This window comes from Longicatena sp. (assembly GCF_982403165.1).
The window spans coordinates 1-46,973 of the sequence record NZ_CEVYEL010000020.1 but is presented as its reverse complement, the minus strand read 5'-3'; the positions used below and the strand labels follow the sequence as shown (position 1 = coordinate 46,973).

52 protein-coding genes and 1 riboswitch are annotated in these 46,973 nt (G+C 37.1%); of the genes, 35 read left to right on the top strand and 17 right to left on the bottom strand.

Annotation, left to right across the window (positions count from 1 at the left end; translation table 11 throughout):
- Positions 1–76 precede the first annotated feature (76 nt).
- The 7 genes from AC1VS3_RS06265 to AC1VS3_RS06235 form a co-directional block, all read right to left on the bottom strand.
- Entirely contained in the window at positions 77–433 is a 357-nt protein-coding gene (locus AC1VS3_RS06265) for a hypothetical protein (protein ID WP_008691068.1), read from the bottom strand.
- A 261-nt stretch (positions 434–694) separates the two neighbouring features.
- Entirely contained in the window at positions 695–1,417 is a 723-nt protein-coding gene (gene dapB, locus AC1VS3_RS06260) for a 4-hydroxy-tetrahydrodipicolinate reductase (protein ID WP_008691069.1), read from the bottom strand.
- Positions 1,411–2,295: a 4-hydroxy-tetrahydrodipicolinate synthase gene (gene dapA, locus AC1VS3_RS06255; protein WP_008691070.1), complete on the bottom strand. Its 885-nt coding sequence runs from the start codon at positions 2,293–2,295 to the stop codon at positions 1,411–1,413. The genes dapB and dapA overlap by 7 nt, the downstream gene beginning before the upstream one ends.
- A gap of 41 nt (positions 2,296–2,336) precedes the next feature.
- Positions 2,337–3,536: an aspartate kinase gene (locus AC1VS3_RS06250; protein WP_008691071.1), complete on the bottom strand. Its 1,200-nt coding sequence runs from the start codon at positions 3,534–3,536 to the stop codon at positions 2,337–2,339.
- The gene (gene lysA, locus AC1VS3_RS06245; RefSeq protein WP_213540150.1) at positions 3,533–4,822 is read right to left on the bottom strand and encodes a diaminopimelate decarboxylase; all 1,290 of its coding nucleotides are present in this window, start codon (positions 4,820–4,822) and stop codon (positions 3,533–3,535) included. Before lysA ends, AC1VS3_RS06250 begins: the two co-directional genes overlap by 4 nt.
- 71 nt (positions 4,823–4,893) lie before the next feature.
- A riboswitch (Lysine riboswitch) is annotated at positions 4,894–5,058 on the bottom strand.
- A 324-nt stretch (positions 5,059–5,382) separates the two neighbouring features.
- Positions 5,383–5,529: a hypothetical protein gene (locus AC1VS3_RS06240; RefSeq protein WP_008691073.1), complete on the bottom strand. Its 147-nt coding sequence runs from the start codon at positions 5,527–5,529 to the stop codon at positions 5,383–5,385.
- Between the two features lie 93 nt (positions 5,530–5,622).
- The gene (locus AC1VS3_RS06235; RefSeq protein ID WP_008691075.1) at positions 5,623–5,772 is read right to left on the bottom strand and encodes a hypothetical protein; all 150 of its coding nucleotides are present in this window, start codon (positions 5,770–5,772) and stop codon (positions 5,623–5,625) included.
- A 278-nt stretch (positions 5,773–6,050) separates the two neighbouring features.
- Between AC1VS3_RS06235 and AC1VS3_RS06230 the strand changes: the two genes are divergently transcribed.
- The 11 genes from AC1VS3_RS06230 (at position 6,051) to AC1VS3_RS06180 (ending at position 13,879) form a co-directional block, all read left to right on the top strand.
- Positions 6,051–6,710 carry a uracil-DNA glycosylase gene (locus tag AC1VS3_RS06230; protein ID WP_017144528.1) on the top strand — a complete coding sequence of 220 codons (660 nt, stop codon included), beginning with the start codon at positions 6,051–6,053 and terminating at the stop codon, positions 6,708–6,710.
- A gap of 2 nt (positions 6,711–6,712) precedes the next feature.
- Positions 6,713–7,927 carry a bifunctional folylpolyglutamate synthase/dihydrofolate synthase gene (locus AC1VS3_RS06225; RefSeq protein WP_008691077.1) on the top strand — a complete coding sequence of 405 codons (1,215 nt, stop codon included), beginning with the start codon at positions 6,713–6,715 and terminating at the stop codon, positions 7,925–7,927.
- Between the two features lie 298 nt (positions 7,928–8,225).
- Positions 8,226–8,756: a ribonuclease M5 gene (gene rnmV, locus AC1VS3_RS06220; RefSeq protein WP_008691078.1), complete on the top strand. Its 531-nt coding sequence runs from the start codon at positions 8,226–8,228 to the stop codon at positions 8,754–8,756.
- Positions 8,753–9,313: a DUF2812 domain-containing protein gene (locus AC1VS3_RS06215; RefSeq protein ID WP_008691080.1), complete on the top strand. Its 561-nt coding sequence runs from the start codon at positions 8,753–8,755 to the stop codon at positions 9,311–9,313. Before rnmV ends, AC1VS3_RS06215 begins: the two co-directional genes overlap by 4 nt.
- A 47-nt stretch (positions 9,314–9,360) precedes the next feature.
- Entirely contained in the window at positions 9,361–10,218 is an 858-nt protein-coding gene (gene rsmA / locus AC1VS3_RS06210; RefSeq protein WP_008691081.1) for a 16S rRNA (adenine(1518)-N(6)/adenine(1519)-N(6))-dimethyltransferase RsmA, read from the top strand.
- Positions 10,208–11,047: a 4-(cytidine 5'-diphospho)-2-C-methyl-D-erythritol kinase gene (gene ispE, locus AC1VS3_RS06205; RefSeq protein ID WP_008691082.1), complete on the top strand. Its 840-nt coding sequence runs from the start codon at positions 10,208–10,210 to the stop codon at positions 11,045–11,047. Before rsmA ends, ispE begins: the two co-directional genes overlap by 11 nt.
- A gap of 99 nt (positions 11,048–11,146) precedes the next feature.
- Positions 11,147–12,064: a DUF1848 domain-containing protein gene (locus AC1VS3_RS06200; RefSeq protein WP_008691084.1), complete on the top strand. Its 918-nt coding sequence runs from the start codon at positions 11,147–11,149 to the stop codon at positions 12,062–12,064.
- Between the two features lie 80 nt (positions 12,065–12,144).
- A complete protein-coding gene (yabP, locus tag AC1VS3_RS06195) occupies positions 12,145–12,450 on the top strand; it encodes a sporulation protein YabP (protein WP_008691085.1) in 306 nt (101 codons plus the stop codon).
- On the top strand, positions 12,450–12,911 hold the full coding sequence (gene yabQ, locus AC1VS3_RS06190) for a spore cortex biosynthesis protein YabQ (RefSeq protein WP_081484668.1): 462 nt from the start codon (positions 12,450–12,452) through the stop codon (positions 12,909–12,911). Before yabP ends, yabQ begins: the two co-directional genes overlap by 1 nt.
- Positions 12,841–13,185, top strand: a complete 345-nt coding sequence (locus tag AC1VS3_RS06185) for an FtsB family cell division protein (protein ID WP_481275548.1) — start codon at positions 12,841–12,843, stop codon at positions 13,183–13,185. The genes yabQ and AC1VS3_RS06185 overlap by 71 nt, the downstream gene beginning before the upstream one ends.
- A gap of 46 nt (positions 13,186–13,231) precedes the next feature.
- Entirely contained in the window at positions 13,232–13,879 is a 648-nt protein-coding gene (locus AC1VS3_RS06180) for an HAD family hydrolase (protein WP_008691090.1), read from the top strand.
- 446 nt (positions 13,880–14,325) lie between these two features.
- Here AC1VS3_RS06180 and AC1VS3_RS06175 read toward each other — a convergent pair whose 3' ends face one another.
- Positions 14,326–15,369: an HNH endonuclease gene (locus AC1VS3_RS06175; RefSeq protein WP_017144529.1), complete on the bottom strand. Its 1,044-nt coding sequence runs from the start codon at positions 15,367–15,369 to the stop codon at positions 14,326–14,328.
- A gap of 199 nt (positions 15,370–15,568) precedes the next feature.
- On the opposite strand from AC1VS3_RS06175, the gene AC1VS3_RS06170 reads away from it, so the two are divergent.
- From AC1VS3_RS06170 to AC1VS3_RS06115, 12 genes are all read left to right on the top strand, one after another.
- Positions 15,569–16,255, top strand: coding sequence for a hypothetical protein (locus AC1VS3_RS06170; protein WP_008691094.1), 687 nt, complete (start codon positions 15,569–15,571; stop codon positions 16,253–16,255).
- A gap of 110 nt (positions 16,256–16,365) precedes the next feature.
- On the top strand, positions 16,366–16,983 hold the full coding sequence (locus AC1VS3_RS06165; RefSeq protein ID WP_008691095.1) for a manganese efflux pump: 618 nt from the start codon (positions 16,366–16,368) through the stop codon (positions 16,981–16,983).
- Positions 16,984–17,111: 128 nt separating this feature from the next.
- The gene (gene gpmI, locus AC1VS3_RS06160; protein ID WP_008691096.1) at positions 17,112–18,689 is read left to right on the top strand and encodes a 2,3-bisphosphoglycerate-independent phosphoglycerate mutase; all 1,578 of its coding nucleotides are present in this window, start codon (positions 17,112–17,114) and stop codon (positions 18,687–18,689) included.
- A gap of 229 nt (positions 18,690–18,918) precedes the next feature.
- Complete coding sequence (locus AC1VS3_RS06155) at positions 18,919–21,684, top strand: sigma-54-dependent transcriptional regulator (RefSeq protein WP_481275547.1); 2,766 nt, start codon at positions 18,919–18,921, stop codon at positions 21,682–21,684.
- A 110-nt stretch (positions 21,685–21,794) separates the two neighbouring features.
- The gene (locus tag AC1VS3_RS06150; RefSeq protein ID WP_008691098.1) at positions 21,795–22,205 is read left to right on the top strand and encodes a PTS sugar transporter subunit IIA; all 411 of its coding nucleotides are present in this window, start codon (positions 21,795–21,797) and stop codon (positions 22,203–22,205) included.
- Between the two features lie 14 nt (positions 22,206–22,219).
- Positions 22,220–22,717 carry a PTS sugar transporter subunit IIB gene (locus AC1VS3_RS06145; RefSeq protein ID WP_008691104.1) on the top strand — a complete coding sequence of 166 codons (498 nt, stop codon included), beginning with the start codon at positions 22,220–22,222 and terminating at the stop codon, positions 22,715–22,717.
- 15 nt (positions 22,718–22,732) lie between these two features.
- A complete protein-coding gene (locus tag AC1VS3_RS06140) occupies positions 22,733–23,485 on the top strand; it encodes a PTS mannose/fructose/sorbose/N-acetylgalactosamine transporter subunit IIC (RefSeq protein WP_008691105.1) in 753 nt (250 codons plus the stop codon).
- 2 nt (positions 23,486–23,487) lie between these two features.
- Positions 23,488–24,315: a PTS system mannose/fructose/sorbose family transporter subunit IID gene (locus tag AC1VS3_RS06135; protein WP_008691112.1), complete on the top strand. Its 828-nt coding sequence runs from the start codon at positions 23,488–23,490 to the stop codon at positions 24,313–24,315.
- Positions 24,316–24,326: 11 nt separating this feature from the next.
- Positions 24,327–25,529, top strand: a complete 1,203-nt coding sequence (locus tag AC1VS3_RS06130; protein ID WP_008691114.1) for an amidohydrolase — start codon at positions 24,327–24,329, stop codon at positions 25,527–25,529.
- Positions 25,522–26,922, top strand: coding sequence for an NADP-dependent phosphogluconate dehydrogenase (gene gndA / locus AC1VS3_RS06125; RefSeq protein ID WP_008691117.1), 1,401 nt, complete (start codon positions 25,522–25,524; stop codon positions 26,920–26,922). Before AC1VS3_RS06130 ends, gndA begins: the two co-directional genes overlap by 8 nt.
- A 449-nt stretch (positions 26,923–27,371) precedes the next feature.
- Positions 27,372–27,809: a GNAT family N-acetyltransferase gene (locus AC1VS3_RS06120; protein ID WP_008691119.1), complete on the top strand. Its 438-nt coding sequence runs from the start codon at positions 27,372–27,374 to the stop codon at positions 27,807–27,809.
- 226 nt (positions 27,810–28,035) lie between these two features.
- The gene (locus AC1VS3_RS06115) at positions 28,036–28,251 is read left to right on the top strand and encodes a GNAT family N-acetyltransferase (protein WP_008691121.1); all 216 of its coding nucleotides are present in this window, start codon (positions 28,036–28,038) and stop codon (positions 28,249–28,251) included.
- A gap of 199 nt (positions 28,252–28,450) precedes the next feature.
- On the opposite strand, the gene AC1VS3_RS06110 is transcribed toward AC1VS3_RS06115, so the two are convergent.
- The 4 genes from AC1VS3_RS06110 to AC1VS3_RS06095 all read right to left on the bottom strand — a co-directional run bounded on the left by AC1VS3_RS06110 (position 28,451) and on the right by AC1VS3_RS06095 (position 32,183).
- Complete coding sequence (locus AC1VS3_RS06110) at positions 28,451–29,710, bottom strand: replication-associated recombination protein A (RefSeq protein WP_008691122.1); 1,260 nt, start codon at positions 29,708–29,710, stop codon at positions 28,451–28,453.
- A gap of 71 nt (positions 29,711–29,781) precedes the next feature.
- Positions 29,782–30,339: a manganese efflux pump MntP gene (locus tag AC1VS3_RS06105; protein ID WP_008691123.1), complete on the bottom strand. Its 558-nt coding sequence runs from the start codon at positions 30,337–30,339 to the stop codon at positions 29,782–29,784.
- A gap of 182 nt (positions 30,340–30,521) precedes the next feature.
- Positions 30,522–31,340 (bottom strand): DUF6612 family protein, encoded by an 819-nt coding sequence (locus AC1VS3_RS06100; protein WP_008691124.1) that lies wholly within the window; start codon positions 31,338–31,340, stop codon positions 30,522–30,524.
- Positions 31,341–31,397: 57 nt separating this feature from the next.
- Positions 31,398–32,183 (bottom strand): hypothetical protein, encoded by a 786-nt coding sequence (locus tag AC1VS3_RS06095; RefSeq protein ID WP_008691125.1) that lies wholly within the window; start codon positions 32,181–32,183, stop codon positions 31,398–31,400.
- A 282-nt stretch (positions 32,184–32,465) separates the two neighbouring features.
- Here AC1VS3_RS06095 and ispF point away from each other — a divergent pair, with 282 nt between their 5' ends.
- The 3 genes from ispF (at position 32,466) to rbr (ending at position 34,740) form a co-directional block, all read left to right on the top strand.
- The gene (gene ispF, locus AC1VS3_RS06090; protein WP_008691126.1) at positions 32,466–32,942 is read left to right on the top strand and encodes a 2-C-methyl-D-erythritol 2,4-cyclodiphosphate synthase; all 477 of its coding nucleotides are present in this window, start codon (positions 32,466–32,468) and stop codon (positions 32,940–32,942) included.
- Between the two features lie 809 nt (positions 32,943–33,751).
- Positions 33,752–34,144 carry a Fur family transcriptional regulator gene (locus AC1VS3_RS06085; protein ID WP_008691127.1) on the top strand — a complete coding sequence of 131 codons (393 nt, stop codon included), beginning with the start codon at positions 33,752–33,754 and terminating at the stop codon, positions 34,142–34,144.
- A gap of 56 nt (positions 34,145–34,200) precedes the next feature.
- Positions 34,201–34,740 (top strand): rubrerythrin, encoded by a 540-nt coding sequence (gene rbr, locus AC1VS3_RS06080; RefSeq protein WP_008691128.1) that lies wholly within the window; start codon positions 34,201–34,203, stop codon positions 34,738–34,740.
- Positions 34,741–35,117: 377 nt separating this feature from the next.
- Here rbr and AC1VS3_RS06075 read toward each other — a convergent pair whose 3' ends face one another.
- Positions 35,118–35,780 carry an HAD family hydrolase gene (locus tag AC1VS3_RS06075; protein WP_008691129.1) on the bottom strand — a complete coding sequence of 221 codons (663 nt, stop codon included), beginning with the start codon at positions 35,778–35,780 and terminating at the stop codon, positions 35,118–35,120.
- 152 nt (positions 35,781–35,932) lie between these two features.
- On the opposite strand from AC1VS3_RS06075, the gene AC1VS3_RS06070 reads away from it, so the two are divergent.
- The 3 genes from AC1VS3_RS06070 (at position 35,933) to AC1VS3_RS06060 (ending at position 38,295) form a co-directional block, all read left to right on the top strand.
- A complete protein-coding gene (locus AC1VS3_RS06070) occupies positions 35,933–37,252 on the top strand; it encodes an Mbeg1-like protein (RefSeq protein ID WP_008691130.1) in 1,320 nt (439 codons plus the stop codon).
- 50 nt (positions 37,253–37,302) lie between these two features.
- Positions 37,303–37,857: a PadR family transcriptional regulator gene (locus tag AC1VS3_RS06065; RefSeq protein WP_008691134.1), complete on the top strand. Its 555-nt coding sequence runs from the start codon at positions 37,303–37,305 to the stop codon at positions 37,855–37,857.
- 138 nt (positions 37,858–37,995) lie between these two features.
- Positions 37,996–38,295 (top strand): hypothetical protein, encoded by a 300-nt coding sequence (locus AC1VS3_RS06060; protein WP_008691135.1) that lies wholly within the window; start codon positions 37,996–37,998, stop codon positions 38,293–38,295.
- 147 nt (positions 38,296–38,442) lie between these two features.
- Here AC1VS3_RS06060 and AC1VS3_RS06055 read toward each other — a convergent pair whose 3' ends face one another.
- A complete protein-coding gene (locus tag AC1VS3_RS06055) occupies positions 38,443–39,609 on the bottom strand; it encodes an IS110 family RNA-guided transposase (protein ID WP_008691136.1) in 1,167 nt (388 codons plus the stop codon).
- 280 nt (positions 39,610–39,889) lie between these two features.
- Between AC1VS3_RS06055 and AC1VS3_RS06050 the strand changes: the two genes are divergently transcribed.
- On the top strand, positions 39,890–40,354 hold the full coding sequence (locus AC1VS3_RS06050) for an S-ribosylhomocysteine lyase (RefSeq protein WP_008691137.1): 465 nt from the start codon (positions 39,890–39,892) through the stop codon (positions 40,352–40,354).
- Between the two features lie 130 nt (positions 40,355–40,484).
- On the opposite strand, the gene AC1VS3_RS06045 is transcribed toward AC1VS3_RS06050, so the two are convergent.
- Both AC1VS3_RS06045 and AC1VS3_RS06040 read right to left on the bottom strand, forming a co-directional pair.
- The gene (locus tag AC1VS3_RS06045; protein WP_008691143.1) at positions 40,485–40,850 is read right to left on the bottom strand and encodes a DUF6483 family protein; all 366 of its coding nucleotides are present in this window, start codon (positions 40,848–40,850) and stop codon (positions 40,485–40,487) included.
- Entirely contained in the window at positions 40,847–41,830 is a 984-nt protein-coding gene (locus tag AC1VS3_RS06040; RefSeq protein ID WP_008691144.1) for a Gfo/Idh/MocA family protein, read from the bottom strand. The genes AC1VS3_RS06045 and AC1VS3_RS06040 overlap by 4 nt, the downstream gene beginning before the upstream one ends.
- A 125-nt stretch (positions 41,831–41,955) precedes the next feature.
- On the opposite strand from AC1VS3_RS06040, the gene AC1VS3_RS06035 reads away from it, so the two are divergent.
- Together AC1VS3_RS06035 and AC1VS3_RS06030 are read left to right on the top strand one after the other, a co-directional pair.
- The gene (locus AC1VS3_RS06035) at positions 41,956–42,747 is read left to right on the top strand and encodes a Tim44 domain-containing protein (RefSeq protein WP_008691145.1); all 792 of its coding nucleotides are present in this window, start codon (positions 41,956–41,958) and stop codon (positions 42,745–42,747) included.
- Positions 42,707–43,111 (top strand): (deoxy)nucleoside triphosphate pyrophosphohydrolase, encoded by a 405-nt coding sequence (locus AC1VS3_RS06030; protein ID WP_008691146.1) that lies wholly within the window; start codon positions 42,707–42,709, stop codon positions 43,109–43,111. Before AC1VS3_RS06035 ends, AC1VS3_RS06030 begins: the two co-directional genes overlap by 41 nt.
- Before the next feature lie 134 nt (positions 43,112–43,245).
- Here AC1VS3_RS06030 and AC1VS3_RS06025 read toward each other — a convergent pair whose 3' ends face one another.
- Positions 43,246–43,977, bottom strand: a complete 732-nt coding sequence (locus AC1VS3_RS06025) for a CPBP family intramembrane glutamic endopeptidase (protein WP_008691147.1) — start codon at positions 43,975–43,977, stop codon at positions 43,246–43,248.
- 174 nt (positions 43,978–44,151) lie between these two features.
- Between AC1VS3_RS06025 and AC1VS3_RS06020 the strand changes: the two genes are divergently transcribed.
- The 3 genes from AC1VS3_RS06020 (at position 44,152) to AC1VS3_RS06010 (ending at position 46,904) form a co-directional block, all read left to right on the top strand.
- Positions 44,152–45,447, top strand: coding sequence for an HD domain-containing protein (locus tag AC1VS3_RS06020; protein WP_008691148.1), 1,296 nt, complete (start codon positions 44,152–44,154; stop codon positions 45,445–45,447).
- A 117-nt stretch (positions 45,448–45,564) separates the two neighbouring features.
- Positions 45,565–45,897, top strand: coding sequence for a PTS sugar transporter subunit IIA (locus AC1VS3_RS06015; protein ID WP_008691149.1), 333 nt, complete (start codon positions 45,565–45,567; stop codon positions 45,895–45,897).
- Positions 45,898–46,118: 221 nt separating this feature from the next.
- Positions 46,119–46,904, top strand: a complete 786-nt coding sequence (locus AC1VS3_RS06010) for a Cof-type HAD-IIB family hydrolase (RefSeq protein WP_008691150.1) — start codon at positions 46,119–46,121, stop codon at positions 46,902–46,904.
- Positions 46,905–46,973: the final 69 nt, after the last annotated feature.

Below are 46,973 nucleotides of genomic sequence, written 5' to 3'. Positions count from 1 at the left end.
ATTATCTTATAGACAAGAATAATCTAATTAGATTTTGTTCATGTCCCAATTTTCTAGGCTTTAATAATTCATAATTTTATTTTTTAAAGAACTCATCAAATACCGCTTTTACTCTTTCTGCTTCTTGCTTATCTTCAATATAAGCATCAGAATTAAACAATACAGGATTCTCTGAAATATAAACAGCTAAAGTTTCATTTGCAGTCGTAGTGATTTTAATTCCCACATACAATTTAGGTTCTACAGCTATAAAAGAGGAAGCACCACCAAGTACCTGATGAAGAAAAGGTTCTGCTTTTCCACGATAATTTGCATGTTCATTTAAAATACTATATTTTTTAATTTCTGATAACTTGTATTCTCCCTGTGTTCCATCTTTAATAGTATAAGTGTTTGAATCTGCGTCAATTACAATACTCCTAAATTCTTTCATCATTTTAACTCCTTTCTAATCCCTATACGTTTAGGATTTTATATCATATTTCTTATTCTATTCATCCCATGGGTATCACATCTCCTAATTAATGTTATGGTTATCTTTCTACATCCATCATACCGCTTTTTTGGGAAAAGACAAGCTTTCTATTGTGAATACCAAAGTTTTAGTGTTTGTTTAGATTGTATACAGCACTTGAACATACACATGGAAAAGCCTCCTACATAATCCGTTATGTAAGAGACTTTCTCGTTGTTTTTATTCATTAAATAAGATATCTTTCATGGTATACGTACCATGGGGCTTGTTTTGGATAAAGCGTGCTGCGCGTAAAGCACCATTCACAAAAATCTGTTTACTATTAGCCGTATGTTTGATTTCCAGAACTTCATCTTCTCCAAGATAGAGGACACTGTGCTCTCCGGCAACCGTACCGCCTCGTACGGCATGAATACCGATTTCTTTTTGTCGTTTGCCAATGAACCCTTCTCTTCCATGTACTTCTTCATAGGCATGATCCTTGTTCAGAATATCGACAAGCATCTTTGCTGTGCCGCTAGGTGCATCCTGTTTTTGATTGTGGTGTGCTTCTATGACTTCCATGTCAAAACTATCTTCTAACAAGGGTGTCACCATCTTAAGAATTTCCTGCATGACAGCAATACCTAGTGAGAAATTTGCTTGAAAGACAATAGGGGCATACATACCTAAAGCATTGATTTCTTGTTTCTGCATATCACTATGTCCGGTCGTTCCACAGATATAAGGCGTATGATGCTCCTTCACATAAGGGGCAATCCACTCTAAATTGGCGGGATGTGAAAAGTCGATAATCGCATGCAGTTCTTCTTGCAGTGTTGATAAATCAGGTTTCTGAGTACCATCGGCAATCATTACCACCTGCATATCTTCTTGTTTCTGAATACTGTCGACAACCAGTCTTCCCATCTTGCCAAAGCCTGCGACTAGAATATTTAGCATAAACCTTTCTCCTTCATTTTAGCAGCTAATACCTCTTTATGTTCTTCTGACATTTCACATAACGGCAGACGATATCCACCAACCTGTTTGCCCATCAGATTCAAAGCTTCTTTGACAGGAATCGGATTGACTTCAATAAATAAAGCGTGAATGAGATCTAAATTATCTAACTGTATCTGTAAGGCTGTATCTACATCATGATGTAAATATGCCATCACCATATCGTGTGTTTCTTGTGGCATCACATTTGCCAATACAGAAATCACACCACTGGCACCTAAAGATAATAAAGGAACAATCATGTCATCATTTCCAGAATACATACGGAAATCATCATTCAGATAACGGGCGATATTTGTCGCATAAGCGATATTTCCGCTTGCTTCTTTAATACCGCAAATATGTTCATGTTTACTTAATACGGCAACGGCTTCTTCAGAGATACTGCAACCTGTTCGGCCAGGAATGTTATACATGATGATTGGTGTATGAACGGCATCGGCTACGGCCAGAAAATGCTGAATCATTCCACTGGCATTGGCTTTGTTGTAATATGGGGAAATGACCAGTAAGGCATCGGCTCCCATTTCTTCATACTTCAAGCTTTTTTCAACAGCTGTCTGTGTACAGTTAGAGCCACTGCCGACAATGACCGGGATTCGCTTGTTAATCGTTTGTAAGGTAAATTCGACGACAGCATCATCTTCCTCATGCGTCATGGTGCTGCTTTCACCGGTCGTTCCTAAAACCAGTATACCATCGGTATGATTGGCAACATGCCATTCTAATAATTCGTGTAACTTTTCAAAATTGACACTTCCATCTTCATGGAAGGGTGTGATAAGTGCTACAATACTTCCCTTAAGATCAAATTTCATGATGTTCTCCTTTCACCTTTCGGTGTTTTGTTATAAATAGATTAAAGATCAAAGGCTTCCCCTAAGACTTCAATTGCTTTCTGTTTATCTTTTTCCTCTATGGTCAATGAGATAGAAATCTCACTTGATGTTATCATGTAATATCGAATATTATGTGCATTTAAGGTACTTAATACTTTTGCCGCTATACCACTGTGTGTGGAAATGCCGACACCGACGACCGAAAGTTTCACAAAGCCCAACAGACGGGAAATCGGATATTTGGAATTTAACTCATCGATATGCTTTAAAATGGTATCCGATTGTTTTTTATTACAGTAAAATGAAAAGTTAACTTTACCATCATGCGTCAACTGTTGCGATATTGTATCTAAATTGATATCTAATTTGGCAATCAGTGTGAACAACTCGCCAAGAAAGATACCATCATTGGGAAGATCGTTCACCCGCATAATTGCATAATCTTCCTTGATACTAATACCGGTAATCGGCATATCTTCCAGATTTTTCGTTTTTTCCATAATAAACGTCCCCTTACTTTTATCTTTCTCTAAGGCTTTTCCTAAGAATAGGCGTACATTGTATTTACTAGCCAGCTCTACACTGCGTGTTTCCAAAACACCGGCGCCCAAACAAGCCATCTGCATCATTTCATTATATGTGATTTCTTTTAAACGTTTGGCTTTTGGATACATTCTTGGATCAATGGTATAAACACCATTGACATCGGTATAAATATAGCAGTCCCAGCCAAGTTTGGCAGCTAAGGCGACGGCCGTTGTATCACTGCCGCCTCTTCCTAACGTCGTAATTTCACCATGCTCGGTAGCTCCTTGAAAACCAGCCACCACCACAACCTTTCCATCGTCCAGGTGTTTTTGTAAATTGGTGATGTCAATATCTTTAATACGCGCATGTGCATGATGATGGCTGGTAATGAAACCACATTGATATCCGGTTAAGGAAATCGCCGGTATTCCAAGTGCATCAATCGCCATGGCTAATAGGGTAATCGTTCGCTGTTCACCGGTAGATAAAAGGGAATCCATTTCTCTATCATTGGTATGACCACCTAATGCCGTTGCCATTTCAATAAGCTTATTTGTGGTTTTTCCCATGGCACTAGCTACCAGAATCACATTGTGACCAGCCTCTTTCATTTCTTTGACATGCTGAGCAATAGCGCGTATCTTATCCAGATCGGCTACGCTTGTTCCTCCATACTTCTCTACTATATTCATACGTTGATGACCTCATTACATTCTAAGTCCAACATGTTTTCATAGCTTTCTTTTTTAATGACGACACGGGCATGGCCATCTTTTACGAAAACGACTGCCGGACGTCCCAGCTTATTATAATTGCTGGCCATACTATAGCCATAGGCACCGGTCGTATAAATAATTAGCAGATCATTTTGTGATATCTTTGGCAATTTGGCATTCTCAATCAAAATATCTCCTGATTCACAGCATTTTCCGGCAATTGTTACGGTTTCTGTTTTTTCTTCCTGCATGCGATTGGCGATATCACAGGCATATTCTGCCTGATACAATGCTGGACGAATATTATCACTCATACCGCCATCGACAAAGATATACTTCTTATGCTCTGTTTGTTTTTGATAACCGACACGATATAGGGTACTGCCAGCTTCTGCTACGATGCTGCGACCTGGTTCAATCATAATTTTTTCGATGTTTAATTGTTGTTTGGCATTTTCTTTCTTACAAGTATCTAAGATAGTATGACAAACATCTTGTAAAGGAATAGGATGATCGGCATTCGTATAAAGTGCCGCAAAGCCGCCGCCTAAATTTAAAGCTGAGATATGAATATCATATTCAGTTTGCATTTCTTTTGTAAATTGCATGAGCTTTTCAATTTCCGCTACATAAGCCTGTTTATCAAATATCTGGGAACCGATATGGGAGTGATAACCAAGAAAAGTAATTTCCGCAACGCTTGTTAATGTATGGATCATGGCGGCAATTTCTTTTTTCTTGGTGATAGAAATGCCAAACTTACTATCTAAATGGGCGGTCACAATGTATTTATGTGTATGTGCTTCAACACCTGGATTTACTCTTAACATGGTTTTGATGCTGCGGCCACTGCGTTTTACGGCTTTTACCAGCATATCGCATTCCATCGCATTATCGACAATGATTGTTCCAACACCATAGTCTAAGGCCATCATGATTTCATCATAGGATTTATTATTGCCATGAAAATATACACGTTCCATAGGAAATCCAGCTTGTTTTGCGGTATATAATTCACCACCACTGACGACATCTAAGGACAAACCGTATTGCGCGACCAGTTCTACCATGGCTTTACAGGAAAACGCTTTGGATGCATAGAGTACTTCTGTTTTAAAAGTATCTGATTGAAATAATTCATGAAAACGGCTAAGCTTTTCCGTTATTTTATTCTCATCATAAATATACAAAGGGGTCTGGCAAGCCGTCGCAAGCTGTTCTACAGACACGCCTTGGATGTGTAAAACGTTATCTTTCATCATTCATCACCTCGTTAAAAAATGCCAGTAGGATAATGACCTTACTGGCATGTGAAATTTACTTACTACATGGACAATAAGATAGCACTCCTACGACTGTAGACAGTTTTATGGATGTTCTCCATAAACCCACCACAACTTCTTGCCAAAAGTTGTAGTTCGGCGAAATTGCTTCAGCTAACTGTCAAATGTCCGCCGACTCCAATTAACTTTGTCGCTTCCGCTCCTCTATCTGATTGGTTGTATCATACCACTAATGAGATGAAATTACAATAACATTATGAAAATAACAGAATAAATTTCAGAAAACATTTACACTATCAAGATATTAAGACCTTTTTCATCCCAGAATTAGGGAAATTTGTTTTTGGGAAAGCTGAGAGAGGATCGTTGAAAGGAAACAATACGGTACTTTTTTTCAAACATAAACAGTTGCCACCTACATCACCAAATGACGATAAAAAAAAAGACACGTGTCTTTAGCATGTTTGCCAATCATCACCATGTGGCTTGTACATTGATAAGACGTGTCTTTTATATGATATGGTATGGTTTATCGTTCTTTATTTCGCGAAGATATTAATGACTACTAATAGCACTCCCAACACAATTGCACATAGAAGTACATTACGAAAACTGAAGATTTCCCCTAGTAAATCACGCTCTTCTTCTGGCATCGGTTTTTCCGGATGCATGTTTTTCTCTATCATATCTCTCACCCCTCAGTTCATGGTTCACCTATTATAGCACACTTCTCTTATTTTGCATGAAAAGTTATGAAATTGTAAGAATCTTCTCGTGTACTAGGTGAATAAATAAAAAGATAAGATAAAGACAGCCATTAGACCAATGACAATCAGGATGTTACGTGGTTTCACAATTGCCGTCAGTATTGTATTATCCGGATGGGTTGTCGCAATCGTTGTATTCGTGGTAAGATCTTTCCCTTTCATATCAGTCACCTCACTTCGTAAGTGTTTGTTTATCTAACCGCATTATAGCATGATTCTTTTTTTGATAGGGGTGTATTACTAAAATGTAAGACAATCTTTAGAAAAATTAAGAATTTTTTATGATATTTTTTTGTCTATCTTTATAATTAGCACTCCTTCACTAAGTTAACGAAAGAAAAAGCCAAAAAGTTTCATTCTCACTACTTTTTTTTAAAATTATGCACATTGTGAAGAAGATGGTCTTATGGTATGATTACTGCGTTTGGAAGGTGATGCATATGAAGCGCTGGAATGATTTGTTTCAACAGGAAATACAGAAGCCTTATTATCAAGAATTGATGGCTTTTTTAGATGAAGAATATAAAACCAAGGCGATTTTTCCTCCACGTGAGGATTTGTTTACCTGTTTTGATGTTTGTCCATATGAAAAGGTGAAAGTAGTGATTTTGGGGCAGGATCCTTATCATCAGCCAAATCAGGCACATGGTTTGTGTTTTTCCGTGCGCAAGGGGGTAAAGCTGCCACCAAGTCTGCGTAATATATATAAGGAACTAAAGACCGATTTGGATATCGATATGCCCTCACATGGCTATTTGCTGGATTGGGCCAGACAGGGTGTTTTCATGATGAATGCAGTGTTAAGTGTCGAGTGTGGAAAAGCCGGTTCTCATCGTAAAAAAGGATGGGAAATTTTTACCGATACCGTTATTCGCGCATTGAATGAAAAAGAAGAAGGTATTGTATTCCTTTTATGGGGGAATTGGGCACAACAGAAAGCAGAATTCATTACCAATCCGCTACATCATATCATAACTTCAGCACATCCTTCTCCTTTATCGGCCTATCATGGATTCTTTGGCAGTCAGCCATTTTCTAAGACAAATACTGCTTTGTTAAAGATGGGGCATTCACCGGTGCAATGGAAGATTGAGGATTAAATATGTTTACAAAGGCAGAGGAAATTATTCAGCTTATTGAAGGACGGAAGAATCGCGGATATGGTTTGATGCATTTTAAGGACTATATGAAGAGCATAGGGGATCCCCAAAAGAAACTAAAAAGTATTCATGTTGCAGGGACGAATGGAAAAGGTTCTACGACCAATGATATCCGCAGTATGCTGCAGGAAGCAGGGTATTGTGTAGGCTCCTTTACCTCTCCTTATATGATTACGCATTTAGACCGCATCCGCATCAATGATATGTATATGGATGAAAAAGAATTCATAGAAATTGCCAATACTTATTATGAAAGTTGGCTTACCTGGGATCTGAGCATGTTCGAGATTGATATGATGCTGGCATGCATTTACTTTGAAAGGCATCATGTGGACTATGCCGTGTTTGAGGTTGGTTTAGGAGGCCGCAAAGATGCGACCAATATTTTGGAACCATTGATCAGCGTGATAACAAACATCGGATTGGATCATATGGAGCTTTTAGGAGACACCTATGCAAAGATTGCGGAAGAAAAAGCAGGTATCATCAAAGCTTGTGCAGATGTGGTGAGTGCAGAAACCAGAGCAGATTGCCTGGATGTATTTTTAAAACATGCCGATGCACAAGGAGTAAAATTGTACACCTTAGAGCCGATTTGTGATTTATCTACAAATTTGCAAACGGTATTTACCTATCGACATTTACAGGTGACACTGGCTTCTATGGCGAATTATCAGATTCGCAATGCGGCGCTTGCCTTGGAAACAATTTGGCGGCTACGTGAAAAAAGACTTGTGGAAATAAAGGATGCGCAGATTTTGGCTGGTTTACGTAAAGCTGTGTGGATCGGTCGTTTTGAAATTATGCAGAAAGATCCGATTGTGATTTTAGATGGAGCGCATAATCCGGATGGTATCCAGGCATTGTGCAACTCTTTACAAGGTTATGACGATATCGCTGTTTTATTTTCTGTCTTAAAAGATAAGAACTTTGAAACGATGTTATCGATATTAGAAACCATTACAAGTGATATTACCATCACACATTTTGATAATGAGCGCTCTTTAGATATCCGTTGTTTAAAAAATCGAAAACAGCTCCATCTTATTGAAGATTATCATGCGGCATTAACGTATATGTTAAAGAAAAAGAAAACGATCGTTATTACCGGTTCCTTGTATTTCATAAGTGAAATTCGCCAATTCTGGCAAAAGTAGAAAGAGCTTATGTACAAATAAGCTTTTGGTATAATATGGCTATATGGATGCTACATAAGAAAATAGCAGCTGCGAATTCCCGCTAGAGCCTAGGGGAATTGTAAAATAGTTAAACTAAAGTTTGCTTAAATGTACTACGACAATTTAGCAGATAAAAGATAGGTTGATACTTTCCATATATGATAAAGGATCAATCTTTTTTGTGTTTAAAATATAAAAAAGGCAATCCTTAAACATCAAAGAGAGGCAATAGCGTCTAAGATAAAATTGTGGTAAACTATAGAGGTAGGTGATATCCATGAAAATTAAAGAAATTATTGTTGTGGAAGGAAAAAATGATACCAACGTGCTACAAAGCTGCATTGACTGTGATACCATTGAAACTCATGGTACCCATCTGTCAGTAGAAACATTGCGACTCATTGAGCAGGCTGCCAAAACCAGAGGTGTCATCATCTTTACCGATCCTGATCATCCCGGGGAAATCATTCGTACTGCCATCAATCAGAAAATTCCCGGCTGTAAAAATGCATATATCGAGAAGCATAAAGCAAAAACAGCGAAGAAGGTCGGTGTAGAACATGCATCAAAAAAAGATTTGTTGGATGCATTATCTCATGTATTCACCTATCAAGAACAGCCTGTTGAAAGTATATCCTGGGAAGAATATTTATCTTTAGGCTTGCATGGGGGGAAAGCTGCCGCTCATCAAAGAGAAAAAGTTGCTCAGGCGCTTTATTTAGGAAGACCAAATGCCAAAACGTTGTTTAAACGTTTAAATATGATGCAGTTGACACTGCATGATGTTGAGGAGCTGTTGCGCAAATGAAACAAGAAGAACAAAAAATTCGCAGTGTCTTTGTCCAACGTGAAACATTAGAAACATGGTTGCGGCAAATGGCTATAAAGGGATGGATCGTAAAAGATTTTTCTTACATCTTTTTTGATTCGTTTTTGTTCTTTCGTTTTGTGAAAACAGCACCGCGATATGGGAAGTTTTGTATTTATGATGTAAAATACCTCGGTGATGAAGATATCTTTACCTCACTGGGATGGAAGTTGCTTTTGGAACATGAATCCACAATGATTTTTTATCACGAGGATATCCAAGGAAGCTTACCATTATTAGATATGCGCATGTATTCGTTACGGCGTTTTCTAAAATCCATCAGTAATCTTGTTTTTCTGATTGCCGTAATCTTTGCGTTACGTATGGATAATGAAACCATGCGCCAGCAGGTCTTATTTTACAGCGCTTTTCTATTGTTTGCTTTTCCTCGCTTGTATGATGTAAAAAGCACCCAAAAAGGAAGTAATTTTACGAAGTTAATTAAAAATATTGTCTTGGCTGCTGCTGCGGCTGTTCTTACCACCTTGTATGATTGAGGCAGCTATTAAAGCGTTTGCGGCTTTAGTATAGAAAGGATATCATTATGAAGAAACCTATCGCAACCCCATCCAGAACAAAGGAAATCTTAGAAACGCATGACCTGTTCGCTAAGAAAAATTACGGACAAAACTTTTTAACAGAGCCAAGTGTTGTAGAAAAGATTGCCCGCAGTGCTATTGTCAGTGATCATTGTGTTGTGTTTGAAATCGGACCGGGCATTGGCGCATTGACGCAATATTTATGTGAATATGCGAAAGAGGTTGTCTGTTTTGAGATAGATGAACGTTTACCTCATGTATTAGCAGATACACTTTCTGAATATACGAATGTTTCTATTGTTTTACAGGATTTTTTAACAATTGATTTAAGGGAATGGGTAAATCGTTATCGTGAAAAAGGTATGGATGTCGTGATAGCGGCAAATCTGCCTTATTATATTACAACGCCGATTTTGTTTAAAATTTTTGAATCAAATGCGGATATTGCGGCGATTACGGTAATGATGCAAAAAGAAGTGGCAGATCGTTTTCATGCGAAAGTAAATACGAAAGAATATAATGCGTTAAGCATTATAACGCAATATCGCTGTGATGTACGCGCTGTTATGAAAGTTCCAAAAAATGTTTTTCATCCCAAACCTAATGTTGATAGCGCAGTGTTGCAATTTACCTTTCGCAAACATTACACAAATTTACAAGAAGAACCATTTTTCGCAATGGTCAAAGCTTGCTTTAAACAACGTCGGAAGACCATCTTAAATAATTTTCAGGAATATTGCAGCGATAAAGAAACCGCAAAAGCTTATTTAGAAAAGGCTGATATTGATGCGAAGAGAAGAGCAGAAAGTTTGACACTGGATGAATTTCTGCATTTATACGAGGTGATGCAAGATGATCGTTGAGGCACATGCTAAAATCAATCTGACATTAAATGTTGTAGGGAAACGTGAAGATGGCTATCATGAATTAGAAATGATCATGTTGCCACTGGCCTTACATGATACGATTGAAATATCCATTGCAAAAGAAGATATGTTCACAACAGATGATTCACAAGTTGCCATGGATGATACAAATACCGTTGTTCGTGCTGTTCAATTAATGCGAAACACCTTTGCGTTAAAAGAACATTTCCATGTACATCTGCATAAGCGCATACCTTCACAAGCCGGCCTAGCCGGAGGAAGTGCCGATGGAGCAGCCGTTCTTAGAGGGATTCAAAGTTTGTGTCATCTTTCTATAACGATGGAAGAATTAGCACAGCTAGGAAAACAGCTTGGGGCAGATGTGCCTTTCTGTGTCTTACAGGAAAGTGCTTTAGTACAAGGTATCGGGGAAAAACTAACGCCATTTCACTTTGACTGGAAGCCACATGTATTACTTGTAAAACCTTCTATCGGTGTATCTACCAAAGAAGCCTTTGCAACGTTGGATTTTGCGAAATGTCCACATCCGAATGCGCATATCATTCAAAAACTGTTACAAAATAAAGAGTATGAACAACTACCGCAGTATATTGCGAATTCATTAGAATATAGTGCTTTCCAACTGGTTCCTCAGATTGCTGATATCAAACAGGAGCTAATTGCCATGGGCTTTCCCTGTGTCTTAATGTCAGGAAGCGGAAGCACCGTGTTTGCGTTGAGTGAAGATAAAACACGGATTGAAAAGGCACTCCGTCATTACGCACATACGGACATGTTTGTATGTGATACAACTTTTTATCCATAACCATGCGCGAATACCGCATGGTTTTATATCAAATACAAGATTAGATGCTAATGATACCTATGATGGCAAAGATCGTCTTACACTATAGGAGGTGAGGTTATGTTGTTGTTTGTAAGTGGCAGGTGTGATATTCCGGCATTTTACAGTGAATGGCTGTTTCAACGTTTCAAAGCAGGTTTTGTGGACGTACGAAATCCTTTTAATCCTCACCAGATCAGTCGTATAGCACTAACACAAGACCAAATTGATGCGATGATCTTCTGTACAAAAAATCCTTTGCCCATATTGCATCGCTTATCCGAAATTCCTTTTCCCTATCTCTTTCATGTGACATTTACTCCTTATCATCAGGATATAGAGTCCCATGTCTTAGATAAAAAAGCCATTTTAGAGGGCATTGTGGAGCTATCAAAACAAATTGGAAAAGATCGTGTATATGTACGCTATGATCCGATTCTCTTAAATGAACGTTATACCATCAGCTACCATGCACAAGCCTTTGAAAAACTTTGTGCAAAGTTACAAGGCAAAATAAACAAAATCATCATTTCCTTTCTTGATATGTATAAAAACACACAAAAACATGCGCCATCTTTACATTTACAAGAGTTGCGTCATGCACAGATGTTGGCCATAGGAAAATGTCTTGGAGAAATTGGCGTATCCTATGGTATGCAAATACAAACTTGTGCGGAAGCCATTGATTTATCCCCTTATCATATCCAAAAGGGCTTATGCGTAGATCGTAAAGAGATAGAAGCTTTGGTAGGATATCCGATAGCATTAAAAGAAAAAGGCGTACGAACACAATGTGCGTGTTTGGCAACGGTAGATATTGGTGATTATAATTGTTGTAATCATGGCTGCGCTTATTGTTATGCCAATTATGACGAAGATAGCATTTCCCAACGCATGATGCAACATGATCCAAAGAGTAGTGTATTATTGGGACATATCACAAAGGAAGATGTGGTCACCATGCGAAAAGAAGCCCCACGACAACTGCGTTTATTATAAGTATCGCTGTAAGAATTGCATAAGTTCTAAACGCTATTTCATGAACATAGGATGTAATGAAGAAAAGAGGAGGAACTTATATGGAAGATACAACGAATACAAATCCTTTGCGCTTTGAAACAAATCCATACCATAACGTTGTGATAAAAGATCGTAAAGTGATGGAATTAACTGGTGTCAAACAGATTGACAGTTTTGATTCCAGTGAATTTTTAATGGAAACCGCACAAGGCTGGATGCTCGTGCAGGGAAAAGATCTGACCTTAGGAAAGCTGGATACCGAGCGTGGAGATGTCATTATCCGCGGATTGATTGAATCCTTATCTTATGTATCCAATAAAAAAGGTAATGGAAAGGATTCGGTTATTTCTAAGCTGTTTAAATAATGCTGCTGCCGGTTCAGATACAGTCTATTCTATATCACTTTCTCATGGGCTGGGTATATGGATTAGGGTTTAGTTTTCTTTTAAATTTTGTGAAATATATGCATGTTTCCTTTTTAAGAGGAACGATGGAAATCCTGTTCCATGTACTGTTTACATCTTTGCTTTATTATGGTCTTTATGGCATCAATGGCGGGATTACCAACATTTACCTACTTGGTTTTTTCCTGTTAGGTGTCATGGTGTATTATACGTGGTATCTTGCGGTATTTCAGCAATTCTTCTTCGCTCTTGTTAAAACTTTGCGGCCTTTACGCAAAAAACTTAAACTTGTCAAATCCAAAATACTTGCTATAATAAGATTACCGAAGAAAATCAGGAGGCGAAGGATAAATGAGCGAAGAAGTAAAAAAAATAAGCGCAAAAAGAAAAAAGAAGAAACATCCATTTCGCACGTTCTTTAGTTTAGCCGCCATATTCTTATCCTGTTTTCTGATTTGGATAGCTGCAGAAGATTTGATCACAACGTTTCGTTTAAAGAAAGAAATCTCTACCAGTGAAGAGATGATCAGTTCATTAGAAAGTCAGCAAAAGGACTTAAAGAAACGTAAAGAAAATTTGGAAGACCCTGAATATGTAAAACGCTACGCCAGAGGTAAATTCATGGGGAGCAAACCAGGTGAGCAAATTTTTAAGCTCCCTTCCAAAAGTGATGATCCTGCAAATGATGGTAATTAATTCCCCCGTAGAGAATTCTATGGGGTTTTCTTGTATGGAGGTTACGATGAAAAAGTGGAAAGCAATTTTATTTGATATGGATGGAACCTTATTTGATACGGAACAAATATCGCGTATTGCCTGGCTGGCAACCATGGAGCGTTTCCATCTGCCCAAAAGTGAACAATTTATTTTAGATTTGATTGGAAGAACCTATCAAAGTGCACAAGTTGTGTTTGATGCCTACATGCCAAAAGGCTGGCCTCAGGAAGAGGCGTATCAATATCATGAAGATTACGCGATGGAGTATAAAAAAACACATGGTCCATTGCCTAAATGTAATTTAAAGCAGCTGTTTACAGCTCTCCAAGAAAAAGGTTATCGTTTGGCTTTAGCAAGTAGTGCGCGAAGGGAAAATGTGGAGTTTAACTTGCGGCATGAGGGCATTCAAGATGTCTTTGAAGAAATCGTAGTGGGTAAGATGGTAGCGCATGGAAAACCTCATCCTGATATTTATCTTGAAACAGCAAAGCGTCTGGGCTTGCGAAAGGAAGACTGCCTTGTCATAGAAGATTCTAAGAATGGCATATTGGCAGCACATGCAGCAAAGATGGATGTCATAATGATTCCGGATATGATAGCACCGGATGATGAATTAAAAGCAATGTGCTATCAGGTGATGGAGAAGCTGGAAGATATTTTAACAGTGTTATAGTTTTATGCTGTGAAAAAATACGGTTTATCAAGCAAGCATTTTTTCAATTATAATGTTTATGCAGAAGCTCTTGTCATACTTAGATCAAGTAAGATAGGAGCTTTTTTTCGAATGTTTTTACTAAAACTTTGTTAAATTCTATGCATACATTTTTTTACATTTATCAAATCAATCTTGTGATGCTATGGTCATTAAAAGATCTTATAGATAAGTTTTTAAAATTTTGATACTTGTATAGATATGTTTGTGCTTTTCTTTTATAAATGGAAATAATTTAAGAATGTATCTCATGCTAATACTATGAAAGATGGGAATGTCTTATCATATGGTGAAAAAGGATAGCTGAATCATGGAATAGACGAAAAAAATACCCTCCTTACTGGCTGATAAATATGGAGGGTACATATCGGATAGAAAGTGTATATCTTTTCATCATAGGCAGAAGCTTATTTCCTATGCTTAAAAATATTTTTACGATGATATTCTAAAAATTGCAGGCGTTCTCTTGTCAAAAAGCAGGCAGGTAACTGATAGTTTTTTCTTAATACATAAGAAGCTAAATGATCTCGTTCTAACATCTCCTCACTAAGCAGGATATAACCAAGTTCATCAAAGGAGATATAACCTTGATCAAAAAGATAGTCATGATTACGACACAACAATAGCCCATTATTATGATCAATTGCCTCATAAATGTGCGCACAATCCCGGAAAGGTTTAATATGAGATGCAATTAACATATGAGGAATATTTATACCACATAGCGGGCAGGCATGATCAAATTCATGAAACAAGGTGTCCTTATAAAAGGATTGTAGTGCCTTGGTTTCATCACGATCGTGTGGTATGCCACGTCTTGGGATGATGGAAAGAATCGTTTGTTTATATTTATAATTTAACATCGGTGTTTTTGTATTTTTATAATCGATGCGCATATCTTCATGGGCAACGATACTGGAAGTAAACAGCGCAGTAAGGGCGACGGAAATCAAAGGCTCTTGTTCGTCATCATATTCCTGTAGAATATCCGTAATACCTTTTAACAGCTTTGGCTGAAAATGACATTGCTCATTTTCTATTTCAAACAGAATGGTCTGTTGCAGCAAACGATACACATCTGCTCCTAGCGCTTCTTCCACATCTTGCTTGTCCATCCAAGCATTGTCATAAGCCAATTTTTGATAAAAGGCGTAAACAGATACATCATGGATAAAGGTTTCAAATAATGATAAAGCTTCAACACCGGAATTCTGATTACTCTTCGCATAAATCGTCGGTGCAGGATTTAAGTCGATACCGTTTTCGGTTTCTTTTAAGGCTTTCTTTTCATGCAGAAAATGAATGATTTCACGAATTTCCGGTAGCTTTGTTGCATAATAATCATTTGCCAGCTCTTCATATACCCGAATCGGTGCATGATGAAGATCGATACCTTGTAATTCTATGGCGTCTAAGACAGCCAGAATTTTTTTAAACAACATTTTTTTCATGCCTTCACCACTTTCTTAATTTTATGCGCGTAATCGATGATGATTTCTCCTTTTATTTTATCATGGATTCATCATGTGATACAGAAATTTAGACATTCCTTTTATAGAAAAAAACAAATTTTTTAGAATCTGCCAGAATGTGCGTGCATTCGACAAAACAAAACAATTACAATGTAACCAATAAAAGGAGAGTGTTAAAATGAAAGGTCCAGGAATTAAAGATTACTTGGAAGTTATTGAAAATTTGAAACTGACAGCGATAAAGGAGGGAAAAACCTGCATTGAGGTGAATTCTAAGCAGCTACATGCCTCTGTATCACCTGAGCATGCAACGATGCCTACTTGCTGTCAGGCTATTTATAAAAAAATGTTAGAAGGAGATGAAATCTTACAACGCCCAAAAGGTAATACCGGATTTGGTTCCCATTTAACGGTGCGTTTTCAGTTGCATGATTTAGCAAATCGCCAGCGCATGTTCCCTGACAAAAAACGCGGTCGTCCGGCAAAAAGTGAAGAAGAAAAATTGGCAGCACGAAAAGCAAAGATGAAGCGAAATACAGAAGATTTGCGTAACCTCATCAAAGGATGGCTAAATGAACATGGCTGGGAATATGTGGAAAATAAAGACTTTATCGAGGCCCATAACGAAAATAAGCGTTGGGTCATCAATGTGCAAGGTATTAAACGTGGCCGTAAACAGCCATTACCGGTGAAGGTGAGTGAAGTATTAAAGCATATTGAAGATACAAAAACACATTACAGCATTGCGTTTAATGATTCTCTTTCTTATCGCCGACAATGGAATGAAATACCGGAAGCGGTTAAAAACAGTTTGAATATGAGTGTGATCTTAGCCGATAAAAAAGGAAATATCACAGAATTATAAAATACAAGCATCTCATGACGCAAAACATGCGAATTGAGATGTTTTTAATTTGGCAGCAGCCGTCACCGAAATGCAATAGCGTAATACCATAATAAAGAGGAGAATGCGAAATGATTACTTCTTTCCTATTGGTTGTGGCATTAAGTTTAGATAGTTTTTTAGCATCTCTTGCTTATGGTGCACAAAAGATTCGTATTCCATTACGTTCAACTTTGTTAATCGCATTGATAGGGACAAGCTTTTTGGGTGTTTCTATTTATACTGCAGGGCTTTTTCAAAAGGTATTACATCCTCAGTATGCTGCTGTTTTCTCGTTTGCTATCTTTTTCTTAATGGGTGTTAGTGCACTTTTTCAAGGAACGATTAAATCTTTTTTAAAGGATCGAAAAAGTCGTAAAGTTTCCTTTCAGTACAGTGGTATATCCTTTGTACTTGATGTTTATCTGGATGAAACACGGGCAGATGCCGATCATTCAAAAGAGTTATCATTGCATGAAGCGTTATATTTAGCGGTTGCTCTTTCCATCGATTCGATCGTCAGTGGTTTTGCTTATGGCGTACAGGTACATGATCGTTTACTGGTTTTATGTATCAGTTTCACTGTCGGTTTCCTTGCGGTCTTTTTTGGCTCATATATAGGAAGGCATGTCGCTTCCTTGGCAGATTGGAATTTATCATGGGTTAGTGGCATCCTGTTTCTATTACTGGCATTCATGCGTATTTTATAGTGTCCATAAACTATCATAAAGAAAAATCACGAAAAGTGATGTTTTTTCTATGGGGATTGTGAACAAAACAGTTTCTAAAACAAGAAAAAGATGGTATATTTATAAGGTAGACAGGAGGTATGGATACTATGAGTAAAAGACCAGTAGTATTAGTGGTTATGGACGGTGTTGGAATCAACGCATCAGAATTTGGTAACGCCGTTAAAAAAGCATATAAACCAACATTAGACGAATTATGGGCAAACTGCCCACACACAGAAATTAAGGCACATGGCTTGGCTGTTGGATTGCCAAGTGATGGTGACATGGGGAACAGTGAAGTTGGACACAACGCTCTTGGTTGTGGACAAATTTACTCACAAGGGGCAAAATTAGTAAATGAAAACATCGAAACCGGAGAAATTTTCAAGACTGAAACATGGGAAGCTTTGGTTAACAATTGTAAAGATGGAACAATGCATTTCTTAGGTTTGTTATCGGATGGAAATGTACACTCTCACATCAATCATTTGAAGGCTTTGATTAAGAAAGCAAAAGAAGATGGCGTGAAAGAAGTTCGCATTCATGCGCTGTTAGATGGACGTGATGTTCCGGAAACCAGTGCATTGATCTATATCGAAGATATTGAAAACTACATGGCTGAATTAAATGATGATAACTTCCATGCTTGCATTGCTAGCGGCGGCGGACGTATGACGATTACGATGGACCGTTACGAAGCAAACTGGGCAATGGTAGAAAAAGGATGGCATGTACATGTTTTAGGTGAAGGACGTCAGTTTGCTTCTGCTTCTGAAGCAGTAGAAACATTCCGTAACGAAACAGGCGTAATTGACCAGGATTTGCCAGGCTTTGTCATTGCGAAAGATGGCAAACCGGTGGGAACGATCGAAGATGGCGACAGTGTTGTACTGTTTAACTTCAGAGGCGATCGTGCTCAGGAAATCTCGTTAGCCTTTGACGGTGATGACAGCTTTGATAAGTTTGATCGTGTGAGAATGCCAAAAGTTATGTATGCCGGTATGTTGCAGTATGATGCAGATTTGAATATCCCTCACAACTTCTTAACATACCCACCAAAGATCAAATATACATTGACAGAAGAATTATGCAAACACGGGATTCGTGAATATGCTATTTCCGAAACACAGAAATATGGACATGTGACATACTTCTGGAATGGGAATCGTTCTGAGAAATTTGATGAGAAATTGGAAGATTATGTAGAAATCACTTCTGATGTTGTACCATTTGAACAGCGTCCTTGGATGAAATCTGCTGAAATCACCGATGTGTTATGTGCCGCTATTGAATCAGGAAACTATGACTTCCTGCGTACGAATTATCCAAATGGCGATATGGTTGGCCATACCGGTAACTTTGAAGCTACTGTTATCGGTGTAGAATCTGTTGACTTACAGCTGGCTCGTGTTAAGAAAGCGGTGGATGCTGTAAATGGTATCTTAATCGTTACAGCAGATCATGGAAATGCTGATGAAATGTATGAAAAGAAGAAAAAAGAAGATGCACCTGTTAAATCTAAGACTTCCCATACATTAAACAAGGTTCCATTCATTGTTTATGGTGCAGATGTAGAATTGAAACAGGATGAAGATCTAGGACTTTCAAATGTTGCAGCTACGGTAGCTGATTTACTGGAAGTAGCACCAAACGAACATTGGAATACATCCATTATCAAAAAATAATGCGACCTTTCTAGAGAAGACGGTTTTATAAACTGTCTTCTTTTTTTGCTCTTTAATAGGAATATCTACATAAAGTTTTATTAGGTTAGAATATTGACAGCTTCGGCATGTAAAAAAGGTCATATACAGGAAAATTCTGCCATGGTAGAAAACGCTTTGACTTTAGAAGTACAATCAACTATAATCACATATAGAGATGTTATGACAATTCTGAAATTGAGGTGGAACAATGCTAAGGAAATCAAAAGTATTTGATTGCCTGAAACAAATGTGTCAAACCGTATCAATAAAACAGATCATGGAAGGATATGAAGGGGTAAATGCGGCAAATCTTGCGGCGGTTTTACAAATGGACAGGGCAAATGTGAGCAAAGAGCTCAATCGTCTGGTACAGGAAAAAGTGGTTGTGAAAGTTATTGGAAGACCGGTGTATTATTTTGATGCAAAGATATTACAGGAATTAAGTAAGACAAGGCTAGAACAGTACGAAGTAACAACCTTAAAAAACAGTATACGAATGCAGGAAACCATAGGGACGGATGCCTTTTTGCATGTGATTGGCAGTGATGGTAGTTTAAAGACGGTTATCAAGAAAGCAAAAGCAGCGATGATCTATCCGCCATTTGGGTTGCATACGCTGTTGATTGGTCCTACCGGAGTAGGAAAGACAATGTTCGCGGAAATCATGTATCGTTATGCCAAGGAACACGGTGTATTAGGTGAGGATGCGAAGTTTATCGTCTTTAACTGTGCAGAATATGCGGATAATCCACAGCTGCTGTTGGGTCAATTGTTCGGTTATGTAAAGGGTGCTTATACAGGGGCAGAGAAAACGAATGATGGCTTAGTGGAGCAGGCACGCGATGGGGTTTTATTTTTGGATGAAATACATCGACTGCCTCCTGAAGGACAAGAGATGCTATTCATGTTAATGGATCGTAATGAATATCGCCGCTTAGGAGCAAAAGAAAATAGTACGGCAAGAACATTGATTATTGCGGCAACCACAGAGAATGTAGAATCTTCTTTACTACAGACATTTTTACGAAGAATCCCGATGACGATCACAATGCCTGCTTTGCATGAGCGAACGATAAAAGAACGTTATGAGCTGATTGAGAAATTTTTTGCTCAGGAATATAATCAGGTTATGATACCAATTCAAGTACATAATAAAGTCATGCGTTCATTATTGTCCTATGATTGTAAAGGAAATATCGGACAATTAAAAGCTGATATTCGATTACTGTGTGCCAATGGCTTTCTTGAATCGAAAATGAAAGGATACGATGAAATTCGTATTACGACATCCATTTTGCAAGATCATATTTATCGTGGATTATTAAATGCTGAAAAGATGCAAGAAATAGAAAAAAATCTGCCACTTCATGAAGAATATATATTGTATGATCAAACAACCTCGGAAGAAAATTATGATGAGAAATTCTCCGATATTTATCATGAAATCAGTCGTAAGCTGATAGGGTATGAACGTCGTGGTTATTCGATTGCGGAGGCCAATTCTTTTATACGCCGTTATATTGAGCAATATATGGAAACTTTGTCAGATCGTATCACTGATGAGCATGAAGATATGGATATGTTGCATAAGATCATACCGATTCATATTTATCATGCTGTGGAGGTTGCCTTATCTTTAGCAGAACAGCGTTTAAGCTGTCATTTCTCGAAAAAAATTTGCGTAGCCATGGCGATGCATGTTTCTGCAATAGCGGAGCATAAACGGGATACTTATGAAATCAATGATGGAATTTATAAGGTCATGCGGGAAAATCCTAATGAATATGCGGCAGCCAGAGAAATACGCGATTTTCTGGAAATGGAATTGGATATGAAACTAAAAGATCAGGAGCTCTTATTTTTCACCATGTTTTTATGTGTGGAAAAGGAAAATGAGGGAAAGCATGGGGCGATTGGTTTACTGGCGTTAGCACATGGAAATGGGGTAGCGCGCAATATGGTGGATGTGGCAAATTCACTTTTACATACTACGCATGGTCATGCGCTGGATATGAGCCTGCATCAGAATGTGGATGATTTTTTAGAGGTCGTTACGGAAAAGGTAAAGGAAATCAATGAGGGAAAAGGGGTTTTGATGTTAGTGGATATGGGTTCTCTCTTATCCTTTGGGGACATCATTTCGCAAAAGACACAGATTCCTATTCGGACCATTGATATGATATCAACGCCCTTTGTATTAGAAGCATTGCGAAAAACCATGCTGCTGGAATATACATTGGATGATCTATATAAAGAATTACGTAGTTATACGCCCTATATCGGCAAGCTATATTCAAAGAATCTGCAGCAACAAAATGGGGAACAATATGTGATTATTACGACTTGTATGAGTGGAGAAGGCGTAGCTATTAAATTAGGAGATTTAATCTGCAGTGCTTTGCCACTGGTAAAAGAATGCAGTATTGAGATTATTCCCTGCAATACCGAAACTTTTAAACAAAAGGATCTAAGTGGGAAACGAGTCTTGGCTGTTGTAGGTGCATGTGATTTGCATATTCAAGATGTAGCCTATATCTCCAGTGACAAGATTATCTTAGAAGATGGCTTTTCCCAATTAAATCAGATTATTGCGATGAATCTAGGGGTAGAAGGCGAAGAAATCGTTTCAGCGAACTTAATGACCAATAATTTCTTAAAAGAAACGCTTGTTTTTCTAGATCCGATCAAAGCGGATGCTCTCATTCGTAAATCCTTCCGTGTCATTTCAAAAATGTTAGATATTGATGATTATAATCGTGTGTTGATTGGTTATATGCTACATGTAGGATGTATGATAGAGCGCTGTATCCGTAAGGAAGAAATGCCCTATATCGGCATGGAAGAACGTATTAAAGCAGACGAAAAGCTATATCATATCATCCAAACGGCATTGCGCATTTTAGAGGATGAATTTCAAATAACAATCTCTGACACAGAAATCGCTTATGTGATGGATATCTTCGACACAGAATAACACACTATGCTTCGTATAAGGAAAAGTGCTGATGTTCACGGCACTTTTTTCTATTGGCACACAACTTGCTAAAAGGAAGGTGAAAGAGTAAAAGCAGGAAGGAGGATCGTATGGAAAAGGATTTGTGCATCTTTGTCTGTACACATGGAAGATTTGGTGAAGAACTTATTAAATCCGCAGAAATGATTGCAGGCAAAAGCGAAAATGTATATTCATTTTCATTACTGCCTGGCATGCCTCCAGAAGAATATAAGGAAATGATGGAAGCAGCCTTACAGAAAGAAGCCGGGAAGAAAGTTTTGTGTTTGGTAGATTTATTCGGAGGAACCCCTTGTACAACATGTGCTATCTTATCTCAACGCTATGATATGCAAGTCATATCAGGATTGAATCTGGCCATGTATATTGAAATCACATCACAAAAAGATCATCACAGCCGGGAGGAATTGATTGATGTAGGTCTGTCAATTTTACAAAGCAGCGGGAAAGATGTTATCAAGCTGTTGAAAAACTTGTCATAGAGGAGGAAAACATAATGGCAGAAATTAGCTTAATACGAATTGATTTTCGTTTGATTCATGGACAGGTCGTTACAAAATGGGTAAAACAGGCCAATGCAAATCGTATCATCATTGTAAATGATATGTTGGCAAAGGATGAATTTTTGGCAAGTGTATATAAAATGGCAGCACCTTCAAATGTGAAGGTGGATATCTTTACCATAGAGGAAAGCAGTCAACGTTGGAAGGAAAATGCGTTTGGAGATGGCAAGGTATTGCTGCTGTTTAAGAACGTTGAAGATTGTCATGCATTATTGATGAAAGAATTCCCAATGCCAATTATTCAAATAGGGGGCTTAGGTGGCGGCTCTGGAAGAGTCAGTACACCAAGTGGCATTACCTTTGATGCAAAGGATGTCAAATTGTTAAGAGAAATGATGGAGAAAGGATGTGAAATGTATATTCAAGTCGTACCTACACAACAGAAGTATGAAGTAGATAAAGTCATAGACAAACTTGATTTTCATGAGTAGAGGAGGAAAAAATTTATGGACACAGGTTTATTATTAGTCGCGGCATTTTGCGGTATTTGGCAATTTGTTTCAACAACTGATTTTGGTTATACATTGAGTGATACCTTAGGACAGCCGGTATTGGTAGGCGCTTTATTGGGTATCATTACCGGACAGATCGAACAGGGATTATTAATCGGTGGTTCTCTGGAACTGATGTACCTTGGTATTATTTATCCAGGCGGAACGGTTCCGGCTTGCGCATCTAGTGCGGCATTAGTAGCAATTCCCATTGCTCTTCGTACAGGATTAGACGCTCATGCGGCAACTGTCTTAGCGGTACCTTTCGGTATTCTTGGTTCCGTGTTATGGAATATTAAATATTCCATTAACTCTACATTCACCATTCGTGCTGAAAAAAGCGTGGAGAAGAAAGATTTTAACGCGGTTACAAGAAATGCATCTGTTTATCCGATGATTTTAACCTTTGTATTAACAGCTGTACCAATCTTCTTAGCAAACATCTTAGCACCGACATTGGTAGAAAGTATGATCAATGCGATACCTGCATGGGCAATGCATGGAATTGAAGTTGCCGGCGGGGTATTACCTGCAATCGGTTTTGCCTTAGCTGTTTATACTATCGGAAAGAAAGAATTCCTTCCTTTCTTCGTTATCGGTTATTTCATTGTCATTTATTTTGAAGTAGCAACGATGGGAGTTGCCATCTTCGGTACATGTATTGCACTGTTATATCTATTCTTAAAGAATAAGGAAAGTGAGGTATAGTTATGGCAGAGAACACAAATGAAAGAAAGATTACCAATAAGGATATTTTTCAGGCATATAATAAATGGTATTGGCTGTGTGAAGTTTCACACTGTTACGATCGTTTGCAGTCGTTAAGCTTCTGCGCATCTCAGCAGAATGCATTGCGAAAGCTATATCCAAATGATGATGATTATCAGGAAGCACTGCAACGTCATTTACAGTTCTTTAATACCGAAGGTACGATTGGCTCTGTTATTCATGGTATTACCTTATCTTTAGAAGAAGAAAAAAGTATGAATCCGGATGATATTTCCGGAGAGATGATCATCGCCTTAAAAACGGGTCTGATGGGACCAATTGCCGGTATCGGTGATACGCTGATATGGGGAACATTAAAACCAATTTGTCTGGCTTTGGCTACGACGATGGCTTTAAGTAACAATCTCATCGGAGCATTCTTCGTATTGTTATTCCCATTAGCCGGTTATTTTATTGGCTTGTATATGTGTAAATTAGGGTATTCTTTAGGACGTAACGCTATCGGTAAACTGATTCAAAGCGGTTTGATGAATCGTATTATTGATGCTTGCAGTATCTTAGGGTTAATGATGATGGGAGCATTATCAGCAAGTTATGTATCCTTAACTACAACAGCTGGTTTCAAATTGGAAAACAGTGATCCGATTCTGTTACAAAATATTTTAGATGGAATCATGCCAGGATTATTGCCATTTGCGTTAATTGCCGGAATTTATTTCTACATGAAGAAAAAAGGTACGAAATATGGTGGAATCTTGCTTGGTATCATCATTGCATCTATTGTATTAGCCTTCTTTGATATCGTGTAGGGGGGACATTCATGGAACGTAAAGACATAAAGCAGCTCTGTGATGAAAGTGTAGAGGAGAACTTAGAACATCTTTCTAATATCGCTAGTTATCTTTACATGAATCCGGAAATTGCTTTTCAGGAACATAAGGCGTGCAAGGTATTATGTCGTGAATTAAGAGAACAAGGCTTTACGGTACAGGAAAAAGCAGGCGGTTTAGATACCGCCTTCCATGCCGTATATAAAAAAGGAGAAGGCTTGCGTATTGGAGTAATCGCCGAATATGATGCATTAGCCGATATCGGACATGCTTGTGGTCACCAGTTGATTGCGACAAGTGCAATGGGAGCTGCGCTGGCAGTCAAAAAGGTGTTGGATGAAAGTAATCTATGTGGCAGCATTGAAGTCTTTGGTACACCGGCAGAAGAAGAAGGCGGTGGCAAGATCATCATGCTGGATAATCATGTATTTGATGGTGTAGATGTGTTATATTTCATGCATCCGACAAGTGCTATTACTAGAATCGGCGGTGAATGTGCAAGTTTTACAGATTTTATAATTGAGTATCATGGAAAAAGCGCTCATGCGGAAAGCCATCCCGAAAATGGAATCAATGCTTTGGATGCAGCTGTCTTATTCTATCAAGGAATAGGTCTGTTGCGTCAGCAATTAAAGGATGATATTCATATCTGTTGTATCTTACCAAAAACCAATCAGGATATCGGCCGAATCAGCGATTATACTAAGGTAGAAGTAGAAATCTCCACCATGCATGTGGCAGATATCGCAAAAACCAGAGAAAAGATTTATCAAATGGCAGAAGGAATGGCCATGGCTACAGGATGTAAGGTTCACTATAAAGAAATTCCCGGCTATTTAGGCAGAACCCCCAATGCCATTTTAGGAGATCTTTTAAAAGCGGAACTTACCTATTTAAAAGAGCCATTGATGGAAGGAATGCCAGCTGATAAAGGTGGAGAAGATTTAGGTAATGTATCGCGCGTGATTCCTGCCTGCAATTTGTTTATGACGTTATTGCCTGAACGTAAGATCAGTGGACATACCGAAGAATTTCGCGAATTAGCAAATGGAGAAGCAGGAAGACGTTGTTTAAAAATCAGTGCAATCGCGATGGCAAGGGCAATTGTAGAAATCTTGTTAGAACCTACGATCGCCGCAAAAGCCAAAGCCGAATTACAACAGCGTATCGCTGATGAGGTGGCTTATGCATAAACAGATTGGATTGTATGGATTAGGTGTGATGGGACAATCGTTGGCTCGTAATATTGCCAATAAAGGGTTTTCCATCAGTGTCTTTAATATTGAAACAGATGTGACAAAAGCTTGTTGTCAAAAATATCCATTGTTACATGGCTATGAAAATATCGCAGATTTTGTGGATAGTTTAGAAAAACCACGTAAGATCTTATTGATGGTGACAGCGGGAAAAGTTGTGGATAGCGTAATTTCTTCCTTAGTTCCGCTTTTGAGTCAAGGCGATATTCTTATGGATTGTGGGAATTCTTTCTTCCTTGATACAGAACGTCGGCAGCAGGAATTAAAAGAAGTCGGTATCCGTTATATTGGCTGTGGTGTATCCGGTGGCGAAAAAGGGGCATTAGAGGGGCCAAGCATTATGCCCGGTGGAGATCGTAAGGCATATGCAGAAGTGGCTAGCATCGTAACCGCAATGGCTGCACAAAATGATGATGGATCTGCTTGCTGTACTTATATCGGGGAAAAAGGTGCCGGGCATTTTGTTAAGATGGTTCATAATGGTATTGAATATGCGGATATGCAATTAATTGCGGAAAGTTATGCATTGTTAAAGAACTATTATCAGCAGGATATGAAAAAGATCCAAATGGCATTTCATCGTCTCGCACAAGGCCCATTAAATTCTTATCTGATGGATATCACTTGTGATATTTTACGTCGTAAGGACGATAAAAAGGAAGGCTGGTTAGTAAATTATGTCAGTGATGTTGCCAGACAGAAAGGGACGGGGAAATGGACAAGTCAGATTTCCTTTGATTATAGTGTGGCAATACCAAGTCTTACCGAAGCAGTTCAGACACGTTTTCTATCTATGAACCATGTGGAACGTACCCAGGCATCTGCCTTATATCCGCATGCATCCTGTAAGATGGAAATAACAGAAGAAGCTTTCTTACAGATGTTAGAAAAAGCCATGTTAGCAGCGAAAATGAGCATCTATGCCCAAGGCTTTTCCTTAATCACGAGTGTATCAAGACAGAAAGAATATCATATTGATTGCATTGCCTTAGCAAATATTTGGCAAAATGGCTGTATCATCAAATCGGCTTTTCTAAAGGATATCATGCAGGCATTTAAAGAAGCATGTGCTTATGATAATCTGATCTTATCAAGTGTTTATCAGAAAAAGCTGGCAGAAACGCGACACGATTTACAAAATCTGGTAAGTATGGGTGTTTTACAATCCCTGCATCTTCCCATCTTTACAAGTGCCTTACAATACATGCAAGGGATTACCTGTGCCGCTTTGCCGACAAATCTAATCCAGGCACAGCGTGACTGCTTTGGTGCACACACCTATGAAAGAACAGATGCGCAGGGAAGTTTTCATAGCGATTGGCAAGCGTAATCATCGTAAAGAGGCTGTAGGACAATGTTCAGTGATACAATTGTCGTAACACCTCTTTTTTATATAGGTATAAAATATCGCGAAGTAAGCAGTTTTCAATAGCAGAAAAAAATGTCATTGCTGAAATACGCATGCTATAATGGTTTTAAAAACGGATGGAGATATGCAGTGAATAAAACGGGATAAATTAAATATAAAAGACTTTCAGTTGTATACATCTTCTTGATAAGAACATGGAAAGCACTTCACCGTTACCTACCATCTGCATACGATAAAAGAGTATACGTATTGAAAATCTGGACATACTATAGAAACTATACAATGAGCTTGCGATTTAATAAAACGTAGCATTTAAAAGATACACAAAAAGTGAAAGATTTTGTTACAAAGTTCTATGTTCTATGATAGACTATAAGTGATTTGCACAAAGAAGGAAAGGAAGGAATTGTATGGAAAATTATGTAATCCGAAGAATTACCACAAACGATTACCATGACATCCATGAATTAAACCTTAAACTAGGTTATGCATACGATGAGGAGAAAGTGGCAGAACGTATTCAAAACATATTGGATGCCGGCATTGACTTGATTCTAGTCGCAGAGCTTGAGGGAAAAGTAGTCGGCTATGTTCATGGAACACCTTATGGAACACTGTATTCTGATAATCTTGTCAGTATCATTCAAATGGTATTCACGAATGAAACTAGAGAAAATAAGGAAATGACAAGTGAAATTATTAAAGAGTTTGAAAAGGTTGTAAAACGTAATGGTTATCATGGTATCCGCATGGCAGCTGATATTGATCGTAAGGTGCTATATGAAATCATGATGGAAAATGGTTATGAGAATAAACGAGATCTGAAACACTACATCAAATATTTCTAGGATGGATCCAAAGGTTCATCTTTTTTTGGTATTAATCCAAAAAATTACGGCTTGAATTAGATAAACAAGAGAAGCGAAACAATGTGCAAACATAAATTATGAGTATTAACAACCAAGATACTGTTTGAAAATATCACAGCAGGATTTTAACATAACACAAATAGTATTTTATGATGTAAAATGGGATGCAGTTAAAGAAAAGTTTAATTTGAGGAGTTAAAAGTAAATGAATACACCTATCTTAAAAACAGAACGTTTGATTTTGCGAAAATTTACGGAAGCAGATATCGAAGCTCTTTTCCTTATCCTAAAAGATGAAGAAGTTAACAGATTTTTGCTTTGGTATCCGGTAAAAAACATGGCAGAAATAAAGACGTTTTATAAAGAAAGATATGGGGAAAATATAAACAACCACAAGCCTATGCTTATGCAATTTGCTTAAAAAACGAAAATTTCCCCATTGCCATAAGAATGAATCCGAAAATTAAAAGATATATCCTATCTTTTTCTTCATAGGGCGTCTTTATATGTATAAGGGCATTACCTCATTCCTTTATGTTATACGCAAGATATCTCTAGACTTAATTAAGACTAACCATCATCTTATAAAGTACTTTTTAAGATTTAAATCCTTTTTCATCTTATCGTTTTTTCTTTAAGGCTGCTAAATTACTTGTACGTTTTACCTTTCGTAATTTTTCTAAATTCTGCGCAAGAACTTTTTCATAAGAAGAATTCATCTGTGGATGATAGAATTGGGTATCCTTTAAAGCATCCGGAAGATATTGAATCTGATTCCAGATATCACTGCGATTATAATCATATTGATCCTCTTCCTTCATATTTACAGGGGTAAAGCGAAGATAATCCGGTACTTTATAAGAAGTATGGCGCAATACTGACATGGCAGCATCAATGGCACTTTCCGCACTTTTGGATTTAGGCGATAAACAAAGATCAATGATGGCCATTGCTAATGGAATCCTTCCTTCAGGAAAGCCAACACGCTTAGCCGCATCAATTGCCTGCACACAGCGGGCAACTGCCGCAGGATTGCCTAAACCGATATCTTCATATGCCGTAACAAGTAATCTTCTTTCAATACTATCCATATCATTTGCCTCAATCATGATACCAAGGTAATATAATGCGGCATCCACATCGCTGCCACGTATGGATTTTTGAAATCCACTTAAAATATCATAATAGCCATCTCCATCGCTATCCATGCTCATGTTTGGTATTTGCGAGAATTGCTCTACTAAAGCCTTACTAATACAACCGTCACTAGCGATAGCACAGATTTCCAATATATTTAAAGCATAGCGGATGTCTCCGTTACTGTGGCGAGAAATGATATGCAAAGCATCCTCTTCAATTGTAATTTCATTATTTAAACCTTTCGGTGATTGCAGAGCTTTGCATAATGCTTCTTCAATATCTGTCTGCGACAGTGCTTTAACTTCAAATAAATGACAACGAGAACGTATAGCAGGATTGATGGCATGCAATGGATTACTGGTGGTTGCGCCAATCAAGGTAATATTGCCATTTTCTACATGTGGCAATAATAAGTCCTGTTTATCTTTATTTAAACGATGTACTTCGTCTACAATTAAAATAAGCCCCGGATATAAGCGGGCTTCCGCAAAAATTTGTTCCAATTCTTTTTTGTTGCCGGTTACAGCATTAAACAAACGATAAGGTAGTTCTAGTTCATTTGCTAATACCATGGCCAAAGTTGTTTTCCCTGTTCCCGGAGGACCATAAAATATCATAGAGAAGATACGTTTCGCAGCTAAGCATTTACGAAGGACGTTTCCTTCTCCGATTAAATGTTTTTGCCCGATGATTTCTTCTATTTTTTGCGGTCGCATGCGAAAGGCTAAAGGTTCCTGCATTATGATCACTTCACTTTCTATCTTATTTTATCATGGATATGGATGGACATGCCAACTATTAATGAAACGAATTATAGGGTGTGTTCAATTACGATCTTAATACCGATCAATAGTAAGATAATACCACCTAAGATACCGGCATATTTTTCAAGCAGGCCGCCCATAAAATGTCCGATAAACACCGCTAGAAAACTTAATACAAAGGTCGTGATGCCAATTATGACGATTGCTAAGACGATATCTACTTCCAACAAGGCAAAGCTAATGCCCACAGCCAGCGCATCAATGCTGGTGGCAATCGCAAGAATCAGAATCGTCTGTAGAGATAAAGATGCGTCTTGTTGATCGAGGTCAGGATGGAGAGCTTCTCTAATCATATTGATGCCGATGATTGCCAGTAAACCAAAGGCAATCCAATGATCAAAAGAGGCGATGATTTCCTGAAAGTAACTGCCAGCAAGCCATCCAAGCAAGGGCATCAAGGCCTGAAACATCCCGAAGAATACAGCGAGGATTAAGGCATAACGAAGGACTTCATGCTTTTTCATCGTCATACCTTTGGCGATGCTTACAGCGAAGGCATCCATACTCAAACCGATACCTATGAAAAATACAGAAATTAAACTCATATTTCATACCTCCAAAGAAAAAAAGACTTAGGCGCAAGAAAATCTTACGTATAAGTCTCGTTGTTTAATACTTAAGCCAGATTCAATACCTGAATCATCATGTTGACTTAACTACTCATCATGAGCCAACTACTCCCTTAACGGTGGCTAAATCATATCAGAAATTGAACAGAAATGCAATGTTAAATTGTATTACCAGTTGTATTTCCAAAGTCTGTTAAGAAATTTTCAGCATTAAAATCAGCTTTGGGATAATCTTTAAAAGAAGGCATTTTGATATCCGTCACTTGATTTGGTTTTGCAATATGCATCGTTACTTCAGCTTTCATAGGCATAGACTGTTTATCGGCAATAATATTCATATCCATATGGATAACAATAGATTCCAACATCTTATCCTTAGCTACGACAAGATCTGCTTCATACTTATCTAATTTGGCATCAAAATTTCCATTTTGTAATTGCTTGTTTGTCTTTTTTGCACTTTTTAAAGCATTTTGCATTGTTTTATCATTAAATACGGCATGTAAGTGATATTTACCATCTTGTTCTTTCATTGATAATTCTTTAAATTGATCCTTTGTACCAACATTTAAACTATTAGGCATCTCTTTTTCTAAGGCAGCAATTACGGGCTTTAGATTATATGCAATTTTTTCCTGATTCATCATATTCATATAAAACATATTCTTGTTTACATATAGCTGCAAGAAATCATCCATTTTCACACCACTCATAGCCGCTCCGAAATTTGCGGCAAGTTGCAATTGTTTCTCTGCATTGTACAGCATATCTGCCGTCACTTTCATATGCATATTCATATCATCTGCATCAAATAGCATTTTCATTTTTATATCTGCGCTTTTCAGCTCTTCCATCTTCTTTACCGTATCTTGATACACTTGGAATGCTTCATCACTTACTTTACTGCTACAGCCACTCATGCTAAAACCAAATGTCAGCATCAGTATTACGAGAACTACTTTCCATCCTTTTTTCATTTCACTAACCTCCTTTTTAAAAGAGGATCATTACTTAAGCAATGACCCTGTTAGATGTTATTTTTTCTTTTCTGGATAAGTCTTTAAATCCGCTGGGAATTTAACCTGTTGGTTCTTACCAACGTTTTTAAATTCCATAGACAGTTTAATATTTGCCTCTTCTTCTTTATCATTGGCTTTCTGAGTCATGTTAAAGTTCATATCAGCTTTACGGAACTGTCCGTTTTCTAATTTAACGACTAGTTTAACTTCTTTAATGGTAGCATCTTTTACATTCGCCACGCTATTGCCGGCTACATTTGCGTTAACAGAAGCTAAAGAATTTAAATTGTCTTTCAATTCTTTATTCAATTTTTCCTTATCGAATACTAATGTCAGTGTATCACCTTTGATACTTGCTTCTTCTAGATATTCTTTCATTTTATCCTTAGGAATTTTTAACGTATCCTTATCTAAGGATATACTAGGTATCTGGTTCATAGTGTCTTTAATGGCTTCTTTTTCTTTCTGAAGTCCCATCATATTCGTATAGACATAATTTGAATCCATATACATCGTTACATAGTCATCAATCTTCTGTCCGGATGCAGATAAATCAAGACCTAAAGAAAACTGTGGTTTGCTTGATTCAAAATTGTAGGTGCCATCAATTCCAGCTTTCACCATTTGACCACTGGCGCTGACTTCCATTTGGATATCATAATCCGCTGACTTCATTTCCGTTACATTCTGAATAGCAGTTTCCAGTGCATCTAAAGCTTTATCATCAACCTTAGAACCGCTGCAAGCGCTCATAGAGAACAGAACGCCAACACTTAATAAGAGTGCTGTTAATTTTTTCATTTACTTTTTCCCTCGTTTCTTTCTTCTTAATACAATATTATATTAGCATAAGAAGGCGCGAAAGTGTATTCATTTTCCAAAGAAAATCCATGGTTTTTTATCTTTACTGTTACAAGTTTGTGATTAAGTAAGATGTGTTATGCAATATAATGAAAAGTGATTTTATATACTTGAGATCTATCGTATCTACATATGCGTACATAAGATGTGATTTCTTACAACGTGAATTGAAAAACGGAAGGAATTAGGGTATGCTAAGATGAGTAAAGGATAGGTGAGCATATGTTTCGTATAGGACAATCCAGTGATATTCATCAACTGATACAGGGTAGAAAGTTAATATTGGGTGGTGTGGAAATTGACCATGAAAGAGGATTGCTAGGTCATTCTGATGCAGATGCCCTTTTGCATGCTATTGCCGAAAGCATTTTGGGTGCTTTGGCTTTAGGAGATTTAGGGAAGCATTTTCCTGATACAGCAAAGGAATATAAGGATATGAATTCTTTATGGATGTTGCAGGAAGTATACAAGATCATGGATAAGCAGGGTTATAAAATCAATAATTTGGATGCTCTTATCATGATTGAGCGACCAAAGATGGCTCCCCACATTGTGAAAATGCGTGAGAATGTGGCTGCTGCTTTACATTGTGATATTGATCAAGTAAGCATCAAAGCTACCAGAGGTGAAAAAATGGGGTTTATTGGTAGAGAAGAAGGCGTCTTAGCACAATGTATCGTACTTTTAATTAAAAAATAGAATTTATCAATGTTGATGAAAGGAACTGCCTTTTCAGACATTGTTTTTTATTGATTAGCGAACTATCAAGGAGTTGGAAAGAGCTTAGGCTGTGGAAGTATGTACAAGTTTATGCTGATGAAGGTTCATACGATTCGTCTGTGATGTTGATGAACAATCTTTTTTTGCTAAACTGGCAAACAAAAATTTGATAAACATCGTCCATTCACTCATAACGATGAAACTTTTAATAGTGCTTTCTCTTTACCTTATGGCTAAGATAAAGAAGAAAAGTGGATATTTTTCATAATTAAAATAATCAATTATGCTGATTTTCCTTGTTAAAGTTAGATAGAATTTGTGTAGTAGATAGTAAAAGAAGATTTTATTTTATGAATGAGAAAAAAATGGTTAAAAATATGTTTTTTGGGAAATGATAAATGACAAAGCATAGATAATTATATGTATAGCAATTGCTATAGTATTTTTTTATTGCTTTTTAGATATGTATAGTTATTGTTAAAGTGAAAAGATATGCTGAACATCAATATACAGAAAAACATTATCTGCTTAGACAAATAAAACAATGAAGATACGGTATGAATAGATTGACTTAATAATAAATTATAAATCTAAAGACTTACATATTAATTTAAGTTGAAAATAACGTAGAAATTCGTCTGAGGTTGTAAGGGAAAGCTATATTATTTTTAGGAAACTGATCTTTTCTAAAAATAAGAATATTTCTTAATTTTATTCTTAAAAAGTGTTGACAATGATAAACCTAAGAGCTATAATGAGAACGGTTCTTAAGAAAGGAGGCTGTTCCAATGAAACGTAAATCATCAAAACAGCGCGATATGATATTAAATTATCTTAAAACGATTGATGGACATGTAACAGCCGAAGAAGTTTTCAAGAACATGAATGAGGATGGTAATAAAATAAGTCTGGCAACCGTCTATCGTAATCTGAATATTCTGGTGGAAATGAATGAAATTAAAAAGATTGCCCATCCTGTAGAAGGATATCAGTATGATAAGACAAGTCATCCCCATTATCATCTGCATTGTGTAAGATGTGATCGTATTCTTGATTTAGATATTCCATATATGGATGAATGGAATCATCAAATGGAAGCACAGACAGGTCTTTTGATACGCACGCATAACATGATGGCAGAAGGTATTTGTAAAGACTGTTTAAAGAAAGAAAAACAGTAGTGGTATTTAAGCGATACTTTCGCTTAAAGATAAAAGTTAAATAGGAGGAAAAAAACATGGAATTAAAAGGATCTAAAACAGAACAGAATTTGATGGCAGCATTCGCAGGAGAAAGTCAGGCACGTAACAAGTATACTTACTATGCGCAGATGGCTCGTGAAGAAGGTATGGAACAGATTGCAGATATCTTTGAAGAAACTGCACGTAATGAACAGGAACATGCAAAATTGTGGTTTAAGGCTCTGCACGGTGATAAAGTACCTACAACGGCAGTAAATCTGGAAGATGCAGCTGCTGGTGAAAACTATGAGTGGACAGATATGTATAAGAACTTTGCCGAAACAGCAAAAGCTGAAGGCTTTGCTAAAATTGCTTTCCAGATGGAGCAGGTAGCAAAAATTGAAAAACATCATGAAGAAAGATACTTAAAACTGTTGGAAAACGTGAAAAACGGTAAAGTATTTGAAAAAGAAGAACCAACCGTTTGGATCTGCGACATCTGTGGATACCGTCATGAAGGTACAGCAGCTCCTAAGGCTTGCCCAGTTTGCGGATACTCTGGAGCACATTTCGCTGAAGAAGCAACAAACTACTAATCATGAAATAGGACATATCTATGCGGGTATGTCTTTTTTCTTATGGTCGTTTGTAAGCAAGGGAAACGTAGATACAGGACAACTAAAAGTGTGTGATAAATAATTAAATTACCAATTATATGTATATTAACTATAAAAAAAGGCCTGTCTTAAGAAAGTAAAGACAGGCTGTTGCATATAATAAAAAAGTGTTGATGCTATCAATCTGGGGGAAGATACACTGACTTGCCATATGGGTGGGGGAAGAAAAAGCAAGTCAGGCGATAGCACCAACATGTATAATATAACGTATTTGTTTATAGAAATCAATAAAATTTGTAACAATTTTTAAATTCTGACAGAATCTTTTGATAAAGCTGGAAATTCATGGCATGTACTTATTTTAACAGGCTATAATCAAATTTCATGAAATCCTGAATGACCGTATTTACTCCCGGCAACTGTTTGTATTCCGCTACTTTATCTAAAGTGGTAATTGCGATGATCTTTGCGACATGACAACGATATGCAAAGTCAATACCGCTTAAGGAATCTTCAAAAACGAGACATTCTTCAATGGGCACATCAATGCGGGATGCACCATCTTGAAACATTGTAATTTTATTTGTATGTAAACCATCATCATACACAATCTTATCTACATCAAACCAGCGATCTAAGTGGAAACTGGAGATAAAGAAATCGATATTATCTTTAATTGAGGCACTGCAGATCGTCATTGGTATGTGCCTTTGTTTTAAGGTGTCTAGTACTTCCTCTAAACCGTCTACCAAATGGAAGGTAGCTGGATCATTACGGCATACCTCACGATACAGGGCTTCCTTGGAAAGCGAGAGGTTTTTGCTCTCTTCTTCACTCAAATGATCTCCCATTAACATTTCAATAATACGTTTATTTGTCTGTCCGTGCATGTGATCCAATTCATCGTCCGTAATCGGTTTATTGCGATACTTTAAGGAAAAGGTGTTCCATGCCTTTTTATGCATGGGGCCATCAAAAAACATTGTTCCGTTAAAATCAAATAATATTCCCTTTATCATGTACTATCCTCTCTCTTTCCCTTTTATTTTAGCTGACCTTGGCAAAACGTCAAGAAAAATTATCAGTAGTATATCATAAACAAGATAGGTACGCACTTGCATTTAAAAGGAAAACCTTTATAATAAAGAAAACCTGAAAGGGGTGATTGCTCATGCTGCAGGAAGAAGTGTTTTTTGATTTATCATTATTATCCTATTTTAATAGCTATGGTACAGGTATTCGTGTTGCGGATATGATACGTAGGATTTTAGCGGATACATCACTTGTAGAAGATTATGGACATTTAGCTGATTTTCGTTTAAATCTAGCATTATTAAAAAGTATTTCCCTAGAACATTATGAAACGATGCGGGTACGGGAATATTTTGATGATAATGCGAACAGTGGTGTTGTCTATTATATCTTTGAAACGGATGAAGAACTAATCTTTGCTTTTCGTGGCAGTGAGGCTTTTGACGATATTCGTCATGAAACCGGTTGGCAGGATTGGATGGACAATTTTCGCATGTTTTTAAAGGAACCAACGTATCAACAAATCTTTACACTTCATTGTTTGCATACGACACAAATCACAAAGCCATTTTATCTGTGCGGTCACTCCAAAGGAGGGAATCTTGCCTTATATTGTGCATTGACGATGCGTCAAGATTTACAAGAGTTGTTATTAGGCGTTGTCAGCTTTAATGCACCGGGTATCACGAAAGATATTTTTAACCTGTATCAGGAGCGTATTGAAGATAGTGAGTTTCAAAGAAAATTATTAATATTTGAAAATGAAAATGATTGTATATCATCTTTCTTTGAACATATGAAAGAACCATATTATATACGTTCTACATTTCCTTGTGGGACGATGGAAGAACTATATCATAATCATAATCTTTATGCTATGCAGGAATTTCGTCATAATGCATTTCTGTTGGCCGAAAAGAAAACGGCAGTTCCTAAAGTTGTCTATCATTTTGTGAATGATTTTTTTGTGAATTTGAAAGAAGAGCGTTTGCATAAATTAGTTGCCAGAATGGATGATTATTTTGAAAGTGGTTTATCCATGTCAGAATTGTATCGTGTATTGATCTATCATATCAGTAAATATACATCTTTATTCGAAGATATCGATTATGAGGAAATAAAGACGATTACTTTTCAAGATTTAATCGAGCGTAGAAAAACTAAGCAGTTGTTAGAAAAAGTAAAAGGATTACAGCCGAAAGATGCTTTGCGTAAGGCTTATGATGTAGTAGGAAATTTATCAGCGATCAATAAGCTAAATGAGCTAGATATTTCTCAGATAACCCAAGGGTTTATTCATAATTATGAGCTTTTGATGAATAAGACAACACAAAACTTACAGGATCTGCTGACACAAAATAATGAGCGTATTCTCCAAGCGATGCGCTCTATCCGCAATCGTTCCGCACAAGAAATAAAAGAACAAAACGAGAAAGAGGAAGACTTGCAAAGTGACTGAAAGTATAGTATTCTAATTATGGAATATAGACAACAGAAAGAAGGAATACAATGCCTTTAAAACATGCAATCTTAGGTTTGTTGAATTATGCGGATATGACAGGGTATGACATTGATCGTTATTTTAAATCCAGCATTGCCTTTTTTTGGCATGCGCAGACCTCACAGATTTATAAAGAGCTGACGACATTAACAGATAAGAATTGGGTAGACTCAGATATCGTGTATCAGAGTGATAAACCGAATAAGAAGGTGTTTCATATCACGGAGGAAGGAAAACTCGAATTGCATCGCTGGCTGGCAGATGCAGAGCTATCTGATATTATGAAATATAAAAACCCTTTATTGATTAAAATCTTCTTTTCCAGTGAGATTGATATTGACCAGACCATGCGTTTACTTGAAAAATATATACGTGAATGCTCGGAGGTCATTGATCATATGAATGAGGATTTAAATAAGATACCTGATTTTGAGGCACAGATTCATAAAGATAACGAATCTTTTTATTGGGGGATGACGATGACCTATGGATTTATGTATTATCAGAATGAAATTAAGTGGGCGAATTGGTGTATTGATAAATTAAAAGAAAAGATTTCTTGATCAAAGTGGTGCATGCACATGCATAGAAAGCAAATCCTTGAATTTCAAAGAATTTTTGACACAGCGTGAAAACGTGCTATAATAGCCTTGTAATTACCATATGAAAACAAAGATATGAAGGCAAAGGAGCGTGGAAATATGGAAACGAAGAAGTGGGAAAAACAACAATACTTAGATGTACTTCAAGATAAAAAATGGGAAGCACATAACAAGCAGTGGTTATATATCGAAGTTAACGCAAAAGATTTACTAGAAGAATGTGAACCGGGCATGAAAAATCAGAATGTTTGCTGTAAGGCAATGCTGGAAAGCATGTTAGAGGGTGATGGCTTTATCGTAGAGCCAAAAAATAAAAGTAAATGTGCGGCAAGTCTGACCATTCGCTATTACGTTGATAATCTGAGTCCTGAAAGACGTAAGTATTCTGAAGTAAATTAAGAGTAAAGAAAGCTGTTCTGCAGCTTTCTTTTTAAAGGAGCTAACTATTAAGAAGTCAAGCCTTTTTGAAAAAGATTGAAAAAGCATGATAAAAACAAGTGCTGGTAAAAGCACAAAAATTGATCTTTGAAAATTAGATAAAATTGACTAGTAAAGAAAGGTTGGGTCGAATGATTCTCCAGTAAGTTCTAAATGATAAATCACACGTAGAAGTTTCTTAACGACATGTGATTGTGCTACACGGTAATTCTTTCCTTCATGAAGTTTCTTATAAAAGAATTCACGGAAAGTTATGTTATGAATAACTAGATAAGGGACTGCATTAAAAAGGACATAGCGCAATTGAGAAGAACCGTGTTTTACCATTTTGCCTTTATGAGAAGATGTTCCAGATTGGTAAATGGCAGGCTCTACTCCACAAAAAGCGCAAAGCTGTTTCGGATTACTAAATTTTGAGAAGTCACCAAATTCACCGAGAATAGTCGCAGCACTAAGCGTACTGATTCCCGGAATCGTATCAATAGGAGAACGCAGTTCTTCCATGATAGCTAAGATTTCCTTTTCAATGCTTTCTATTTGCCGTTCAAGAGTATTTACGATTTGAAGTGCAGAGGAAAGAATAAGATCATTGTAGTTAAAATGATGCCCAATCGTATGTTTTGCTAAATCACGAAGTTCTTCAAAACTAGAAGTTGGAATGCGACGAGATTTATTATGTAATAAAACACAGTCTTGATGAGTTAAACGTTTCATACGATCCACTGTTTTATATTTGTTTAAAAGAAATAAAGCAGTATCACTAAGTTTGTTATGAAAGAAAGCTTTAAATTCAGGGAATTCCACATCAAGAACATTTGTGATAATAACGTATTGGTCGCTGCGAGAACGAATCAGCTTATTTCTTGTACGAGATAGTTGCTTTAAAGCCTGAGTGTGGTATGATGAATACAGATAGGTTCTAGAAGCACCTGTGGATAGATATAAAGCGATGATACGAGCGTCAATTTTATCTGTTTTGGTTTTTCGATTGGAAAGTGAATCATGAAATCTTTTCACTAGTAATGGGTTGAATTCATGAAAGTCATAGCCAATGGAAGAGAGAAAGAGTTTTAAATTCTTTCCGTAAATACCAGTTGCTTCTAGGCCTATCTTTATTTGTTGGGAATGATCAAGATGGTCTAAAGCAGACTGAAGTTCTTTGAATCCAGTATTTGAATTATCAAATGAAAAAGATTCAAGGACAGTAACACCTTCAGAAGTGCAGATGTAACAGTCGTGTTTGTACTTGGCAATATCAATGCCTACGTAATACATGATGAAATACCTCCTTTTGAAGTAAGGGCTGTTGGTGATCACAGTTGTTTATTCGGACCTAATCTTGTACGAAATAAAACATCAAGTGTTATCTAACTAATCAAAGTTTGTAAATAAAAACTGTGGTCTGATTCTCCTTTAAATGGTCTACGCCACAAAAAAATAGATACAAATCCACAGCCCTAAGCTAATTATATAGCTTAATGAATTCCCAAGAAAGGAAGATATTATTTAATTACCTGTTTCTTGGTTAATTAAATAATACAAGATAAGGATAGATATGGAAAAAATAACAAGTTTCTGTGTAAATCATGATATATTGCCAAAAGGCATGTATATTTCACGTGTCGATGGGGATATCATCACCTATGATTTGCGAATGGTTGTCCCTAATGGTGGAATATATTTGGAGAATGACGGTTTACATACCTTTGAGCATTTATTTGCGACTTATGTACGCAACAGTGCATATGCAGATGAGATTATCTATGCCGGACCAATGGGGTGTCGTACCGGATTTTATTTTTTAGTACGTGATAAAATGACGAAGGCAGAAGCGATTGCCCTTGTTCAAAAGACCATGCAATTCATCAGTAGTTATGAAGGTGCTATACCGGGAGCCCAAGAATCAAAAGAGTGTGGAAACTATTTGAATCATGATTTAACGAAAGCTAAAACGATTGCAAAGGAGTATTTAGAAGTCATTAAGGATTGGCACATCGAGCAGTTAACATATCCTCAATAATCAAACAAAAGCATGTTGTGGGAAACAGCATGCTTTTGATTATCTATTGATAATTAATTAAATGTAATAATCATGGATATCATGATACAGGAAGGTAGATGGTATATAAACTTTGCTTAGATCATGGCAGTTACAGTTCTATCCCATATTGCTTAGTAATAAAGTTCAAATCACTATATAGCTGATCTTTGGAATAGCCATGTGCACGCAGTTCACTGTCTTCTTTTGCGTTTACATAATCAAAGAAAGCCAAGGCTGTTTTCAAATATTCCAGATTCTTATCTGTGAAATGCTCAACTAAATAGTTCATGGCTTGGGCATAATTGTCTTCTTGGATGAGCTGGTAAATAGTATGATAATAAACTTTTGTCTCTTCGTCCTTTAATTCTTCTTCGGCCGTGATTTCTTCAGAGGCCTTGTGGAAAAACATCATGCGAAGCATTTTTGTCATGGAAGAGATTTGCCGCATCATCCAATCGTTTTCAAAGACACTCATGCGATATGATCCGCATCAAATATGATGCCGCCATCCTTACGTGCTGCTTCATAAACTTCCATTACCGTTCGGGAATACTCCAGCTTTTGGTAACAGGTAGTATAATCCTGTTCCGTAAAAAGGCGATTGAATTCTTTTACCTCATAGTACAATGCGATATCGTTTTGCGGCAATGTCAGATTTTCTTCTTTGCCATCCTTATAAATTTTTAATACCGCACATTTACTTGTTTCTGATTCTACAACAGCATAGCCCTTTTCTCCTTGAATCTGCGCCATGCAGCGACTTCTAGTATCTTTTGCCCCAACGCATACAGATGTAAAGCCATCATATTTTAAAATTGCTACCCCACTGGTGTCGATTCCACGCTGGATAGTTGGGAAATACTGTACGGCGTTAGGTTTGCCAAATAAACCAATCGTAAAATGTAGATTATAAATATTAATATCGGATAAAGCACCGCCTGAAAAGGCTGGGCTAAAGACATTTGGAGTCTCACCAGCCAAAAACTTATCATAACGACTGGAATATTGAGAAAAATTACACTGTACCATGCGAATGGTTCCCAGCTCAGGTAATTTCTCTTTCAGCGTTAGATAGTTTGGCATATGGGAAGTTACGATTGCCTCGAATAAAAATAAGTGATGTTCTCTTGCATAGGTATCTAAGATTCGAAATTCTCGACAATTAGAAGTAAATGGTTTTTCACAAATGACATGTTTACCATGTTGCATCGCCTGTAAGCTATATTGAAAATGTAAGCTGTTTGGTGAAGCTACATAAACAAAATCAATATCCTCACGATTTAACATTGCTTCTAAATCTTCATAGATGTCTTTGATGTCATACTTATCTGCAAGGTTTTGTGCATGCTCTTTCTTCCGGGTATACATGGCAACACATGTAACACCTTCATTTTGCTTAACAGCATCTAAAAACCAGTCAACAATGAATCCGGTACCGATGGTAGCTACTTTCATGATGAAATCCTCCTCTTTGTATAGTATAAATATATCACAAACCTAAAAGATAATGAAGGAGCATCGTTGGAAGTTATTGTAATTGTTAATGATTTTTGTATAATGTAGATAAGGAGAAAAAGGATATGAAAAAAGCATGGTTGGTATTTACCTGTCTGTTGCTTTGTATGATGACGACAATCCCTGTCTGTGCGCGAGCAGGTGGGGGTGGAAGCAGTGGCTCTGGAGGAGGCGGAGGTTCTTATGATGGGAGCCATACAAGCAGTAAATATAACAGCGAAGACAATGGTAACAGTTTTGGCGGTATACTTCATATCACCCTCATACTGTTACTTACTAGCGGAAGCTATCTTGTTTATCGCAGTAAAGTATTCAAGAAAAGCAGACAGAGCAAAAAGTTGTTAAAAGAAATAGATGATTTAGATGCTATTTGGGATGAAGACCATATTTATGAAAGAGTAGAAGAAATATTTTATGCTGTTCAAAATGCTTGGACAACAAAAAGCCTAGAAGAACTTCAACCATACTTAAGTGATGCTTTAATGGAGAATTGGAAAACAAAACTCGATTGGATGGATATTCGCAGGGAGCGGAATATCTTAGAAAATATTCAATTGTTATCGCGTTCCATTGTAGGTATCTATGATGACATAGATGATCGTAAAGATATGGTTTGGTTCTATATAGAAGGTAAGATGATTGATTATACGATTCATGAGGATGATGGCAGCTTGCTTGATGGTGATAAGCAAGCACATTCTTTTGTGGAATTCTGGAAGTTGATTCGCAAGGATGATGAATTTTATCTTGATGAGATACGTCAAAAAGCAGAAATGAATGTACAGGATTTTGTGAATTTCAGTGAGGAATTAGGAAATGAAAACAATGGAAATCGTATGCGGCATCCTTCACGATGAAGATGGCTATTTGATTGCACGCAGAGGAAAAGGGATACATGAAAATATCTGGGAGTTTCCCGGTGGCAAGGTAGAAAATGGCGAAACGAAGGAAGAAGCAATTTTACGTGAGTTAAAAGAAGAACTGAATCTAACCTGTCAGGTGGAAGGTTATTTGACAAGTATCGATGATGTGCGTGAAGATGTCGTGTTACATGTACATGCATATAGATGTAAGGTAATATGTGGAGAAATGAAGTTGCGCGTGCATCATGAGGTATGCAAAGTAAGGTTAGATGAAATTTATGCGTATCCATTCGAAAAAGCAGATGCCCCGATCTTAGAAGCTTTGCGAGTATATGAAGGGAAAAGTGAGGAAAGCTAGTGTGATGCAGAGGGTGCTTGTTCTATAAGGAAAATAAAAGAACTGTTGTGGCAGTTCTTTTATTTAACTAATGGATTTTATATAGAGAAGGACTAGCTTTAGCAAGGAATCTTGGACAAGCAGAAGCAATGCTTTTATCTTTCTTCATAGGATGAAGATACTGTTGTCTTTTTGCTTGTATTCTTTCGTTTTCTGTATTTTAGAAACTGTTCTAGTAACAACACTGCGGCTATGTAAATAAAAAGAGGGAATGCAATCCTATAGTTTAGATCCCATAAAGCATGGCAGAAAATAGCGAGCCATAAAGAATGTGTTCTTTCAAATAAACATATGAAAATAACGGAAATTAGAATGCTTAACACCACAAACCCAAAGATGTCATTTGTATGGCCGCTCATAAGCACAGGAAGGTGTGCAGCAGTAAATAAGATACAACTCATAAGCCCGGCAAAACCCTTACCGCGCTTTGTTTTAAAGGTTGTATACACAATACCGCGATACATGATTTCTTCCCATACCCCGGTCATAAGTAGATACTCGACAACGGTATAAATAAAGCTTGCAGAATCTATGGTTAGATCGCTTGCTAGCAGAAAATAGATAAATATAGAAACTGCGATATACACGATAAGTCCAATAATAGGGGGCCAGAGCATTTGTAAATTCAGCCATTGTTTCATTTCCTTACGATAACAAGTAAAAGCCAGTAAAAGAATAGGCAGATAAGAAATTAAAGAAATACCGAATGACACGAATAAAGATTGCGATGTGGTATTGATAAATAGATAACGGAAAGCGGTAAGCCAACCGATGTACATAAGACAAAAAATAAAGACACTCTTTTCTTTCTTCAAAATTTGTTTCATAATTCTGCCTCCTATATATAAAGAAGATCGTGATATAATAGTTATAGTGTATCATTAAAAAAAGAAAAGATAAAGCTAGCCAATAGTTTATGCAGCATCTAAATAATAAAACATCTCCTCCATATGCATTAGAATATAGTATAATATATATAATCATAGAAAAGAGGGAACCGTATGCAAAAAACATCTGAAACAAAGGTCTTGCGTGATCCGGTTCATGGCTATATTCATGTGGATCTACAAGTCGTATGGGATTGTATCAATGCCAGAGAAATGCAGCGCTTACGTCGCATTCATCAACTTGGCGGTGATTTTCAAGTTTATCATACTGCAGAACATTCCCGTTTTTCACACTCTTTGGGGGTATATGAAATCGTTCGAAGAATGGTGTATGAAATTGACAGCATTGCAGAATCTTTAAGTGAATATGGCAAAGCAGTTGTTATGCTGGCCGGTTTGTTGCATGATATCGGTCATGGCCCATTTTCTCATGCCTTTGAGGATATTTCTCCCCTTAAGCATGAGGAATATACGGTTAAGATCATTTTAGAAGACAGTGAAATTCATCGCATTTTAGCCAATTGTGATCCCGAATTACCGAATGATGTTGCCAGCATCATTCGGTATGAGAACCCCAAAGAATGTCTAAATCAAATTGTCAGTGGACAACTGGATGCGGATCGTATGGATTACTTATTACGAGATGCTTACTTTACAGGGACAAGCTATGGGAAATTTGATTTAGAGCGCATTCTTAGAACTATTCGTTTAAAGGATGAACGTATTGTAGTAAAACAAAGTGGCATCCACAGTGTGGAAGATTATATCATGGCACGTTATCATATGTATTGGCAAGTATATTTACATCCGGTGGCACGCAGTTATGAGGCATTATTATCAATCATGTTTCAAAGGATGAAGGATGTTGCTAAAAAAGATCCGGATGTTTTGCGTGAAGTTTCGATGTTTCATCCCTTTTTGTTTAAAAAAGAACCTGATATTGAAGATCTCTACCAGATGGATGAACCAGCTGCCTTTTATGGTTTTTCCCGTTTATTGTATTGCGGTGATGAAATTTTGTGTGACATTGCATATCGTATCTTGAATCGTAAATTATTCGCTTATAAAACAATTGAAAGTGAAAAGGATTATACAGCAATCTGTGATAAAGTAGCGGCAATGGGATATGATCCTACTTATTATGTATATCGCGATGCAGTATCTCAGCGCCCTTACTCACCTTATTCTATTCAGGATAATCCTCATAATATTTTAGTATTACAAGAAGATGGCAGTATTAAAGAATTGAGTGAAGCAAGTGAAATCGTCAAAGCTTTAACAAGAGCTGATTTAAAGGAAGAACACAAAATTTATTATCCGATTGAACATTTAGCCAATGAAGATGTTCGTATTAAGACGAAAACACACAAAGATTATAAGGAATCCACCATCTGGCAATTATCAGAATAAGGTGTGACTCTTACAAGATAACGGTTACAAATTTAGCAATTTTACGATTTTCTAGTGAATTCAGATAAGGGATATGGTACAATGAATAAACAGAAAACATGAATGGAGATGAATGCGATGCAACCATCTGAATTAGATATCCTGGAAATCATTTCATCTGTAGGACAGGCACGAAGTTTTTACATTGAGGCTATTCAGGAAGCAAAAAGTAAAAATTATGAGGGATGCAATGAGCTTGTGCGTAAAGGAAATGAAATGTATGCGAAAGGTCATCGGATTCATCAACTCATGATCCAAGAGGAAGCAGGGGGCAACCATGTAGAGGTAAATTTATTATTGACCCATGCGCAAGACCAGCTTATGAGTGCTGAGAGCTTTAAGATTCTCTGTGACGAATTTGTGGATACCTATCGTCGTCTCGATGAATTAGAAACACAAATCCATCGTTAAAGATAAATCGTTGGAAGCCTTGTTTAGAAGCTAGAATCATAAAAATATACAGAAGTAGATAGGCGTGCTGCTTCTGTTTTTTTATTCTTAATATTTATGGTACGGTTATCAAGTGTTTATGCCTTTTGCCTCACAAAAGGTTTTCAACAGCGTTCCCTCAACACTTGAGAAAGCGAAAGGTCTGTGTTAAAATGCTCTCAGGAAATAACAGGAGATATGTAATGAAGAAAAAAGCGCTATTTTTTGATTATGATGGTACACTCATTTCTGATGAAACACATACGATACCCAAGAGTGCACGCAAAGTATTGAATAAATTGAAAGATAAAGGATATTTATTGTTTTTGAACACGGGAAGAACAAAAGCAATCCTTGACCCAATCATATCTGAATTGGATTTTGACGGACAAATCTTAGGTTGCGGCAGTTATATCGAATACCATGATAAAGTGCTGTATGATGTGGATGTTGATAAGCAATTATATGAGGCAATCATCCAAAAGGTTGCTGCGTGTCATGTCGATGCCTTCTTTGAGGGAACGCATGCTTTATATATGACACATGGCATTCAATCACCTAGATTATTAAATTTGTTGGAGCGTTATCATGATGCCAATATGGTGATGAAGTCCGTAGATGATTTGGAAGATGATTTTGTGAAGATGTTTGTCAGTTATCAGGATTTGGATAAGGAACAGGAATTTCATGATTTTATCATCCAAAACTTTGAATATATTGACCGTGGGCAGCATTGTGCAGAGTTGATTTTAAAAGGTCATTCTAAGGCAACCGGGATTCAATTCATTATGGATAAGCTGAATATTGATATTGAAAACTGTTATGTGTTCGGTGATAGTAATAATGATTTAGCAATGTTTCGTTTTGTGGAAAACAGTGCTTTGTTAGGCAACGCCAATGAGCATCTCCATGAAGAAGTCATGCATGTATGCAGTGATGTAGATCATGATGGTTTAATGGAAGCTGTCAATGCTTTTCAATTATTATAAAGAGCAATCGTAAAGTGATACGATTCTCAAAAGTAGACAGTACAAATAATTAAAACGTACTGAATACAG

What these genes read in the sequence shown, in the direction of transcription:
- gndA (WP_008691117.1), top strand. Translation starts at nt 25,522, where the DNA reads ATGCATAAACAGATTGGATTGTATGGATTAGGTGTGATGGGACAATCG.
- lysA (WP_213540150.1), bottom strand. Translation starts at nt 4,822, where the DNA reads ATGATGAAAGATAACGTTTTACACATCCAAGGCGTGTCTGTAGAACAG.
- AC1VS3_RS06140 (WP_008691105.1), top strand. Translation starts at nt 22,733, where the DNA reads ATGGACACAGGTTTATTATTAGTCGCGGCATTTTGCGGTATTTGGCAA.
- AC1VS3_RS06035 (WP_008691145.1), top strand. Translation starts at nt 41,956, where the DNA reads ATGAAAAAAGCATGGTTGGTATTTACCTGTCTGTTGCTTTGTATGATG.
- AC1VS3_RS06025 (WP_008691147.1), bottom strand. Translation starts at nt 43,977, where the DNA reads ATGAAACAAATTTTGAAGAAAGAAAAGAGTGTCTTTATTTTTTGTCTT.
- AC1VS3_RS06170 (WP_008691094.1), top strand. Translation starts at nt 15,569, where the DNA reads ATGAAAGGTCCAGGAATTAAAGATTACTTGGAAGTTATTGAAAATTTG.
- AC1VS3_RS06015 (WP_008691149.1), top strand. Translation starts at nt 45,565, where the DNA reads ATGCAACCATCTGAATTAGATATCCTGGAAATCATTTCATCTGTAGGA.
- gpmI (WP_008691096.1), top strand. Translation starts at nt 17,112, where the DNA reads ATGAGTAAAAGACCAGTAGTATTAGTGGTTATGGACGGTGTTGGAATC.
- AC1VS3_RS06225 (WP_008691077.1), top strand. Translation starts at nt 6,713, where the DNA reads ATGTTTACAAAGGCAGAGGAAATTATTCAGCTTATTGAAGGACGGAAG.
- AC1VS3_RS06020 (WP_008691148.1), top strand. Translation starts at nt 44,152, where the DNA reads ATGCAAAAAACATCTGAAACAAAGGTCTTGCGTGATCCGGTTCATGGC.
- AC1VS3_RS06120 (WP_008691119.1), top strand. Translation starts at nt 27,372, where the DNA reads ATGGAAAATTATGTAATCCGAAGAATTACCACAAACGATTACCATGAC.
- AC1VS3_RS06030 (WP_008691146.1), top strand. Translation starts at nt 42,707, where the DNA reads ATGAAAACAATGGAAATCGTATGCGGCATCCTTCACGATGAAGATGGC.
- AC1VS3_RS06130 (WP_008691114.1), top strand. Translation starts at nt 24,327, where the DNA reads ATGGAACGTAAAGACATAAAGCAGCTCTGTGATGAAAGTGTAGAGGAG.
- ispE (WP_008691082.1), top strand. Translation starts at nt 10,208, where the DNA reads ATGATCGTTGAGGCACATGCTAAAATCAATCTGACATTAAATGTTGTA.
- rsmA (WP_008691081.1), top strand. Translation starts at nt 9,361, where the DNA reads ATGAAGAAACCTATCGCAACCCCATCCAGAACAAAGGAAATCTTAGAA.
- AC1VS3_RS06050 (WP_008691137.1), top strand. Translation starts at nt 39,890, where the DNA reads ATGGAAAAAATAACAAGTTTCTGTGTAAATCATGATATATTGCCAAAA.
- AC1VS3_RS06070 (WP_008691130.1), top strand. Translation starts at nt 35,933, where the DNA reads ATGCTGCAGGAAGAAGTGTTTTTTGATTTATCATTATTATCCTATTTT.
- AC1VS3_RS06145 (WP_008691104.1), top strand. Translation starts at nt 22,220, where the DNA reads ATGGCAGAAATTAGCTTAATACGAATTGATTTTCGTTTGATTCATGGA.
- rbr (WP_008691128.1), top strand. Translation starts at nt 34,201, where the DNA reads ATGGAATTAAAAGGATCTAAAACAGAACAGAATTTGATGGCAGCATTC.
- AC1VS3_RS06010 (WP_008691150.1), top strand. Translation starts at nt 46,119, where the DNA reads ATGAAGAAAAAAGCGCTATTTTTTGATTATGATGGTACACTCATTTCT.
- AC1VS3_RS06095 (WP_008691125.1), bottom strand. Translation starts at nt 32,183, where the DNA reads ATGAAAAAATTAACAGCACTCTTATTAAGTGTTGGCGTTCTGTTCTCT.
- AC1VS3_RS06055 (WP_008691136.1), bottom strand. Translation starts at nt 39,609, where the DNA reads ATGTATTACGTAGGCATTGATATTGCCAAGTACAAACACGACTGTTAC.
- AC1VS3_RS06265 (WP_008691068.1), bottom strand. Translation starts at nt 433, where the DNA reads ATGAAAGAATTTAGGAGTATTGTAATTGACGCAGATTCAAACACTTAT.
- AC1VS3_RS06215 (WP_008691080.1), top strand. Translation starts at nt 8,753, where the DNA reads ATGAAACAAGAAGAACAAAAAATTCGCAGTGTCTTTGTCCAACGTGAA.
- AC1VS3_RS06075 (WP_008691129.1), bottom strand. Translation starts at nt 35,780, where the DNA reads ATGATAAAGGGAATATTATTTGATTTTAACGGAACAATGTTTTTTGAT.
- AC1VS3_RS06040 (WP_008691144.1), bottom strand. Translation starts at nt 41,830, where the DNA reads ATGAAAGTAGCTACCATCGGTACCGGATTCATTGTTGACTGGTTTTTA.
- AC1VS3_RS06180 (WP_008691090.1), top strand. Translation starts at nt 13,232, where the DNA reads ATGAAAAAGTGGAAAGCAATTTTATTTGATATGGATGGAACCTTATTT.
- AC1VS3_RS06135 (WP_008691112.1), top strand. Translation starts at nt 23,488, where the DNA reads ATGGCAGAGAACACAAATGAAAGAAAGATTACCAATAAGGATATTTTT.
- AC1VS3_RS06185 (WP_481275548.1), top strand. Translation starts at nt 12,841, where the DNA reads ATGAGCGAAGAAGTAAAAAAAATAAGCGCAAAAAGAAAAAAGAAGAAA.
- dapB (WP_008691069.1), bottom strand. Translation starts at nt 1,417, where the DNA reads ATGCTAAATATTCTAGTCGCAGGCTTTGGCAAGATGGGAAGACTGGTT.
- AC1VS3_RS06155 (WP_481275547.1), top strand. Translation starts at nt 18,919, where the DNA reads ATGCTAAGGAAATCAAAAGTATTTGATTGCCTGAAACAAATGTGTCAA.
- AC1VS3_RS06100 (WP_008691124.1), bottom strand. Translation starts at nt 31,340, where the DNA reads ATGAAAAAAGGATGGAAAGTAGTTCTCGTAATACTGATGCTGACATTT.
- yabQ (WP_081484668.1), top strand. Translation starts at nt 12,450, where the DNA reads ATGCTGCTGCCGGTTCAGATACAGTCTATTCTATATCACTTTCTCATG.
- AC1VS3_RS06230 (WP_017144528.1), top strand. Translation starts at nt 6,051, where the DNA reads ATGAAGCGCTGGAATGATTTGTTTCAACAGGAAATACAGAAGCCTTAT.
- AC1VS3_RS06115 (WP_008691121.1), top strand. Translation starts at nt 28,036, where the DNA reads ATGAATACACCTATCTTAAAAACAGAACGTTTGATTTTGCGAAAATTT.
- AC1VS3_RS06105 (WP_008691123.1), bottom strand. Translation starts at nt 30,339, where the DNA reads ATGAGTTTAATTTCTGTATTTTTCATAGGTATCGGTTTGAGTATGGAT.
- AC1VS3_RS06150 (WP_008691098.1), top strand. Translation starts at nt 21,795, where the DNA reads ATGGAAAAGGATTTGTGCATCTTTGTCTGTACACATGGAAGATTTGGT.
- yabP (WP_008691085.1), top strand. Translation starts at nt 12,145, where the DNA reads ATGGAAGATACAACGAATACAAATCCTTTGCGCTTTGAAACAAATCCA.
- AC1VS3_RS06045 (WP_008691143.1), bottom strand. Translation starts at nt 40,850, where the DNA reads ATGAGTGTCTTTGAAAACGATTGGATGATGCGGCAAATCTCTTCCATG.
- AC1VS3_RS06200 (WP_008691084.1), top strand. Translation starts at nt 11,147, where the DNA reads ATGTTGTTGTTTGTAAGTGGCAGGTGTGATATTCCGGCATTTTACAGT.
- AC1VS3_RS06110 (WP_008691122.1), bottom strand. Translation starts at nt 29,710, where the DNA reads ATGCAGGAACCTTTAGCCTTTCGCATGCGACCGCAAAAAATAGAAGAA.
- ispF (WP_008691126.1), top strand. Translation starts at nt 32,466, where the DNA reads ATGTTTCGTATAGGACAATCCAGTGATATTCATCAACTGATACAGGGT.
- AC1VS3_RS06235 (WP_008691075.1), bottom strand. Translation starts at nt 5,772, where the DNA reads ATGAAAGGGAAAGATCTTACCACGAATACAACGATTGCGACAACCCAT.
- rnmV (WP_008691078.1), top strand. Translation starts at nt 8,226, where the DNA reads ATGAAAATTAAAGAAATTATTGTTGTGGAAGGAAAAAATGATACCAAC.
- dapA (WP_008691070.1), bottom strand. Translation starts at nt 2,295, where the DNA reads ATGAAATTTGATCTTAAGGGAAGTATTGTAGCACTTATCACACCCTTC.
- AC1VS3_RS06240 (WP_008691073.1), bottom strand. Translation starts at nt 5,529, where the DNA reads ATGATAGAGAAAAACATGCATCCGGAAAAACCGATGCCAGAAGAAGAG.
- AC1VS3_RS06175 (WP_017144529.1), bottom strand. Translation starts at nt 15,369, where the DNA reads ATGAAAAAAATGTTGTTTAAAAAAATTCTGGCTGTCTTAGACGCCATA.
- AC1VS3_RS06250 (WP_008691071.1), bottom strand. Translation starts at nt 3,536, where the DNA reads ATGAATATAGTAGAGAAGTATGGAGGAACAAGCGTAGCCGATCTGGAT.
- AC1VS3_RS06065 (WP_008691134.1), top strand. Translation starts at nt 37,303, where the DNA reads ATGCCTTTAAAACATGCAATCTTAGGTTTGTTGAATTATGCGGATATG.
- AC1VS3_RS06085 (WP_008691127.1), top strand. Translation starts at nt 33,752, where the DNA reads ATGAAACGTAAATCATCAAAACAGCGCGATATGATATTAAATTATCTT.
- AC1VS3_RS06165 (WP_008691095.1), top strand. Translation starts at nt 16,366, where the DNA reads ATGATTACTTCTTTCCTATTGGTTGTGGCATTAAGTTTAGATAGTTTT.
- AC1VS3_RS06060 (WP_008691135.1), top strand. Translation starts at nt 37,996, where the DNA reads ATGGAAACGAAGAAGTGGGAAAAACAACAATACTTAGATGTACTTCAA.